This is a genomic window from Salinicoccus halodurans, from assembly GCF_900114445.1.
Lineage (GTDB): Bacteria > Bacillota > Bacilli > Staphylococcales > Salinicoccaceae > Salinicoccus > Salinicoccus halodurans.
This window is the reverse complement of the sequence record NZ_FOTB01000005.1, coordinates 288358-329102: the sequence shown is the minus strand read 5'-3', so window position 1 is coordinate 329102 and position 40745 is coordinate 288358. Positions and strand designations below refer to the sequence as shown.

The 40745-nt window shown below is 42.6% G+C and carries 47 protein-coding genes and 1 rRNA gene (1 of these 48 running past the window's edge); 12 read left to right on the top strand and 36 right to left on the bottom strand.

Annotated features, from left to right (window positions below; translation table 11 throughout):
• Positions 1-153: ribosomal RNA gene (locus tag BM271_RS12280) — 16S ribosomal RNA — on the bottom strand; the annotation flags it as partial.
• A 446-nt stretch (positions 154-599) separates the two neighbouring features.
• Between BM271_RS12280 and BM271_RS12275 the strand changes: the two genes are divergently transcribed.
• Positions 600-1004: a DUF2614 family zinc ribbon-containing protein gene (locus BM271_RS12275; protein ID WP_046790646.1), complete on the top strand. Its 405-nt coding sequence runs from the start codon at positions 600-602 to the stop codon at positions 1002-1004.
• 43 nt (positions 1005-1047) lie between these two features.
• On the opposite strand, the gene perR is transcribed toward BM271_RS12275, so the two are convergent.
• The 3 genes from perR to bcp all read right to left on the bottom strand — a co-directional run bounded on the left by perR (position 1048) and on the right by bcp (position 2967).
• On the bottom strand, positions 1048-1482 hold the full coding sequence (perR, locus tag BM271_RS12270; RefSeq protein WP_046791535.1) for a peroxide-responsive transcriptional repressor PerR: 435 nt from the start codon (positions 1480-1482) through the stop codon (positions 1048-1050).
• A gap of 89 nt (positions 1483-1571) precedes the next feature.
• The gene (locus BM271_RS12265) at positions 1572-2516 is read right to left on the bottom strand and encodes a D-2-hydroxyacid dehydrogenase (protein ID WP_046790647.1); all 945 of its coding nucleotides are present in this window, start codon (positions 2514-2516) and stop codon (positions 1572-1574) included.
• Between the two features lie 4 nt (positions 2517-2520).
• Positions 2521-2967, bottom strand: coding sequence for a thioredoxin-dependent thiol peroxidase (gene bcp / locus BM271_RS12260; RefSeq protein ID WP_046790648.1), 447 nt, complete (start codon positions 2965-2967; stop codon positions 2521-2523).
• A gap of 145 nt (positions 2968-3112) precedes the next feature.
• Between bcp and BM271_RS12255 the strand changes: the two genes are divergently transcribed.
• Both BM271_RS12255 and BM271_RS12250 read left to right on the top strand, forming a co-directional pair.
• Positions 3113-4405, top strand: coding sequence for a glutamate-1-semialdehyde 2,1-aminomutase (locus BM271_RS12255; protein WP_046790649.1), 1293 nt, complete (start codon positions 3113-3115; stop codon positions 4403-4405).
• An 11-nt stretch (positions 4406-4416) separates the two neighbouring features.
• Complete coding sequence (locus BM271_RS12250; RefSeq protein WP_046790650.1) at positions 4417-5529, top strand: FUSC family protein; 1113 nt, start codon at positions 4417-4419, stop codon at positions 5527-5529.
• Between the two features lie 32 nt (positions 5530-5561).
• Here BM271_RS12250 and BM271_RS12245 read toward each other — a convergent pair whose 3' ends face one another.
• The 4 genes from BM271_RS12245 to mutY all read right to left on the bottom strand — a co-directional run bounded on the left by BM271_RS12245 (position 5562) and on the right by mutY (position 9638).
• Positions 5562-6179: a DNA-3-methyladenine glycosylase gene (locus BM271_RS12245; protein ID WP_046790651.1), complete on the bottom strand. Its 618-nt coding sequence runs from the start codon at positions 6177-6179 to the stop codon at positions 5562-5564.
• A 26-nt stretch (positions 6180-6205) separates the two neighbouring features.
• A complete protein-coding gene (locus BM271_RS12240; RefSeq protein WP_046790652.1) occupies positions 6206-7942 on the bottom strand; it encodes an ABC transporter ATP-binding protein in 1737 nt (578 codons plus the stop codon).
• A 60-nt stretch (positions 7943-8002) separates the two neighbouring features.
• Positions 8003-8548: a nucleoside tri-diphosphate phosphatase gene (gene ntdP / locus BM271_RS12235; RefSeq protein WP_046790653.1), complete on the bottom strand. Its 546-nt coding sequence runs from the start codon at positions 8546-8548 to the stop codon at positions 8003-8005.
• Positions 8549-8618: 70 nt separating this feature from the next.
• On the bottom strand, positions 8619-9638 hold the full coding sequence (mutY, locus tag BM271_RS12230) for an A/G-specific adenine glycosylase (RefSeq protein ID WP_046790654.1): 1020 nt from the start codon (positions 9636-9638) through the stop codon (positions 8619-8621).
• 50 nt (positions 9639-9688) lie between these two features.
• Here mutY and BM271_RS12225 point away from each other — a divergent pair, with 50 nt between their 5' ends.
• Entirely contained in the window at positions 9689-10666 is a 978-nt protein-coding gene (locus tag BM271_RS12225) for a metal-dependent hydrolase (protein ID WP_046790655.1), read from the top strand.
• A 12-nt stretch (positions 10667-10678) separates the two neighbouring features.
• On the opposite strand, the gene BM271_RS12220 is transcribed toward BM271_RS12225, so the two are convergent.
• The 8 genes from BM271_RS12220 to BM271_RS12190 form a co-directional block, all read right to left on the bottom strand.
• Positions 10679-11437, bottom strand: coding sequence for a YhgE/Pip domain-containing protein (locus BM271_RS12220; RefSeq protein WP_046790656.1), 759 nt, complete (start codon positions 11435-11437; stop codon positions 10679-10681).
• Between the two features lie 10 nt (positions 11438-11447).
• Positions 11448-12947 (bottom strand): hypothetical protein, encoded by a 1500-nt coding sequence (locus BM271_RS12215; RefSeq protein ID WP_046790657.1) that lies wholly within the window; start codon positions 12945-12947, stop codon positions 11448-11450.
• A 4-nt stretch (positions 12948-12951) separates the two neighbouring features.
• Positions 12952-13272 carry a YfhH family protein gene (locus BM271_RS12210; protein ID WP_046790658.1) on the bottom strand — a complete coding sequence of 107 codons (321 nt, stop codon included), beginning with the start codon at positions 13270-13272 and terminating at the stop codon, positions 12952-12954.
• Positions 13259-14038 carry a RecX family transcriptional regulator gene (locus BM271_RS12205; protein ID WP_046790659.1) on the bottom strand — a complete coding sequence of 260 codons (780 nt, stop codon included), beginning with the start codon at positions 14036-14038 and terminating at the stop codon, positions 13259-13261. Before BM271_RS12205 ends, BM271_RS12210 begins: the two co-directional genes overlap by 14 nt.
• A gap of 10 nt (positions 14039-14048) precedes the next feature.
• Positions 14049-14558, bottom strand: coding sequence for an acyl-CoA thioesterase (locus tag BM271_RS12200; RefSeq protein WP_046790660.1), 510 nt, complete (start codon positions 14556-14558; stop codon positions 14049-14051).
• Positions 14559-14663: 105 nt separating this feature from the next.
• Positions 14664-14819, bottom strand: coding sequence for a hypothetical protein (locus BM271_RS14430; RefSeq protein WP_200795351.1), 156 nt, complete (start codon positions 14817-14819; stop codon positions 14664-14666).
• 70 nt (positions 14820-14889) lie between these two features.
• On the bottom strand, positions 14890-16122 hold the full coding sequence (locus BM271_RS12195; protein WP_046790661.1) for an aminopeptidase: 1233 nt from the start codon (positions 16120-16122) through the stop codon (positions 14890-14892).
• A 17-nt stretch (positions 16123-16139) separates the two neighbouring features.
• Positions 16140-16337 carry a DUF1128 family protein gene (locus BM271_RS12190; RefSeq protein WP_052749888.1) on the bottom strand — a complete coding sequence of 66 codons (198 nt, stop codon included), beginning with the start codon at positions 16335-16337 and terminating at the stop codon, positions 16140-16142.
• Positions 16338-16491: 154 nt separating this feature from the next.
• Here BM271_RS12190 and BM271_RS12185 point away from each other — a divergent pair, with 154 nt between their 5' ends.
• The 4 genes from BM271_RS12185 (at position 16492) to BM271_RS12170 (ending at position 18728) form a co-directional block, all read left to right on the top strand.
• Positions 16492-16812 (top strand): hypothetical protein, encoded by a 321-nt coding sequence (locus BM271_RS12185; RefSeq protein WP_046790663.1) that lies wholly within the window; start codon positions 16492-16494, stop codon positions 16810-16812.
• A 60-nt stretch (positions 16813-16872) separates the two neighbouring features.
• Positions 16873-17916, top strand: coding sequence for a YihY/virulence factor BrkB family protein (locus BM271_RS12180; RefSeq protein WP_046790664.1), 1044 nt, complete (start codon positions 16873-16875; stop codon positions 17914-17916).
• A complete protein-coding gene (locus BM271_RS12175) occupies positions 17900-18466 on the top strand; it encodes a beta-class carbonic anhydrase (RefSeq protein ID WP_046790665.1) in 567 nt (188 codons plus the stop codon). The genes BM271_RS12180 and BM271_RS12175 overlap by 17 nt, the downstream gene beginning before the upstream one ends.
• Before the next feature lie 67 nt (positions 18467-18533).
• On the top strand, positions 18534-18728 hold the full coding sequence (locus BM271_RS12170) for a hypothetical protein (RefSeq protein ID WP_046790666.1): 195 nt from the start codon (positions 18534-18536) through the stop codon (positions 18726-18728).
• 130 nt (positions 18729-18858) lie between these two features.
• On the opposite strand, the gene map is transcribed toward BM271_RS12170, so the two are convergent.
• Positions 18859-19614, bottom strand: coding sequence for a type I methionyl aminopeptidase (map, locus tag BM271_RS12165; RefSeq protein WP_046790667.1), 756 nt, complete (start codon positions 19612-19614; stop codon positions 18859-18861).
• Between the two features lie 104 nt (positions 19615-19718).
• On the opposite strand from map, the gene BM271_RS12160 reads away from it, so the two are divergent.
• The gene (locus BM271_RS12160; protein ID WP_046790668.1) at positions 19719-20735 is read left to right on the top strand and encodes an FUSC family protein; all 1017 of its coding nucleotides are present in this window, start codon (positions 19719-19721) and stop codon (positions 20733-20735) included.
• A gap of 6 nt (positions 20736-20741) precedes the next feature.
• On the opposite strand, the gene dinB is transcribed toward BM271_RS12160, so the two are convergent.
• The 6 genes from dinB to BM271_RS12130 all read right to left on the bottom strand — a co-directional run bounded on the left by dinB (position 20742) and on the right by BM271_RS12130 (position 25212).
• Positions 20742-21809 (bottom strand): DNA polymerase IV, encoded by a 1068-nt coding sequence (gene dinB / locus BM271_RS12155; RefSeq protein WP_046790669.1) that lies wholly within the window; start codon positions 21807-21809, stop codon positions 20742-20744.
• 69 nt (positions 21810-21878) lie between these two features.
• Positions 21879-22427, bottom strand: coding sequence for a DUF3267 domain-containing protein (locus BM271_RS12150; RefSeq protein ID WP_234960582.1), 549 nt, complete (start codon positions 22425-22427; stop codon positions 21879-21881).
• 7 nt (positions 22428-22434) lie between these two features.
• Positions 22435-22962, bottom strand: coding sequence for a DinB family protein (locus tag BM271_RS12145; RefSeq protein WP_046790670.1), 528 nt, complete (start codon positions 22960-22962; stop codon positions 22435-22437).
• Positions 22963-22990: 28 nt separating this feature from the next.
• Positions 22991-23671 carry a response regulator transcription factor gene (locus tag BM271_RS12140; protein WP_046790671.1) on the bottom strand — a complete coding sequence of 227 codons (681 nt, stop codon included), beginning with the start codon at positions 23669-23671 and terminating at the stop codon, positions 22991-22993.
• A complete protein-coding gene (locus BM271_RS12135; RefSeq protein ID WP_046790672.1) occupies positions 23643-24761 on the bottom strand; it encodes a sensor histidine kinase in 1119 nt (372 codons plus the stop codon). Before BM271_RS12135 ends, BM271_RS12140 begins: the two co-directional genes overlap by 29 nt.
• 25 nt (positions 24762-24786) lie before the next feature.
• A complete protein-coding gene (locus tag BM271_RS12130; RefSeq protein ID WP_082103677.1) occupies positions 24787-25212 on the bottom strand; it encodes a hypothetical protein in 426 nt (141 codons plus the stop codon).
• A gap of 141 nt (positions 25213-25353) precedes the next feature.
• Here BM271_RS12130 and BM271_RS12125 point away from each other — a divergent pair, with 141 nt between their 5' ends.
• Entirely contained in the window at positions 25354-26394 is a 1041-nt protein-coding gene (locus tag BM271_RS12125) for an NAD(P)/FAD-dependent oxidoreductase (protein WP_046790674.1), read from the top strand.
• Between the two features lie 39 nt (positions 26395-26433).
• Here the strand turns inward: BM271_RS12125 and BM271_RS12120 are convergent, their stop codons facing one another.
• Positions 26434-26661 (bottom strand): hypothetical protein, encoded by a 228-nt coding sequence (locus BM271_RS12120; protein WP_046790675.1) that lies wholly within the window; start codon positions 26659-26661, stop codon positions 26434-26436.
• 12 nt (positions 26662-26673) lie between these two features.
• Positions 26674-27084: a VOC family protein gene (locus tag BM271_RS12115; RefSeq protein ID WP_046790676.1), complete on the bottom strand. Its 411-nt coding sequence runs from the start codon at positions 27082-27084 to the stop codon at positions 26674-26676.
• A 200-nt stretch (positions 27085-27284) separates the two neighbouring features.
• On the opposite strand from BM271_RS12115, the gene BM271_RS12110 reads away from it, so the two are divergent.
• A complete protein-coding gene (locus BM271_RS12110) occupies positions 27285-28718 on the top strand; it encodes a hypothetical protein (RefSeq protein WP_234960580.1) in 1434 nt (477 codons plus the stop codon).
• Between the two features lie 89 nt (positions 28719-28807).
• On the opposite strand, the gene BM271_RS12105 is transcribed toward BM271_RS12110, so the two are convergent.
• The 9 genes from BM271_RS12105 to BM271_RS12065 form a co-directional block, all read right to left on the bottom strand.
• A complete protein-coding gene (locus tag BM271_RS12105) occupies positions 28808-29176 on the bottom strand; it encodes a hypothetical protein (protein ID WP_046790678.1) in 369 nt (122 codons plus the stop codon).
• A gap of 24 nt (positions 29177-29200) precedes the next feature.
• Entirely contained in the window at positions 29201-29698 is a 498-nt protein-coding gene (locus BM271_RS12100) for a DUF1648 domain-containing protein (RefSeq protein WP_046790679.1), read from the bottom strand.
• A 415-nt stretch (positions 29699-30113) separates the two neighbouring features.
• Positions 30114-30536: an Ohr family peroxiredoxin gene (locus BM271_RS12095; RefSeq protein WP_046790680.1), complete on the bottom strand. Its 423-nt coding sequence runs from the start codon at positions 30534-30536 to the stop codon at positions 30114-30116.
• A gap of 171 nt (positions 30537-30707) precedes the next feature.
• Positions 30708-32018, bottom strand: coding sequence for a DUF4407 domain-containing protein (locus BM271_RS12090; RefSeq protein ID WP_234960578.1), 1311 nt, complete (start codon positions 32016-32018; stop codon positions 30708-30710).
• 128 nt (positions 32019-32146) lie between these two features.
• A complete protein-coding gene (locus tag BM271_RS12085) occupies positions 32147-33085 on the bottom strand; it encodes a nucleoside hydrolase (RefSeq protein WP_338054652.1) in 939 nt (312 codons plus the stop codon).
• A 105-nt stretch (positions 33086-33190) separates the two neighbouring features.
• The gene (locus BM271_RS12080) at positions 33191-33883 is read right to left on the bottom strand and encodes an ABC transporter permease (protein ID WP_046791539.1); all 693 of its coding nucleotides are present in this window, start codon (positions 33881-33883) and stop codon (positions 33191-33193) included.
• A 2-nt stretch (positions 33884-33885) separates the two neighbouring features.
• Positions 33886-34821, bottom strand: coding sequence for an osmoprotectant ABC transporter substrate-binding protein (locus BM271_RS12075; protein ID WP_046790681.1), 936 nt, complete (start codon positions 34819-34821; stop codon positions 33886-33888).
• 9 nt (positions 34822-34830) lie between these two features.
• A complete protein-coding gene (locus BM271_RS12070; protein ID WP_046790682.1) occupies positions 34831-35466 on the bottom strand; it encodes an ABC transporter permease in 636 nt (211 codons plus the stop codon).
• Complete coding sequence (locus tag BM271_RS12065; RefSeq protein WP_046790683.1) at positions 35466-36632, bottom strand: betaine/proline/choline family ABC transporter ATP-binding protein; 1167 nt, start codon at positions 36630-36632, stop codon at positions 35466-35468. Before BM271_RS12065 ends, BM271_RS12070 begins: the two co-directional genes overlap by 1 nt.
• 200 nt (positions 36633-36832) lie before the next feature.
• Between BM271_RS12065 and BM271_RS12060 the strand changes: the two genes are divergently transcribed.
• Complete coding sequence (locus tag BM271_RS12060; RefSeq protein ID WP_046790684.1) at positions 36833-37591, top strand: alpha/beta hydrolase; 759 nt, start codon at positions 36833-36835, stop codon at positions 37589-37591.
• 59 nt (positions 37592-37650) lie between these two features.
• Here the strand turns inward: BM271_RS12060 and BM271_RS12055 are convergent, their stop codons facing one another.
• Together BM271_RS12055 and acsA are read right to left on the bottom strand one after the other, a co-directional pair.
• Entirely contained in the window at positions 37651-39327 is a 1677-nt protein-coding gene (locus tag BM271_RS12055; protein WP_052749889.1) for a choice-of-anchor I family protein, read from the bottom strand.
• Positions 39328-39532: 205 nt separating this feature from the next.
• Positions 39533-40745, bottom strand: partial view of an acetate--CoA ligase gene (gene acsA, locus BM271_RS12050; RefSeq protein WP_046791541.1) — the 3' portion only. Its footprint extends 458 nt past the window's final position; 1213 of the gene's 1671 nt are visible here — the last part of the coding sequence; its start codon lies off the right edge, out of view; the stop codon is at positions 39533-39535.

Genomic DNA, 40745 nt, shown 5'->3' with positions numbered 1-40745 from the left:
AGTTATCCCCGGCTGATGGGCAGGTTGCCTACGTGTTACTCACCCGTCCGCCACTCGATCCGGAGGAGCAAGCTCCTCCTTCTCGCGTTCGACTTGCATGTATTAGGCACGCCGCCAGCGTTCATCCTGAGCCAGGATCAAACTCTCCATAATTGGAAAGCTCCTCTCGAGCTCATGTGATACTGCTGACAGTATCTGTTTGCGTTTTTGATTGGTCGCCTCAATGTGGGAAGTTCAACTTAATGTGAACCTCATTATCTCGGAATTAACGTTGACATATTGTCATTCAGTTTTCAATGTTCTCGTTTTTTCTCACTCTTAGTATGTTACATCAGCTGCAAGTTTTAATCAAGCGTAATTTTTACACTTTCGAAAAACTTTTTTGCGGATGAAATACTGTTATGTTGCTGAGTTAAAAAATTTACGCTGCTGAAATCAGCGACTTTTATATCATAACAAGTGTGCGATTTAATGTCAACAATTTTGCTGAAGAATTTTGAAATTCTTTTAATGCATTGCCGTGTTCACTAAATGCTAAATATTAGATTATCATAATTGCTTATAATTGTATATAATGAATTTCAGAGGTGAAAGAAAGTATGAAAAAGAAAAGCAATAAAATACAGCGAATCCGCGGCTTTGCTCTGGCCCTTGTATTTATAGGCATGGGAATCATGTACCTGGGTGTCTTCTTCCGGGAGTATCAAATCATTTTCAGTTTATTCCTTATAGTAGGTTTATTACCGATACTTCTCAGTTTCGTCATCTACTTCTGGGTGGGAATGATCAGCACCCGCACAGTAACCGTCCAATGTCCCAATTGTGAAAAGTACACAAAAATCCTCGGGCATGTCGATTTCTGCCAGCACTGCAAAGAGCCCCTTACAATAGACAAAGAGTTGGAAGGTAAGGATTTCTCTTTGGATTATAATGTGGACCACAGACGTAATGAAGCCATTGAAGAGATTAAAAAAGAGTCCGCAGAGAACAATCAGACAAAATAGAAATAAGAAAAGCGGCCGATCGGCCGCTTTTCTTATTTCTGATCTACATTTGTTCTCTGCATTCCGGACAAAGACCATAGATTTCAAGTCTATGATGACTCACATCATATTCTGTGACAGATCCGGCAAGCTGCTCTACTTCTTCAAGTCCCGGATAATGGAAATCTGTTATCTTGCCGCAATTACTGCAGATGATATGGTAATGCGTATCTGTAATGAAGTCGAACCGGCTGGAAGAATCCCCGTAGGTGAGTTCTTTCACCAATCCTGTATCCTTGAATAGTTTCAGGTTATTATAAATTGTTGCAACACTCATATTGGGATATTCATCAGATAACGCTTTAAAAATATCATCAGCAGTCGGATGTTCTTCAGTTTCTATCATATACTTGAGCACTGCTTTTCTTTGTGGTGTAATTCTGACACCAGTCTTTTTGAGTGCATCAATTGAATCAGTGAACTGTTCATTGGCATCCATCATCTTCATATTGATACCTTCTTTCCTAATCAGACTACTGTAATATATTTATTGTACTTCGTTATTAAATTGTTTGTCAAATCAGATTTTCAGTAGCCACGCTCAGGGTTGATGATATTTTTCATGGAATCGAAATCATCAGCCCGCTTCAGGTTATATATGAAGATATCAAATGCACGAGTCAGATATTCCGGAGTTTTGGACGAAGCATGAGGTGTAATCGTCAAATTATCATAATTATAAAATTCATGATCTTCCGGCAGCGGCTCCTGATTGAATACATCCAGTATCATATACCTGATATGTCTTTCAGATAAAACGGTATTCACCGTCTCATCAGTCATTATATCACCACGGCCGATATTGACGAACACGCCTGTATCTTTCATTTTTTTGAAAGTATCTTCTGTAAGCAGACCCCGGGTATTTTCAGTGCTCGGCAGAATATTAATCACTATATCCGCTTCATTGATATGTGAACCAAGGTCGATGATGGAATACGTCTGGTCAAAATTTTCAACTTCCCTGCCTTTTGTGTTGTATCCGGTTGTTTTTGTACCAAATGCTTTCAGTACCCCTGCAAGGTGTGAGCCGATGCTGCCTGTTCCTAATATATGAACAGTTTTTCCATATATTTCCTCAGTTGTTGCCTTATTTCTCCAATAAGATCTGCTCTGTTCAAGCTTCAACTGATGAATCCCTTTATAGAAATTGAGCAGCAGCCCAATCGTATATTCAGTCATTTGTATCTTATGGATTCCCTTGGCGTTTGTGATATGAATGTCTTTCATCTGATCCAGTGGCATGTCGTCCATGCCGGCACTCATCACCATTACCCATTTCAGATTTTTAAAAGCTTCCATATGTTCAGCTTTCATGTCAGATCCGTAGGTCACGAATATTTCTGCCCATTCCCGGTCTTCATCAGATAATTCCCGCGATTTTACGAACCTGTACTCATATTCCCCGAAATCATTCTCCAGCTGGTCCATCATCTCTTCTCTGAGTCTTGTTGTTGACAGTATATTCTTCATCCGTTTATACCTCTTGCAGAAATGCTTTGAGATTATCCATATGCTCTTTTGCCTTTACATTATCATAACGCTTTAAAATGTTGCTGTTTTCATCCACTACAAAAGTGGTCCTGACAATCCCTTTGGATTCTTTTCCGAAAACTTTCTTCATTCTATATACATCCAGACTCTCAGCCAATTTAAAATCTTCATCCACTAAAAGGTCAAAGTTCAGATTTTGTTTTTCAATAAAGTTCTGGTGTTTCCTCTTTGAGTCCCCGCTCACACCGTAGACCGTTACATCGAGATCATTAAGGAATTCCATATTATCCCTCAGATCGCACGCCTGTGTGGTGCATCCCGGCGTATTATCTTTCGGATAGAAGTATATGACCGTTTTTCCTTTCAGGTCTTTATTGGAGACTGCTTCCCCATTTTGATTCTCAAGTTCAAATTCTGGAAATTTATCCATCTTTACTCCTCCTAGATAGTTATATATATATTGATGATAACGGACTTCAACATAACTCACAACACAATCAGCCTCGCTTAATAATGGAAGATATGTGTGGTAGAATACATAATATAAAAAATTGCAGTTAAAAGGATGAAAATGAATGTTCACTCACGAAAAATCAAAAGCACTCAAAGAAGAAGCAAATAAGACGATACTGGGCGGTGTCAACTCACCTTCCAGATCATATAAAGCAGTCGGTGACGGCGCTCCAATCGTGATGGACCGTGCAGAAGGTGCATACTTTTATGATGTAGACGGCAACAGGTATATAGACTATCTGGGAGCCTACGGTCCGATCATCACAGGTCACGGCCATCCACGCATCCATGAAGCGATTGCGGAGCAGAGCAGCAAAGGCATCCTGTACGGTACTCCTACGACTCTGGAAATTGATTTTGCCAAAAAAATCCAGGAAGCGATCCCTTCATTGGAACGTGTAAGATTCGTCAATTCGGGAACTGAAGCAGTAATGACCACCATCAGAGTTGCACGTGCCTATACCGGACGTAATAAGATCATTAAATTCGAAGGCTGCTATCATGGTCACTCCGACCTTGTACTTGTTGCTGCCGGCAGCGGTCCTTCCCAGCTTGGTACTCCGGATTCTGCGGGTGTCCCTCAAGGGGTAGCGGAAGATGTAATCACAGTGCCGTTTAATAATATAGAAGATTTTAAAACGGCCATCGACCATTTCGGCGATGAGATTGCAGCTGTACTTGTTGAACCGATTGTCGGGAATTTTGGTATTGTCGAACCATTTGAAGGTTTCCTCGAAGAAGTGAACCAGGTGGCACATGATAATGGTTCACTGGTCATATATGATGAAGTAATCACTGCTTTCCGGTTCATGTACGGCGGCGCACAAAACCTGCTTAATGTTGAACCGGATTTAACTGCAATGGGTAAAATCATCGGCGGTGGAACACCCATCGGCGCTTACGGCGGCCGCCTTGATATAATGGAGAATGTCGCACCGCTCGGCCCCGCCTATCAGGCAGGGACAATGGCCGGCAATCCGCTCAGCATGGCGGCGGGTCTGGCCTGTCTTGAAATATTGGAAAAACCGGGAGTCTACGACAAACTCGATCACCTCGGCAAAATGCTCGAGGACGGAATCACAGAGCTTATAAATAAATATGAGGTTAAAGCTTCCATCAACCGCCTGGCAGGTGCATTGACAATCTACTTCACGGATAAAAAAGTGACGGATTACAACATGGCTGAAGAAAGCGACGGGGAAATCTTCTCCAAATTTTTTAACGGCCTGATCCACAGAGGCATCAATATCGCACCATCAAAATATGAAGCCTGGTTCATCACAACAGAACATACTGAAGATGATATTAAAGAAACGCTTTCCATAGTCGAAGAAGTTTTCAAAAATGATTTATAGGAGATGGTGCCATGCGTTTTGGTGCTAGAGTTTTAAAAACCGGAGTTACAGTTGTATTCACTCTGCTGATTGCCAAATTATTAAACCTGGAACCAACACTGATTGCCGCCATCGCTGCGGTCTTCGCTCTGCAGCCAAACGTCCATCGCTCAGTCAAGAGATTATGGGAACAATTCCAGGGGAACACCCTCGGTGCAATTTCTGCAATTGTGATGGTGTTATTATTCGGCAACAATATTATAATCATCGGGCTCACCGTCATACTGGTGCTTGCCATCCTTCTCTTTTTCAATCTGCAGAGCGTTTCGACTCTGGCCGTAGTCACCATGATTGCTATCATGGATGCACCGCAGGTGATGGAGAATTCAACCACTATGGAATTTCTGGAAGCAGCAGGCATCAGATTTTCACTCGTCATGCTCGGTGTGCTCTGTTCACTGATAGTCAATTTCATTTTTATACCTCCCAAATATGAAACGAAGATGTATCATAACTGCTTTAACATCACGAGTGACATATTCAAGTGGATACGGTTGGAATTGAATGCTGTGAGTGAATATCAAGTAGTGAAAAAAGATATCGAATCACTCAGGACAAGAGTGGTGACCCTGGAAACCATGTATCTCTGGTACCGGGAAGAAAAGAACTATTTCAGCAGAAGATACTTTGCAGAAGCACGCCGTAAAATACTCTTCCAACAGCTGATTTCTTCAACAAGAAGAGCCTTTGAACTGCTTCGGAAGATCAACCGCTTTGAGAATGACTATAATCACCTTGATGAAGATTTCAGATACAGAATCAAATACGAATTGGAACAGCTGATGGGCTACCATGAACAGATATTCATGAAAATCACTGAAAAGATTAAACCTGAAGTGCCGTCTGACGTCTATGATGTCGATGACCAGTTTGAATATTCCATGATGGATAATTTCGTCACACTGTATAATGAAGCTGAATCCGAGGAGGAAAAAGTCCAGTATGAGAATATATTAGAAGTGATTTCCTCCATCCATGAGTATTCGAATTCTCTTGATAGATTGGATAGACTGGCCTCCAGTTTCTTCAGATTCCATGCGGACAATAATAAAATCAACATACAGGATGAAACACTCGATATATAAAAAACAGGTATCCGGATCGGATACCTGTTTTTTTAATATTTCCAGCCATTATTTTCGTCAATCTTACCTTTGAATCTGCTCACATGGGGATTTCCTTTTACGATGAAGCGGTAGGGAAAATCAACAGCTTCTTCTTTCGTATCAATTCCGATCCGTTTCGTCGCTTCGATAATCGCCGGAACTTTCCCCTCCATCAATTTCAGAATATCATTGTTCAATTCCATTCCATTATGCAGGTCCCGCCTGATGCCAAGTGCCTTGGTCAGTTTTCCCGGTCCATCGGTCAGATTTTTTTCGCGGCCCCGCCTCTGGATCATTATGTCTTTGCCGGCATTCGGTTCGATGCCGCGAATCAGAATACCTTCTGGATGCTCTTTGTCTTTAGTCAGGAAATTCATACAATTATGACCATGCATGGTGTAAACATAGATATGTCCAAAACTGTTGAACATCTTCTCATTTTTCTTTGTAACTTTGCCGCCAAACGTGTGGGCCGCCCGGTCTTCCAGACCAAGATAAGCCTCTACTTCAGTGATGAATCCACTGGTCAATCCGCCATCTGTTTCAGTAACGATTTCCTTGCCCAGCAAATTTTTTGCCGCTTCCAGTGTATCATGCTGTAAAAATGAAATATCCACTTCTCCACTCATGAAATCATCCTTTTAACTACTATAGATTATAAGTTTTGAATACTGTAGAGATCGTAGTAGGCACCCTGCTTGTTCATCAATTCCAGGTGTGTGCCGGATTCTTCGATCTCACCGTTGCTCATGACAAATATTCTGTCCGCATGGGTGATTGTAGAAAGTCTGTGCGCCACTATTATCGTCGTCCTGTTATGGGAAAGCTCAAGCAGAGTTTCCTGTATGATGCTCTCACTCTCAAGGTCGAGCGCACTCGTCGCTTCATCCAATATCAGAATCGGCGGATTTTTAAGGAAGACTCTCGCAATAGCAATACGCTGTTTCTGGCCACCTGACAATTTGACACCACGTTCACCCACTTCTGTATGGTATCCTTCCGGCAGACCCATGATGAATTCATGCGCATTGGCTCTTTTGGCCGCTTCTATAACTTCCTCTTCTGTTGAATCCGGATCAGCAAGCATGATATTTTCCAAAATCGAGTCTGAGAACAGAATATTATCCTGCATTACAAGCCCGATATTATTCCGGAGTGACTCAATCGTATAATCTCTTATATCTTTACCGTCAAGCAGCACTTTCCCTTCGGTCACATCATAGAATCTCGGAATGAGTGTAACCAGAGTGGATTTGCCGCCGCCGCTCATACCGACAAAAGCGACGGTCTCTCCGCTTCTCACGTTAAAATTAATATCTTTCAGGACATTCGTATCCTCACCGTTGTAGTCAAAACCTACGGTATTGAACTCAATGTTGCCGTCCGTGCGGTTTAGTACTTTTGCATCATCACGGTCTTTGACATCATATTTCACATCAAAGAGCTGGAACACCCTGTCCATCGAGGCGATACTCTGAGTGAGTGTCGTCGAGGAGGAAACAAGTCTGCGGAGCGGTCCGTATAACCTGTCGAGATATGCGATGAATGCCGCGAGTGTACCCACAGTCAGGTTGCCCTGGATCACCTGATAGGCACCGTAGCCCACTACCAGCAGCGGACCGACATCCGTAATGGTATTTACAACGGAAAAACTTCTGGCGGTCCACTTCGCATGATTCGTGGCTTTATCCAGGAAGTTGCTGTTCCTTTCATTAAAACGCCCTTCTTCATTCTTTTCCACGGCAAAACTTTTGATGACATTTATACCCTGGATCCGCTCATGTAAAAACCCCTGCACTTCTGCCAGTGCCTGGGATCTGTCACGCGTCAGCCTTCTCAGACGCCCGAAGAAATACCATACGCCGAATATATAGAACGGGAAAATGATCATGGATACGAGCGTAAGCTCCCCGTTCAGACTGAACATGATTATAAGAGCGATGATAATTGTAACCAGATCAAGCCAGACGTTCATCAATCCAGTCATGATGAAATCTTTCGTCTGCTCCACATCATTGATTACCCGGGAGATGATTTCCCCGACTTTACTGTTCGAATAAAACTTTGCGCTCAACATCTGCAAGTGGCCGTACATCTTCTTTCTTATGTCGTAGAGTATCTTATTACTCGTCCACTGTGCCAGATATTGTCTGAAATATTCCACCGGCGGACGGATGATTACGAAGATGAAGGAGAAGATCAGGAGGATCCGGATCAGCATGTTCACCCTGTCTTCAACTGTCAGCCCTTCTGCAAGTATGATACTGTCAATTACGTATTTGATCAGGAGCGGCAAGAGCAGCGGAATGCCGAACTTCAATATCCCAATAATGATCGTCAGCACAATCAGCCACGTATAAGGCTTTACAAATTGTAGATAACGTCTAATCAATTTAAAACTTCCTTTTTCAATTTCCAAAAAAACAATCAACTGAAGCCAGTTGATTGATCTTTAGTATGATTTAAAATCGTTGTTGAATCTCTGCTGCCAGACTTTGATGAAATCCGGAGCGAAAGGCCCCTTCTTCCTCTCGATCCATTGCTGGAGAATATCCACATGGCGCTTCAGTATTTTGTCTATGTCTTCCGGATAATCCATACGCTGCTTGTGGAGACGGTATTCGTCTTCATCCAGCAGATGATATTTGCCGTCGGGATACACTTTTATATCCAGATCGTAATCGATGTATTTCAAACCTTCTTCATCATAAACAAATGGCGAGGAAAGATTGCAATAGTAATAGACTCCGTCTTCTCTGAACATACAGATTACATTGAACCAGTAATCCACATGAAAATAAACAATTGCAGGTTCACGTGTCACCCACGTACGCCCGTCGCTTTCAGTAACCAGAGTGCGGTTGTTGCCTCCGATCACTACATGATCAGTTCCTTTAAGGATAGTCGTTTCGGACCATACTCGGTGGATGTTCCCATCATGCTTATAGCTCTGGATTTTAACCCTGCTGCCTTCCTTGGGTATGGATTCTAAACCCATATTCCACACCACCTTTATAATAATACTTTTATATTATATCATAGGTGCATTTATATTCACATTTTTTGGTTTATCCTTCAAACTGCCTGTAGATCTTCTGCATCGCCTTGCTCATCGGCAGCTTTTCCACTTCATTCAGCGAAATGAAATCCGGATGGGCGTCCTTTGTATACAGCACATATCCTTCCATATACCATACCTGATGGGTGAATACATGCTTTACACTGCCAACATGGAGATTCGGATGGTCGAGCGTCAGCCCGAGTTCCTCTTCAATCGATTCTACAGATGTATCAATATCGTATTTCGGCAGTTCGTACATCCCCTGGAGCAGCGTACCTTCCTGCTTCCTCAATATGATCTCTTCATTATCATTAAGGATGAAGTAAACATTGTAATATATCTCTTTTTTGGCTTTCGCCTTCTTCTTCACAGGCAGACTGGCGACCTCTCCGGCCTTATACGCCTCGCAGTGTCCCTGCACCGGACACATGATGCATTTTGGTGCTCTTGGCGTACAGATTGTCGCCCCCAATTCCATCAGCGCCTGATTAAAATCCCCCGCTTCGAGCGGCATGATCGCTTCAATGTTCTGTTTTACGGATTTCTGGACAGATGCTTTGGTCATATCTCTGTAGTCCAGGTTCAGCCTTGCCATCACCCGAAGTACATTTCCGTCAACTGCTGCCAGCAGGTTATTGAATGCGATGCTCTGTACTGCCCCGCCGATATATGGGCCAACACCTTTGAGACTGAAAAAAGCATCAGGATCATCAGGTACTTTGGAATCATATGTATTTTGCACTTCTTTTACTGCGGTCTGGAAATTGCGTATCCTGTTATAATAGCCCAGCCCTTCCCAGTCTTTCAATAAACGCCCTTCATCCGCATCAGCAAGGCTGTCGATATCGGGGTAATTTGTTATGAATTTTTCAAAATAGGGTATAACTGTAATAACCTGCGTCTGCTGCAGCATGACTTCACTCAGCCAGATGCGGTAGGGGTCGCTCGTCCTCCGCCAAGGCAGATCTCTTTTATTTGCCTGGTACCAGACCAATAGGTTATTATTAAAATCTGAAATGTTCAGCATGTGGCATCTTCCTCTACATAAATATTTCTCTTTTGAACGGGGGGTTTAATATGGATACTTTAACACATACACTGATGGGTGGAACAATAGTGGGTTTAGCCGCCATGGATCCGGCAATCGACCCGTTATCCGTCGGTTTCATTACCACTGTTGTGGGTGCTTCACTCGTGCCTGATGTGGATACTGCCATGAAAATGAAAAACAATGCAGTCTACATCACACATCACCGCGGAATCACACACTCCCTCCCGTTTACATTTTTCATATGGCCGGTGCTGCTGACAGTCCTGTCAGTAATGCTCTTTGATCTCCCTGCATTGAATATGTACTTATGGATACAGTTCGCAGTATTTTTACATGTGTTCGTAGATATATTCAATTCATACGGCACACAGGCACTGCGGCCGATCAACAATACCTGGATACAGCTCGGCGTCATCAATACAGTGGATATCCCCATCATCGTCATGCATGTGCTCTATTTCATACTGTGGTTCCTCGGCATATCACCTGTTATACTCTTTTTCATACTTTACGGTGTCATGTTCGTGTATTACCTTGCCCGTGCAAGTATGCAGCAATTTATAAATAAAAAAGTGGAACGTCAGCTTCCCGAGGAGTACATTACACGGGTATTCTGTATGCCGACCATCCATTTTTTCGAATGGCGGCTGGTCGCCGTAACCCAAAATGCTTATTATGTCGGCCGGAGTTTCCGTGGAAACATCATCTTCTACGACCGCTTCAACAAAAGCGCACTGATTGATGAAGATATGTTCAAAGCTGTAAAAAAAGATATCAACTTCAAAGCTTTCACTTTCTTTTCTTCAATATACCGCTACGAAGTGAAGGAGCTGTCCGAAAATCTGGCTGAGATCAGATATATCGACCTCAGATATTTGAAGGACGGCCATTACCCATTCGTCTGTATCATGCAGGTGGACAAGGATAATAACGAAGTCATCCACAGCTACACCGGCTGGGTGTTCTCAGAAAGTAAACTGCAGCGTAAGCTTATAAATAACTAAAACGACAGGATGTCATGCATCCTGTCGTTTTTTTCTGAACTGATAAAGATTGAACTTCATCTTGCTGTAGAATTCAAGCATCCACAAATATAAAAATATGATCTGTGCAAAAAACAATATGTCATGAGGCAGCCTGTCTATATCCCAGGCCAACTGTACAGCGTTTGCCTGAAGACTGTTTATCACATAATAGAATGGATTCAGGCTTAAAATGTTCTCCAGCACATCGGGTATTGATTCCGGCAGGTACAATACCGGAACGGATAGTATCAGTACGATGAAAACCAGTACATTGACCTTGCCAAGATTTGGTGTTTCAACTGTAAGGAACAGAAGGATGAACGGAATAATCAAGATGACGCCGAGAATCGTATAATACAACAGTGAAAAAATATTGATCAGCCAGTCATCTACGACAAGCGCGGCAAATGCACTGTACAGCACGGTAAACATCACGAATATAAAAGTCTGGAAAATGATTGTCGGCAGCATTCTGAAATATAATGGAACATAATTCACCTTGACTACCGAATCTTTATAAAAAGATGCATTCCTGTTTAAGACCACCATGCTGAAAAGCCATACTGCTGCCATGAGGCCCACAATCGTATACAGGTACTGGACGATTTCCTCCGGCCCTAAAAGTGCCGTTCCCAGCAGCAGAAACATAAGGCCGATGGCATACAGCAGGAGAGGCGTTAAATTGTGTTTTGAGAAGTATCCTGTCTGATCAAGGAATTGCCTCCACAAATATCTTACCTTGTAATTCATCCTGCCCCTCCTATTGATTAATGTAGAGCCATGTTTCATTTGATGCATCCAAGATCATAAAACCGCCGTCCCGGAGTCTGAAAATGACATCTTTGGATTCGAGTCCATGTTCTTCATATAAACCGTTTATATCGGAAGCGGGTATGGTCATTGAGAATACATAGCCGTTCCTGAAATGATAAGTCACTGGAAAACCTGAAACAGAGGCGTGCCTGTCGTCAGATGATGACAAGTTGAAACCGTCAATGACGGTACTCGCTTCCCTTCCCAGATACCTGGTATAGAACTGGTATGAATCCACGAATTTCTCACTGGTGTAAGGAAGCAGCGATTCAAAAGACACTTCAGGATACAGACTGGCAGGATTGAAGTAGATCAGGCTCTCTTCATCCGCTGCGTATTCTGAATCACCAATAATTACCGTATATCCATCTCCCCGGTTCGAATCCACCTCGACCAGACTCAGGTGGGACAGCACCTGCTCTCCAAACTGCATGCTGTCTTCTGCGGTCAGAGCATAATATATCCTCTCGTTTTCCGATTCTGCATCAGGTACAGTGACTGATTGATTCTGTTTGGTATTCGCAGATCCGGTGAAAGAAATATCCATGAAAATGACGATACTCGACATCAGCATCATGAACAGCAGAACGATGGAAATTATGATTTTCCTGATATTCAAACCATCGATGAGTCCGGTCTGCTTCCGGCTCAACCTTTGCAAAGAATGTTTATATCTCGCATATTCAGAAACATCCTGTTTCCACTCAAGATCAAATAAAACTTCTTCATCCACACTCTTGAGCTGGCTTTTCCTCCTCATATACTCATTGTAAGTATCCACGCCTTTTTTGACACTGCCATCATAGCGTATCTGTCCGTAGCTGAGCCATATGAAATAGTTCGCCAGCATGCTGACCGGTTCAATATCATTCTCCAGGAGAAGTATGCCCCGCTCTGATTTTTCCTGGTTGTTGACGGCACTCTTGAACATCTCTCTGTCCCGTTCGGTCAAATGACGGTACATGTTGCAGTATATGATGATTTCAGCATCGGCCACTTTGGACATTTCTATCAGTATCAATGCAATTTCCCGACGCGTAAGATCTTTGACGGGTGTTCCCCAGTTCTTTCTGAAGAGGGGCTGCTCTTTCAATTCTTCAATGACATTCTGAACATCATCCGGTCCCATATATTCGTCCAGAAGCTCTGTTACAAAAATATTTACAGGGTGCCTGTGATGGATATGGTCCATAACATCCAGACTGAGGATTGAACTTTTCGTTTTGATCTTTCCTTTGGAAACATCAAGTGTGCCGCTGACAACCTCTTTTAAATAGGAAAGAGATTCATAGTCCGACAGTATTCCGAGCACTTCTCCTTTATAAAGGTGGAAAGTGACATCTTTTAACATCAGACCTTCAGCACGGCCGAGCATCCGGTCCTTGAACTTTACCGGTTCTTTAGCATACGTCAGGTCTAACGCCCTGAGCAGAATGATGTCGTGCATCTAATCAACCTTTCTTGCTTAGCTGGAGCATGCTTACTGGAATACCCGTCTCTTTCTCATTTCCACCGACATAGAATCCCCAGGCGAAAACCCCTTTTATATATTCCACTTTAAAATAAAAGTCTTCATTACTGATGATTTTATAGATTTTTCCCGGCTCTATCAGAGACAGGTCGATCAGATAACTTTCGGCGATCAGGACCTGACGTTCGTGCACACGGTACTCATTTTCTATTCCCATCATTTCCGCTTTGCGCATTTTTTCCCGTTTATCAACGATGTACGCCTCTATTTCACGTCTCGTCATTGTATTAAATGAACTCATCTTCTATACCGCCTAACTTTTCCTGAATCATATCGTAGTTATAGCCTCTTCGCATCAATGCCTGAATCAGCTTTTGTCTTGAAGCATAAGAACAATCTTTCTTCATATACTTATTGTAATACTTTTCAAAGTCTTTCTCAAAATGGGATGTCTCATCAAATTCATCATCTTCGAATGAAATCAGACCTATGTGGTCTTTATTATATCCTTTTTGATAAAGTTTCTCCTGTAACTTCATCTTGAACTGGCGATATGCACCTTTATGTTTCTTCAGCTCTTTTGCTTTTATCCGGTTCATTCGCGCTTCATCGACCTCCGAGTCGAAGACACGCGTCATCCGAATGATGATGTCTTCATCAACCCGGTGCTTTTTCAGCTCTCTTGAGAGCGCTCCCGGTCCTTTGTCGCCCGTGTTCAGCATCGTATTTTTCAATGCTTCAGCATAATGGCTGTCATTGAGATAGCCTTCATCTTTGAGACGGTGAATGGTCTGTGAGATGATTTCCGGTCCATAATCTTCATCCAGGTAATCTTTCATTTCATTTATAGACCGAAGCTTATAGCTGATGTATTTCAGCGCATCGACATATGCCCTGTCGTATTGAATCGCATTCAATATCCGGTCATATTCCGCTTCATCCAATTCAGTGCCCTTGATGAGACGGTATCTCACGAGTGATTCTTCATGCGCATTAAACGAATCACCATTATCCATGACTATCTTGAACATGCCTGCTTTAAGTTCAACCACTTTTGCAATACGCATTTAACTCACCCTAATCCAGAAGATCGTTCGCAAAAAATTCCCTGAGTGCTTTGGACCTGTCACGTCTGTGACGGCGGTGTTCAGATCTTTCTTCACCTGTTTCATCAAGCCATTTCAGCCTGTCATTATCCGGTATTAATTTCGGCACTTTAATCGGCTTCTTGTCATCGCTCAGTGCCACAAAAGTCAGAAAGCTGAAAGCTGCAAGGCTGACTTCTCCGGACTCTTCCAATTCCTCTTTTGAAATCTTGACCAGGACTTCCATCGAAGAAGTACCTGTATGAGTGACCATGGCCTCCAGAATGACTACATCCCCCAGGTTGATCGGTTCGAGGAAATCCACTGAATCGATGGATGCTGTCACCACTTTCGACCTTGAATGCCGTCTGGCTGCGATGGATGCCACATCATCTATGTATTCCATCAGTCTGCCTCCGTACAGTGTCTGGTGATTGTTTGTATCCGGCGGCAGCACATTTGAAGTCTTGACTGTATATGATTCCGACATCTTTTTTTCCATACTATCCCCTCCATGCTTAGCACTACTATAATAGCACATTTTCAACAATAAAAAAGAAGGGATAAGCCATATCCCTTCCTGAAAACCGTCATCTTTTGCGATAACTTAAATTTTACGCTCCAGTGCTTCCTCCGGAGTATCGATTACCAGTGCATCCTTACCAGGGAGCGCCTTAGTCAGGAAGTATGACAACACCCCTGCAAAAGCGAAAATAGCAAAAACGAATGCAGCCAGAACTAGAAACATCATTCCAAAACTCATAGGTATCCTCCTATTGAACTTTTCTTATTAACTTAAGTTTATCATATTTTTCTCTTTTTGCATCAAGAATTTAAAAAGCCCAGTTCCCTTTTTCAAAGATTTTCGTCTCATTGCCGTTATCATCAATACCGTATATATCCAGCTTGTCGGAACCGATCATAAAATCAACGTGACTGATGGAATCATTGAGCCCTGCTTTTTCGAGTTCTTCCCTGGACATCGACTTTCCGCCTTCAAGACAGAAAGCGTAGGCGCTGCCCAAAGCAATATGACACGAAGCATTTTCATCAAATAATGTGTTATAGAATAATTTACCCGTATTTGAGATCGGTGAATCATGCGGAACAAGGGCAACTTCCCCGAGGTATCTTGATCCTTCGTCCGTATTGAGCAGATTTTCGAGCACTTCATACCCTCTTCCCGCCTCAAAATCCACCACTTTTCCATCTTTGAATGTAAGTTTGAAATCGTCAATGATATTACCGCCGTAACTGAGCGGCAATGTATTGGAAACGTAGCCGTTCATCCCCGTTTTTTCAGGGACACTGAAAACTTCCTCCGTCGGCATGTTGGCCATGAAACGCTCCCCATCTTCATTGACACTTGAAGCACCTGCCCACAGGTGTCCCTGCGGCAGTCCCATTACAAAATCCGTTCCGGGCGCTTCATATCTTAATGCTTTATATTTCTTATCATTCAGGTAGTCGACTTTTTCATGAAGTGTCCGATCCAGCGCTTCCCATGCTTCCACCGGATCTTCAACGTCTGCCCGCACTGTATAAAGAATGAGGTCGAGCAGTGCTTCGACCGCCTCATCATCACTTTTATCCGGGAAGACGAGCTTAGCCCATTCCACTGATGGATAACCCGCTACGCACCAGCTGTGATAGTCGGATTGTATACGGTTTGAGAAATCTTTGAATGCATTTCCCGCAGCGATCTGCATCGCCTGTAACTTTTCCGGGTCCACACCTTTCAGCAGTTCAGGAGATGAGGATGTAATGCTCAGGAATCCTGCCTTTTCATCCGAGTAGTGCATTCTTTCATCAATGGCCCACTGATGGATGGTACTGAGTTCTTCTTTCGTCTGATAATCAGCATGCAGCCGAGTCAAAGTATCATCAGAAAGACTCACTTTGACTTCTTTCGCCCCTTTTTCATATGCCTTCTCCGTTACGCGTCTGATCAAAGGCAGCGCATCGACACTTGATCTTACAAAAACACGTCCGTCTTTTTGTACATTCAGGCCGACTTCCACAAGCAAATCAGCATATTTATCCAGCTTTTCATCAAGATTTTTCAAAAATGCTTCCCCCTTTATTACTTCCTGAGTTTTGAGAGTTCTTCAATAATTGCAGATTGTTCTATAGCAGAAATATTCGATCTGCTTGTAACCATATTGTGAATCCCTTCGATTTCATCAATGTTTGCATCATCAAAATCTTCGGATCTGAACATCCCCTTGTTTACTACTTTCAGCTTATCCTCAATTTCATTCAGCATCTTGCTTTTATCCATTCGTAAGCCCTCCATATCGTTTCTATTGACATATTTATATTAACAAAGTTCTATCGATAATAAAATTTAAAATCAGGATAATGGATGAATATAGTTTAAATTTGTTTTAAAATGGTTATAAGCAACTATACAAGTGCTAAAAAGGAGAATGTACATGAAAAACAAACTTATTCCCGCAATCCTGATCGGTGCTGCTGTTGGTGCAGGCCTCAGTCTGATTGACAAGGGTACAAGAGATTCAGTAATCAGCAGTTCCAAGGACCTTAAATATTATGCACAGAATCCGGATGAGGCTAAACAGAAACTCTCTTCCAATTCAGGTCAGTCATCCAAATTTGACTCCCTTAAAGAAGAAGTGATGTTCTGGAAAGACACAATCGAAGAAATCAGACAAAACAATCCGGAACTTGAGCAATCAATCATGGATGCCAAAGATACATTTATGAAAAAACGTGATCAGAAGAATTTAAATTAGAATTGAATATTAGAGGGGCTGACGGCAGTTGGCCCTTTTTTGATAAAGAGGTGAAATTTTATGGCAGAGAAAAAAAGCAGTTCAAATTATTTAAATGAAGTGAAGATGACTGAACAACAGAACAAAACAGAAGGGTCATCGGGCGATAATGGCGAAACGTTTGTTGATGAAGTGAGGTTCAAATCAAAAACGCCAAAAAAAGAGGATGAAAAACTGTACGTTTCAAAAATCAACAAACCGGCGAAGGTTAAGAAAGACCCTAATTTCTTTCAAAGTCTAATGTTTCAGTTTTCAAAAGATAATACATCAGGGATGGCTGCACAGCTGGCCTACTATTTCCTGCTGGCAATCTTCCCGCTGCTGATATTCCTCTTGACGCTTGTGCCTTTATTCCAGATTGATCAGGCGACCATCACTCAAATGATTCAAGACTATGCTCCTTCCGATATTGCCGGTATGCTGGATAAAATCATATCCGACGTCATGGGCTCATCCAGCGGCGGCCTGCTCTCAGTAGGTCTGATCGTCACGTTGTGGTCCGCTTCAAACGGCATGACAGCGTTGATGAATGCATTCAATGTGGCCTATGACATTGAGGACAACAGGAACTTCATCGTGGCAAAGCTTCTCTCAATAGTGTTTACAGTCATACTGGCACTGTCAGTCATATTGACTTTTGTGCTGATCGTATTCGGAGAAGCGATCGGAAATCTGATGTTCGGAGTCATCGGCCTCGACAGCCAGTTCCAGACATTATGGAATCTCGTGAGAAGCATTCTGCCGGTACTGCTGGTATTCGTGGTATTCCTGGTCATGTATACGACGGCACCAAATATCAAACTTACAATCAAATCAGTGATTCCAGGCACTTTATTCACAACAATCGCTTTTCTTGTGGCTTCATGGGGATTCAGTTTCTATATTTCAAACTTCGGCAACTACTCTGCCACATACGGCAGTATCGCCGGTGTAATCATTTTGATTTTATGGTTATATATCACTGGTGTTATAATAATATTAGGCGCACAGATTAACGCAATCATGAAAAAGCGTACTTTACGAAAAGAGAAAGAGGCAGACACAAAAGATGAGTCTATTGCATGATTTACTTGAATTCAACCAGCAGTTCGTAGAAAACAAAGAGTACGAGAAGTACACGACGACGAAATCACCTGATAAGAAGATGGTCCTTGTTTCCTGCATGGATACAAGATTGACAGAATTATCAACGAAGGCGCTCGGCCTTAAAAATGGAGATATCAAACATATCCAGAATGCCGGTGCAATGATCTCCCATCCTTACGGCAGTACGATGAGGAGTATACTGGTCGCAGCATACATGCTCGGTGCCGATGAAGTAGTCATAATGGGACACCACGATTGCGGCTTTGGAGCACTTCAGCCGGAACCTGTCATGGAAGAGATGGAGAAACGCGGCATAGAACCGAATGTATTTGAAACTTTGAAACACTCCGGCATTGATATCAAAGAATGGCTCAAAGGGTTCGACAGTGTTGAAGAGAGCGTGAAAGGGAATGTTGAGAAAGTCCGGAGCCATCCGCTTATGGTGCCTGATATTCCCGTACATGGATTGGTTATTAACCCGGATAATGGCAAAGTCGATTTGATTACTGATGGATATGAAAATAAGTAAGCTAATAGCTTGAATGATGTTATTTTACACTATTTTGAGGTATACTAGAGGTAAGGAGGGGATGAAGATGCATATCAAAGAAAGAGGTACTCCCGAACGCGGTATCGATCGTATGCAAAACGAAGGCGGCGGAAGCAGTGCTCTTTATGACTTAACCGACCGACATCTTGAAGAAGAGACTCCCCAAGATACCGACATCCTTCCAGAAGATCAACTGCCTGAAGAGACAGAGGGACCGGTTGATAAGAGAAGCCCCGCTTAAGGCCGGTTGATTCAATATAGAAGGATGGCAAAAAGGACTGGAACCAACCTGATCACTCAGGCCTTCAGTCCTTTTTGTATGCCATTCTTTAAAATAATGAACCTGGGAACAGAGTTCCCGGGTTCTAATATCACTCTTCAACAAGCGTGAGCAGTTTTGGCCCCTCGCTCGTCACCAGAATTGTATGCTCTTTCTGTGCGACAAAACTGTTGTCTTTTGTTTCAAATGCCCAGTCATTTTTGCCATCCGTTACAAAGGAAGCTTTTGAAGATATGAATGGCTCAACTGCAATGACCATTCCTTCTTTTAGAAGTTCATGGTTTGTTGGATCGTAGTAATTCATGATATGCTGCGGTGCATCATGCAGACTTTTGCCCACGCCGTGGCCAGTAAGATTTTTAATGACATTCAGGCCATTTTTACGTGCGACCTTGTGCACTGCGCGGCCGATCTGACTGACTTTCGTGCCCGGTTTGATCTTTTTGATCGCTTCATCCAAAGCCATTTCACATACATCAACGACTTTCTGTTTCATTGGGTCTTCAGTTTCGCCTACGATGAAAGAGATGCCCGTATCGGCGAAGTATCCATTTTTCTTGGCAGATACATCAACATTTACCAGATCTCCATCTTCGAGCACCCGTTTCCCCGGAATGCCGTGCGCGACTTCTTCATTGACACTGATGCATGTATATCCCGGAAAGTCATACTCGCTGATTGGTGCACTTTCCGCACCCATTTCTTCAAGCAGCCTGCCGCCGATTTCATCCAACTCTTTAGTAGTCATCCCCACTTTTGCAGATTCAACAAGCGACTTGAGCACCCTTCCGCAAATTTGGCCGATTTCTTCAAGATGTTTCAGTTCTTCATCAGTTTTGATAATCATTTTATTCCCTACTTACTTTTAAAAATATGTTTTCATTTTCATTATAACAAATTCTTCATGCTATACTGTCAATACAGCTTAAATTTAGAGAAAGAAGTTATAATATGACTTTTGATATACGTAAAATTATTGGTCCGAGAATTATAAAAACAGGTATTTCCACATTCCTTACTGCGATAATCTGCATGATGCTGAATCTGCCTCCAATATTCGCGGTCATAACGGCAATAGTTACGATTGAACCCACTGCATATGCCTCTCTAAAAAAAGCGTATGTCAGGTTTCCCGCATCCATCATCGGCGCGTTTATCGCTGTTGTGTCACTTTACCTTTTCGGAGAAAGTGCCTTCACATATTCCCTCGCAGCTACACTGACAATTTTTGTCACTTATAAATTGAATCTGCAGGCAGGTGTACTTGTTGCGGGTATCACGGCCGTTGCAATGGTACCGTCTGTCGGAGATGCTTATTTTTACAATTTCTTCTCACGCCTGGCCACAACTACTATTGGACTGGCAATCAGCACTCTTATCAACTTTTTAATTCTACCGCCTAAATACACGGGTCAGATACAGGAAATGACCAGGTCCACAACGAAAAAGACCCATAAACTATTGATACAAAGGCTTGAAGAGCTCACTGAGAGCAGATTCATCTCGAAAAGATCCGAAAAAGAATATGGCAGCATTCAAAAACAGATCACCGAATCAGAGAAACTTCTGAAGTATCAGCAGGATGAATTAAAGTATCATAGATCGAACCGCGAAGAGATGCGGCTGATGAACCGGCTGGAGCGTGAAATTCAGTTCAAGAAGCTCTATTTCATCCATGTAGGCAATCTGATATATCTGCCTGAAAATATTGCAATGGATTTTTCTGATGTGGAAAAAGAAGCAATGAATGAAATCGCCCGATATTTGAACACCGACTTTTCTTCCTTAAAAATGACGAATCCCTCAATCAGATCGCTGCGGCGCCAGATTAAAGGGATGGATGAAGAAAAAGAAGCATTTAAAATTCATGTCCTGTATGAAATTATAATTATTTACCAGATGATCGTTCAGCATGAAAAAACAACCGGAGAAGTCAAGAAGGTGGATATAAAAGTAAGCACTGATTAATGGCATTTATAAGAAATCATATATCGTCAAATTCCGGTATGTGCGTTCTGATAAGTGAGATACTGTCACCCCGATGAGCCTTATCGGCTCTTCGGGGCTTTTCACATCATGGTATAAGGAATATGCATAACGAAATATCTCCTCTCCTCGAAAAATGGGATTATCCGTCATCATCTGCTTTGTATGTGTGGCATAATCGGCTGTCTTTGTCTTTACAGTCACGACCCTGCCTGCAAATTGATGCCTGTCCAGATTGTTACTCACTTTATCACTCAGCGTCTCCAATACTTTGAGGATTTCAACATCATCGTTGATGTCATAGTTGAATGTGGTTTCTTTACCTACAGACTTTCTGACCCTTTCCACTTTCAACTCTGCTGTACCTATGCCTCTTGCTTTTTGATAAAGCCCTGCTCCCCTTTTGCCAAAATGCCTGATCAATTCTTCCTCTGACCAATTATACAGATCCCGGCCTGTATATATGCCAAGATCTTTCATTTTTTCTTCCGTCACCTGCCCGACTCCGGGGAATTTTCCGATAGGCAGTCCATTCAGCACGTCCTGCACGTTATCGTAATGGAACACAGTCGTGCCTGCGGGTTTATTCATCCCCGAAGCAATTTTAGCCAAATACTTGTTATAGGAAATACCGCTCGATGATGTCAGTTTCGTAGCATCATAAATCTCTTTTTGGATGCTGAGTGCTATCGACCGCGCAGTACGCTCTCTTGAGACCAGATGGGTGATATCGAGATAGGCCTCGTCGAGAGACAGAGGTTCGACAACTTCGGTATACTTCAGGAAAATCTCCATGACTGTTTTAGAGATTTCTTTATACCGTTCAAATCTGGGTGTCAGGTATATCCCGTCGGGGCACAGCTTATGTGCCTGTTTCGTGGGCATCGCAGAGTGTACACCGTATTTCCTGGCTTCATAGCTTGCAGTGGACACAACACCCCTGCTCCATGATTTTCCGCCGACAATTATCGGTTTGCCGCGGTATTCCGGATTGTCCCGCTGCTCCACCTGGGCAAAAAATGCGTCCATATCAATATGAATTATCCTTCTTTCCATTTGTTTCACCTGACATTAATTCTTAGTTACTTCATTATAACATAAAAGCGAACCTACGTTCGCTGGCAGTCAGCTATTATTTGGCTGTGTTTCATAAAGGGTCATACCCACATCTGTATCCTCGGCATATTTTAAATTCCTGTATTTCAGCATCAGGTACACGTAATAAAAATCACCTGCGCATCCGCCCGTGTGTATTGCAAGCAGGTATTTATAGGACGCATGCGGAAATGTAAACATCAACAGCAGCAATATAGCCGTGATGAGGAGGAATGGCATCAATATGATGACTATATACTGCTTTCTGGAATATACTTCACCGGGGGCAGTGGCATAAAGCATTCCTGACATATACCCGAATTTCACTTTGGTTGCTGGTGAAAACAACTTGAAAAACAGCCCGTGTATTCCCTCATGGAATGTGAATACAGCAAAGAGCAATGCCAGCGTGATCAATATTGTACCGAATGTGACCCTGAATTCGACACCGCCGTCTGTCATCTGTGCCAAAAATGCCCCGCCGTCCATCCATATGGGAGGAATCAGCATAATTACCGTAATGATTACTGATATCGCAGTAATGATGTTTAATGACTTCTTATCATCAAAAATATTCAATTCATACTTATCGATACTCCCCCACCCTTTCCAGTACAATTCTGTAATGATGCGCTTCGTGGATCTTCGCCACTTTCACCGTCTGTATGATGTTCGGATAACCAGGAACAGGATCCGGATATCTGATCCAGTACAGCTCATCTTTGTTCAAACCTTCCAGACACTTTTTAAGTTTATCCGTTTCTTCTTCAAGCATCAGCCGGAGCTCGCCTTTAGTGTATTCCTTTCTCATATTTGGAATCAATACGGCAGGTGCCTGCATCGTTTTCCCGGCATATATATTTTCCATCCTCCCGTCGTAATACTTCGGTCTCTGATGTAACAGTTTCATGTAACTTCCTGCTAACGGGACATACACCTGAGAAAGCTGACGGGTCAGTTTCAAAAGCAGATAACAATGATAGATCACTTCACCTACACTCCATTTATCCGGCACTGTCCGTTTATATATATCCCTGTTAAATGTATCGGTACTGAAATAATCATTACGCAATGTTTCCAGTTCATCGAAAATATTTTCGAGTTCTTTATACATGGTCACCTTCCAGCCTTCCTTATGTGGATTAGTCCAAAAACTTATATCCTACTCCCCATACTGTTTCTATATACTTCTGATCATTCCACTCGATCTTCTCCCTGATTTTTCTGATATGGACAGTCACCGTACTGAGATCACCCAAAGCTTCCCCGCCCCATATTCTGTCAAATAGATGCTCTCTGGAAAACACCTGATTCGGATGTGTGGACAAGAAGTGAAGAATATCAAATTCTTTGGCCGTCAGAATGATCTGTTTCCCGTCCAAAGTGACAACTCTTGATTCGGGATCAATGGCCAGTCCCCTTATTTCTGTTTTTCCATCAGAAGAATTCTTCTCCATAATCCTTTGGTACCTGGTTACATGGGATTTCACCCTGGCAACGAGCTCGTTGGGACTGAACGGCTTGGTGATATAGTCATCGGCACCCAGATTCAACCCTCTTACGATATCGATGTCAGATACCTTGGCTGTCACCATTAAAATCGGAACATCCACCTCATCACGGATCTTTTTCAATATTTCAAAACCGTCTATATCCGGCAGCATGATATCCAGTACTATAAGATCATAGCCGCCTGTGTAAACCATACGGAGACCGTCTCTGCCATTCAAAACAATATCCGAACCGATGTCATTGACTTCGAGATAATCTCTTTCGATTTCAGCTATGCTTGCGTTATCTTCTATAATCAGTACTCTGGTCATTCTGCACCTCGCTCAGGGGGAGTTTTACTGTAGCCATCGTCCACTCGCCCTGTTCACTTTTAATATCTATTTGCCCGCCGTGACTCCTTACAATATTTTCCACAATGGAAAGGCCCAGCCCGCTGCCTCCGGTTTTTTTATTACGCGACGATTCCTCTCTGTAAAACGGTTCGAAAATTTTGGGCAGAACCTCTCTGTCTATCCCTCTTCCATTATCTTTAATGTCCACGACAGCATCATTTCCTGTCCGCGAGAGTCTGATATCTATTACGTGGTTTTCTCTGCACCTGTACTTCACGCTGTTGTTCAGCAAGTTCGTGAACACTCTTGAAAGTTTCATCCTGTCCGCGGGGATAACAATGTCAATCTCTGTCGGATGTTCATAGGACCACTCAATTTTTTCATCTTCCAGTTCAAGTTTTGCTTCGTCGATGATGTGGCTCAAAAATTGATCCAGCTCGATACATTCCTTTTCCAGCGGGGACTCTTCCATATTCAAATTTGAGAATAAAGACAGCTCGTCGATCAGCTTGTCAAGTTCCCTCGTTTTAGCTGCAATCGTTCTTAAATATTTTTTCCTCTTCTCCGGTGTCGCTGCCACTCCATCAATCAGACCATCAACATATCCCTGTATGGACGTGACAGGAGTCTTCAGGTCATGACCAATGCTTTCAATCATTGTTCTTTTCTCTTCGATATAGGCTTCATTCAATTCTTTCGAAGCTTTTAACTTCAAACGCATGTCATCAAACTCGCGGGCCAAATCGGAAAGTTCATCATTCCCTGAAGTATCCACTGAAAATTCCAGATTGCCACGGCCTATTTCTCTGGCAGCCGCTCTCAGTTTATTCAATGGTTTTATAATTGTCCTTGAAAGCAATAAGATCAGCAGACTGTTTATGACGATGATTGCCAGAGCAAAAAGAATCAGCCGTGCAGCTGTAAATGTACCTATATTATTTTCATTGAGGGACTGTCCCAAAAAAACAAAGAATACATATCCCAGCAGGATTTCAATGACAAAAAATGCGGCGACCGGTAAGACAACCAACAATATATTGGATAGCAGCAATCGTTGTTTTATCGTCATCCTATCCCTCCGTACCCTGTTTACATCATCTTATCAATTTACGGATGATAAATGCTACTCCCCCAAGCAGTACACCCATGATTGTACCTGTCATTATACCGCTGAATACTACTGCAATCCTTGGCACAAATATCCTGATGTATGCCGGGGTGTCCGTCAGATTTCCTCCCAGTTGCGGCGGCGCTTCAAAAGAGGACGTCCATAATACCTGGTGTGTGAGAGCCAGCATCACTCCAAAGGCAACACCAAGCATCAACATAAGTCTAAAAGGATATATCTGCTTTTTCATTACTGCCACTGCCAGCCATATCAGAATCGGGATGAACACAAATAATGAATTTATAAATGTGCCCTCATCCAGCCATCCCAGATCGTGGCCGATTACCCGGGGGACACCCAGAAGTGCCAATAGTAAAATACTCAAAAGTGATAAACCTGTAAATTTCTTCATAATCATTCTCCTTAATTTTGATATATACAGAGAATAATCATTGATCATTATTAAAATATGAAGCAATTCTTAAATATTTCTTAAGTTTTTACCTATGTCTCTTCAGAGTTTACGTTATAATATTTTACGGGAGTGATTTACATGTCAACATACACAATCGCAGGAGGCGGCATTGCAGGCGCTTCCATAGGCTACCACCTTGCCAAAGCCGGCCATACTGTCACATTATACGACCGTGCCGATACCGGCCAGGCCACTGCCGCTTCAGCCGGCATCATCTGCCCCTGGGTCAGTCAGAAACGCAACAAGAACTGGTATCGTCTTGTGACAGCCGGAGCGAGATACTATCCTGAATTCGTTGAAACGATAGAAGCGGAAACCGGAGTATCAACCGGCTATAAACGGGAAGGTGCGCTTTGTCTTTTCAAAGATGATGTTGTACTGGAAAAAGGGTTCAACCGAATCCATTCAAAAAAAGAAAATGCTCCTGAAATGGGAGAAGTATATAAAGTACAGAGGGAAGATGTGAAAAAGATGCATCCGCATCTGACAGATCTGTATCCCGGTGTTTATGTAGAAGGCGGCGGCCAGATTGAAGGCGCCAATCTGCTGAAAGCTTTAAAAGCAGGATTCCTGCACCATGGAGGACAATGGATCAATCAAGATTTCGAACACAAAAAAGCGGAGGGTCTTTTGATCTATGCTTCAGGTGCCTGGGCGATAGAGCAGGGTTACCAGCCTGAAATCAGGCATCAGCGTTCTGAAGTTTTCCATTTTGAAGTAGAAGAAGCGGTAAAAACAGCAGATACACCTGTCGTCATGGCACTCGGCCCGATCTACCTGGTGGAACTGGGTACCAACAAATACGCAATCGGTACAACACATGTAGAAACAGAAAGTTTCTCTGCAGAACCTTCACAGGAAAACTATGAATACCTCAAAGGACTCGCACAGCGGTATTTCCCTGATTCTCAAATCAGGGATATCAATATGATGGTCGGACTCAAACCATTCGCCCGTGATTATATGCCGTATATCGGATATGTGGAAAAAAATGTTTTCGTTGCTAACGGCCTGGGCTCGACAGGACTCACGGCAAGCCCTGTACTCGGCAGGGAAGTTGCAAAATTCCTGAATGGTGAAGAGACAGAGCTGAACTTTGACGATTATTCCTATCTGTAAAATAAAACCCGTAAGAATTTTTCTTACGGGTTTTATTCACTATATAATTGCCATAAAGACGGAAAAAGCATAATAAACCAGCACTGCAATATTCAATAACAACAGTACTATCGACAGTCCGTTCTTTCTGAATTTGAAATTTATACTGCTGAACACCGTCCCCAAAATCGCCAGTAATAAATTCAGGGCCCAGATATATGACGGGTCAAAAATAGTGGCAAGAACAATGATGAGTACCGGTATCACTGCACAAAACATTCTTAACATAAGATTTCCCCCTTATGTGTTCGGACAGCTAAGTTGCCATTTGATGCCAAATTCATCAGTAAGCATTGCGTGTCCTTTAGCGAAAAATGTTTCCTGCAGTTCCATTTCAACCTGCCCTCTGTCTCTGAGGACATCATACGCATGTGTAATATAACCCAGGCGTTTATCTGTTACAGCCACAGTGATATTATTGCCTTTGACAATATCCGATTGACCGCCTCCATCAGAAAACATAATTTCAGTGCCGCCCACGTTGATTTTCCCGTGAATGATCAGTTCCTTATCCGGTGAATCTTCATATTCACCACCGGGAACCTCACCGTAGGTCATCAACTCTGCCGGCTGGGTCTGAAAAGCAGTTTCATACAGTTCCGCTGCTTCCCCCGCCTCTTTTTCAAACATAAAATATGGATTGACCGCCATAAAACCTTCCCCCTTCAATATAAAACAATATTCCCTGAAAATGCCCCCTTTAAATATGTTTCATCATTCAGAATATTACAGTATTTTATGAATAAAATCAATCTGTGCTGAGGTTCCGAAGGTTCTAATATGGCAGGCTCAGCCTATGTTTTTAAGCAATAAATAAATAGTTTTGTATTCCATGAGCCATTTGGACTATAATGGATGAATATAGTTTAATTCAGAACGTTTTTGGTCTTGGAAAGAAGGTGAAATATTTGAGTTTCCTCTACAACCAGAACATTATTAAAAACTTCTTCTATTTATATGCCACACTCTTCATGCTGTTTTTAATTTATTTCTTCAGCAATATTGATGCTCTGGGAACAGTCGTGAGTATCATGTCATTTGCGGTATTGCTCATCTCATGGCTTTTTGCTTCACGATTATTCAAGATGATTGGTGCTGCATTCATCTCCACAGGTGTCATTTTAAGTTTTACTGCGGGAGATTCATTTCAGACAATAATCAGTAATACGACAAGCAACCTCCCTCTCCTGTTCTTCTTCAGTATACTTCCCTGGATCGGGACAGTGGTAAAAGTCGGCGGTCTTGACGAGAGTATTACCGAAATGGTTCAGGATGAGCAGAACAGGGTTGAGAAGATCTATGGCAGAAGTCTTTTTACCACATATTTTCTTGGTGTTTTTTTGAATTTGTCAGCGATTTACATAATTCAGCAGGTATTGAGTGAACTGTTTAAAAAAGCAACCGTCACACTCAGACAGGAATTCATAATAAAATCCACACTCCGTGCGTTTTCTCTCGCAGTCATCTGGAGCCCGCTCGAGGTGATTGTCGGTCTGACAGTCGATTCAACCGGCCTTTCCTATTTTACTTTATTGCCCTGGCTTATACTTTGCTCGGTGGTAACGTGCCTTTCAGAGATTTACATCTCGCGAAAGGAATTCAAAAATGTAGAATTCGATGCACCATTCAAAAATGTAAATAAAAAGGAGTTAAAGCATTCCATCATAAAGATGCTTGTGCTGCTGGTCAGTTTCATGACACTCGTTATGACACTGAACAGCTTTTCCAATCTCGGGTTCATAATGACAGTTGCCCTTATCATTATTCCTTTCTCCTTTGTTACAGCAATCATAATGCAGAAATTTGAACTGTTCGTAAAAGGCGGCTGGACAGCATGGCGAAACCACAACAACACACTGCAGAACTTCGCCGTCCTGTTCCTCTCACTAGGAATATTTTCAGAAGGATTCAATGTCAGTCCGCTCCCTGGATTGATGCAACAGGTATTCGGCTATATCGACTCCTATGTTGTCCTTATCCTTATTCTGATAATGCTCGTCATTTATGCACTGGCAATGTTCGGCGTACACCCGATCGCCACACTTGCAATACTCTTTGAGGTACTGGGTCCAGTCATGAATTCTGAAAATATGCTCAGCATTGCAATCGTCATGATAGTGTGCGGGCTTTCTATTGCCCCTGCGGCGCCATATGGTCTGAACGCGACAATGACTTCACAGTATTTGCGGATCAACCCTTATAAAATCACTAAAATCAATATAGGATTTGCCTTCAGAATGGGCTTCATCGCAATCGCCATTGCAATGATTCCAACCCTCTTCTGATTGAAGGGCCGGCCGGGACAAATTGTCCCGGTTTTTTTCGTTGAAAAGCATACAAAAAAGCTGAAACATATAGCTTCAGCTTCAAAAATTTATGCATTCATCAGTCCCTGATAGATCAGTATGAAGATGAACAATAATAACAATCCAATGATGGCCAGATTTAAAATCCCTGCCAGCATGAGCACAACCATTTGCCAGCCTTCATAGTTGCGGATGTATTTAACCAGTTTATAACCGATGAAAAACACAAAAGGTGCGACAAATAAATAAGAGAAAATCAATGGTGCATTGCTGTCAGGTCCTAAATTAAAAATGAATACAGATAACAGGAATGCGGTTGTCAGGGCGATGAAATATCCTAAAGAGATGATGCGGATATTTTTATGTTCATTTCTTCCAAGGAAATATACTGTCCCGAGTATGCCAAATATGTAAAATAAAGCGATAATATAAATCATTCATGAATCTCACTTTCATATAAATTATTTAATCTTCATGCGCTTCGCGATTCCATATACCACTGGACCAAATATTAAAACTAGATTGATGGGAAACAGCCACCCGCCAAGGAAACTAGTATTAACAATTGCTACATGCATCATCTCAAGTATTGAGATTGAAAAAACAACGAAGAATGCATTTTTAGTCAAATTAAGCATAATACGGCTGTTTAGATAAAACGCTGCTCGATTGGTATCATTCAACCTTATCGGATAATTATGTACTTCAGGACGTCTTTCGAGAGCCTCCAGCGCTACGCCAACCAGAATACCGATTACCGGCAGTATCAGTAGTTCTATTGCGGTACCGTACCTGTCCACTTCACCCACTGCATTAAAATGTGCCGGGATTTTCTCAGGGAGGCTGTCCCACCCGAAAACCATCAATGCGATTGTAATTACAAACACACTATAGCCAATCACATTAGCTAAAATTTCAGTTGTTGTTTTAGGCAGATCAAGATGTTTTCTTTTAGTCATGGAAGTCTCCCCCCAAAAAATTCATCTATATAAGTATACTATAGAATACTGGATATTGAAAAAGCTGCAGACCTATTTAGGTCTGCAGCTTTTCTTCTTTTAATATTCTACGTCTTCATCCAGGTCTTCACCATTGGTCTCAATTACTTTCTTAGGAAACGTTCTCCGTAACTGCCATCCGAAATTCTTTTAATGTCCTCTGAATTACTTCTATTGCATTATCTTTCTCTCACTATGTCATGGTTATAGATTTTTTGTATGTCCTTAGGATAAGACTCCTCAAATTCAATTCTTTCACACAATGTTATTACTCATTTTTATTTAATATATATGTATATGACAAAAATAAAGACCATAACATGAAAAAGAGGAAGACAATAATTTGTCTTCCTCCATAACATAGCTATTTTAATTTTTATTTCACTGTCGCTTTGACATCAACATCGATGCCATTCTGTGTCATTTTGGAATATGGGCATGCTTTATGTGCATCCTGCACATACTGGTCAGCGTCTGACTGCTCTACTCCTTCAAATTCAACTTCGATTTCTGCACCAAGTCTGAAACCGCCGTCTGACTCATCTTTGAGCAGTTTTGCTGTAGCGATAACCACATGCTTTACATCCTGGGCGTTCGCTTTCTTCAAGACACCGTCAAGTGCACTATGGTAACATGCACTGTACGCTGCTGCGAACAGCTGCTCAGGGTTCGTTTCGTTAGTATCCTCGCCTGACATCTCTTTAGGCTGCTTCACGTTCATCTTAAAGGAATTGTCTTCGCTGTGCACTTCGCCGCCTCTGCCGCCGGTATTAAACACTTTTGCTTCATAGATACTCATTAATAATTCAACTCCTTATGTGTTATACATTCAATCTATTCCTTAAAATTGGCAGTCTCAAACATTCTGTTTGCTTCTTCCTGGAGGATTTATCCTTAAAAGCCATTTATTAAGTATTTTTCAATTAAAATAAAAACGTGTTCTGAAATTAATCAAAACACGCCCCCTTATCTATTCGCATGCATAATCATCTTTGTCCCTGTCCATTTTCGGCTGGTATGCTGCGTGGCCTGAAGGCACACCGTCAGGATATACTTTTTTGAGTTCTGTACAGTTTTGGAAATACTCAGTTCCATCTGATGAAGACGTTGATGATTTAGAAGAAGAATTGTTTTCTTCCGAATCAGAAGTCGGTTCTTCCTGATATATTTCAGAATCAAATGGATGCGGCAGCGACCATATACCGATATTTTCCTGCTGAGCCAGGGCCTGAGCCGTCTCCAGGCGTTCCAGATACCGTGTATTTGGCGGCTCCACATAGTTCACCTGAGCAAGACCTTCTCTGACTAGAATCTCGTTGAGCATTTTTCCATCCACATAGACGTAAGCGAGATTCCTTTGATAATGATCCTGTTTTGCACCGATATCAAATTCAACTTCTATAACATCAGCATTGCTCAGAAGTTCTTTCGTCCTGGCAGACGCTTCCTTTCCAAAAGGCTGCTCACCCAGACGGGGGTGCTTCGTTTCCGGAGTGTCGATCAGCAGATATCTGAATGGTTCATCGTTCCCATTATAAATGAACCGTGTCGTATCTCCGTCAGTAAATGAAGCGACAGTCACCGGAATCCGGTCTTCAGAAACCGGGTCAAAAGTCTTCTCTTCTTTCGGTTCTTCCTTGAATTCTTTCTCGGCTGTTGCTTCATCATCTTTTTTCTTTATTTCTATACTTTTTTCTTCTGCTGATTGTTCTTCTTTTTCCTTCTTCTCTTGCTCTATGGACTTCTCTTTCTCAAGTTTCCTGCGTTCTGCTGCGATTTCTTCTTTCTCAGCATCAAGCGCTTTTCTTTCTTCTTCCAGCTCTTCTTCAGAAATTGACGAATCTACTGTTTCCTCTTCCGTCACTTCTTCGACTGTTGCAGCAGCTTCATTCATTTCCCTTTCGACGTTTTCCGGACCATTTACAGTAGCTGCAACTATGAAGAAAAGTATGAAACCAGTGATGAAAGTAATACCTATACGCTTCTTGTATCCTTTAATTTCATCTCTTCTAATCCGTTTTATGATATACACCAGAATGAAAGCAAACATCAACAGGCTTACGTAGATCCATAGAATTCCAAATGCGACGGATAACCCTGATTCAGAATCAAACACCGCCGCCAATAATGTCAGTACTGACGTTACAGCAAAAAGTATGAGTGAACCCTGCCACCATTTCTTATAGTCTGAATCCGAAAAGTAACTGATCAAACCTGTCACGAAACTGATCAGCACGCCCAACCCTGACACAAATGATAAAAGCATTAAAAATATCGACATTTCATCCCTCTTAACTAAATTGATTACTGTAATTTTACTACATGATTACTTTTTATCAATATGAAATATATATATATCGCAAATTATATAAAAAACTCCTCTCTTTTTAAGAAAGAAGTTTTATGAAATCAGCTTTTCACCTTTAGCGTTTCGATAAAGTGACTGACGAATTTTCCACCTTCGACATCCAGACAAATTTCCACGTTAGGTTCTTTCTTCCACAGTTTTCTGAAGTCACAAATCGTCTGCCCATAACTGAGTTCACTTTTTGTCTCGACATCCACAAAGTACTTCTCAGTTTTCACAAATGTCGGATCCAGTACCACACCGACAGTCAGCGGATCATGAAGCGCACAGCCATCCATTCCAAACCGCTTTGAACTGTAATCTCTGTATACTTCTGTACTCTGCAGGACAAACTCATAATATTTGGTACCCTTTAATTTTTCTATGGTCTTTCTATTCATGAAAGTTTCTAATGTGACATCTAGACTCACGAGCTGTAAATTGAAACCTGCATGAAAAACAATCTTTGCCGCTTCTGCATCAGCATAAATATTGAACTCGGATGTAGGCAGGGAATTCCCGTGACCGGCTTTAGACACAAGCCCGCCCATAACGACGACCTGATCCACCCATTCGGCAATCCTCGGTTCTTTTCTTACAGCGAGCGCAAGATTAGTAAGCGGCCCGACCATAATCAGAGTGAGTTCACCAGCATGTGTTTTCGCCTGCTCTATTATAAAATCCGGGGCAAACATTTCTCCCTCCGGCTTTGTCGCTTCCATTTCGCTCAATGCTCCGCCAATGCCGTCATTACCATGCACTTTATATTCAGAATGCACTTCCTTCAATAAAGACCGGTCGGCACCACGGTACACTTTAAGGTTTTCGTCATCGATTAGCTGAATCACTTTTTTAGTATTTCTCACAACATCGTCCAAAGGCACGTTTCCGTTGACAGTAGTAATGCCGAGTAAATCGAGTTGCCTGCTTTCATATGCATAGATAATGGATAATGCATCGTCTATGCCAGTATCCACGTCCAGAATTGTTTTTTTCATCATTGAGATCCCCCATCTTCTTGGCCTTGTTCCTCTGAATATATTATATCCGATTTAAATAAAACAGAAAAAACCGCACATCCATGAAAAGTGATGTGCGGCTGTTCATTACATATTATCTGTGACCGATTGTGCTTTTGGCCCTTTCTTCTGGGCCCTCAGTGGATCGAGTCTGTTTTCAAGCAGTCTCAGTCCGACGTCGATGATGATTGCAATGATTGCGATTGGTACTGCCCCTGCCAGTATCATTGCGGTGCCATCTGTGGCGTTCGTACCGCGGATGATAATATCTGTGAGCGTGGAGGCTCCGATGAATGATCCGACCGCAACAACACCAATAGCTACAACAAGTGCAATCCTGAGCCCGCCGATGATGACTGACAACGCAAGGGGCAGCTCAATCATCCGCAACACCTGATTTCTTGTCATGCCCATACTCTTACCTGCATCTTTAATACTTGCATCCACTTCTATAAGTCCTGTGTAAGTATTTTTGATGATGGGCAGTAATGCATACAGGAAGACCGCAAGCACTACAGTATTATTCCCTAGCCCCATCACCAGCATCAGGATTGCCAGCATGGCAATGACCGGAACTGTCTGTATGATGTTGGCTACTGTAATGACGCCCTGTGAAATCCTGGCATACCTGGCAATCAGGATTCCAAGCGGTATACCAACAAGCGAAGCGAACAATACGCCGTATACCGACATCAGTAAATGATTGATGAACAATTCAAAGATATAGCTGCCGTTCGTCGTAAAATATCTGAAAAACTCCTGAATCAATGATTCCTCCACCATTATCTGCCCCCTTCCTCATCTTCAAAGTAGTTGTGCTCTTCCAAATACTCTTCTGCAACCAGCGCCGGTTCTCTGCCTTCACCGTCTGCTTTATAGTTCAATTGCTGCATTTGTTCCGTTGAAATCTTACCTGTAAGTTTCCCGACAATATCAACAAGTTCAGGATATTCTTCGAGAAGCTCATCTGTCGCCAGTGCGCTCGTATCATATGCCGGGAAGAATTCTTTATCATCTTCCAGCACGACAAGATCATAAGAAGCAATCCGGCCATCCGTGGTATACCCGAGTGAAACATCGAGACTTCCATTATCCAGGGCATCGTATACAAGGCCGATCTGCATCGGCCTCACCGTATCAAAGGAAAAACCGTAATGATCGACGAATCCCGGATAACCGTCCCCTTCACGGTTTAACCATGAGCTGTCCACTCCAAGTTCCAGCTCGTCCTTATGTTCCTCAAGATCTGATACAGTCTCAAGATCATATTCCTCAGCTGTTTCTTTGGTCACCATGAATGCATATGAGTTATCGAATCCATATGAATTAAAATATTTCTGATCAAATTGTTCCTGGAACTCTTCCTGGACAACCTGCATCGCCTCCTCAGAGTTGGCAATCGGGTCCTGACCCAGCGGGCCTGTGAGTTCCGTACCTGAATACCTTGTGCTGGACATATTCGCATCTCCATTGACGATGGCGTTGTGCTGTACAGTACTTGCACCCAGGTTATTGATGATTGTAGGTTTTATCTCACCGTCTGTGTCATGTTCAATAAGCAGACGCAGCATATGTGCCATGATTTGTGATTCACTCGTATTCAAAGCTGTGATTCTCACCGGATCGTTCGCACCACCGCCTAATCCAGGGAGGCTGCATCCAGATAATACAGTGAGACTCATCAAAGCCACTATAAATATTCTTTTAAAGTACTTCATAATAACCTCCTACCTGGATATTTTCAAACCTTTTGGAATTGTCATTTTTTCAACGAGGGACAACAGATAATCGGCAATCAGCGCGAGTGCCGTAACAAGTACAGCAGCTGAAACGATCATCAGAGGATCGTAGAGATTCAGGCCATTGAATACAAAGTCGCCTAAGCCCCCTGCACCGATATAACTCGCAAGTGTCGCCCAGCTGATGACATAGACGCTTGCCAGGCGGATGCCTGACATTATAAGTGGAAGTGCGAGTGGCAGATCGATGCTTTTCATCATTTGAAAATTCGTCATGCCCATGCTCTTTCCTGCTTCTTTCACGTTCGAATCAATATTCTGCACGCCGATTACGGTATTGTTCAAGATCGGAAGAAGAATGTAAACCGACAATGCGATGATTGCCGGTGTCTTCCCGACCCCGAACAATGGGATCATCAATGCCAGAAGTGCAATCGTCGGCACCGTCTGGAGAACACCAGCGGTTGTAAGAACCATGTTGCTCAGCCTTTTATTCTTCGCCAGGAATAAACCGATCGGCACGGCGATCAATATGCCGATACCCAGTGAAATCATGGAAATGAAAAAATGTTCTATCGACTTTTCAAACAGACCTGCAGCATTTTCATTCAGAAATTGGATCATTAAATATCAACTCCGATATCTTTTGACGGGTCGGAAGTTTGAACTTCCTCATCATCCCCCCAGATGGAATCGTAGACGATATCCACCAGGCTGGCGCGTGTAATCAAACCGACAAGTTTATTATCATCTTCAACTACAGGGACATTCCTTACGTTCCTTTTTAAAATCGTCCGTACAGAATCCTGCAGTTTGCTGTTTATGTTTACGCGGTAAATATCACGCTGCATGATATCAATCAGCTCAGCTTTTTTGCGCACACCTTCTTTAATATCCTCAATGTCCAGATAGCCCAGCAATTTTTGTGATTTGTTTGTGATCAATATTGTATCGATGCGATACTCCCGCATGATAGATACGGCATGATCCAATGAATCATCTATGTTTACCGTCTTGGGTATAATCATTGCCTTTTCCACCGTCTTCATGTTCGGGCGGTCCTGGATCAATCTGTTCTCTCCTATGAAATCACGCACGAAATCATTTGCCGGATTTTTAAGAATGTTGTCAGGCGTATCATACTGGACGACTTTACCGTGTGACATGATACATATTTTATCCGCCAGTTTAATCGCTTCATCCATATCATGTGTAACAAAGACGAACGTCTTACCCAGTTTTTTCTGAAGCTCTTTAACAAGGTCCTGCAGCGTGTCCCGGGTAATCGGGTCGAGTGCGCCGAACGGTTCATCCATCAAAATTATATCCTGTTCTGCAGCAAGCGCTCTGACAACACCGATACGCTGCTGTTGTCCGCCGGACAATTCCGACGGGTAACGATCCAGAAATGATTCAGGCAGGTCAACAAGTTTTATGAGTTCTTTCGCTTTCTCGTCTTTACGCTCCTGCGGCCATTTAAGTAATTTTGGCACGAGGACGATATTTTCCTTTATCGTCATATGTGGAAGCAGTCCGACCTGCTGCAGTACATAGCCGATTTTCCTTCTCAATTCCACAGGATCCATTTTTTTAGTCTCCATGCCATTGATGGTGACGACCCCGTCTGTCGGCTCAATCATCCTATTAAGCATTCTCAGTGCTGTCGTTTTACCACTGCCGCTCGTACCGATGAATGCCACGAATTCTCCGTCCTCAATTTCTATTGATAGATTATCGACCGCTTTGGTCTTTCTACCATATACTTTAGTCAGCCCTTTGATACTTAACATAGTTTGCTCCTTTATCGAATTCTTTATTTGCACCGTCCAATAGACATAGTTATTATAGCATAGAGGGTAAAAAAGACAAATGACTCCCAATTATATCAGGTTACTAAAGCGCTAACAAGAAATAAAATGCGAAATCGCATATAATTTTATTCAGATTAAATTTTCAATTATCATGTACTATGTTTTAGGAGGAATTACACATGGCACTCTTATCCATAAATTTTAATTCAACTGTTCTGGGAAAACATCATTCATTCAAAGTGATCCTCCCGGAGAATGACACTCAATTCGAACCGTCAAAAAAGACACAGACGTTAAAGACGATGCTGCTTCTGCACGGATTATCGAACGACGATTCGCTTTACACCCGTTATACGAATGTTGAACGGTTTGCCAACAGAGCAAACCTCGCTGTAATCATGCCCAGTGCCGACCACAGTTTCTATACAAACATGGTTCACGGACACAGCTATTACGATCATATACTGGAAGTCTGGGATTATGCACATCAGATCCTCCCCCTCTCAAAAGATAGGAAAGATAACTTCATTGCCGGGCATTCCATGGGTGGTTTCGGCACAATCCAGTTTGCATTTAAAGAAAGCGGAAGATTTTCAAAAGCCTGCTTCATGTCCAGTGCCACAAATCCGGAGAAGCTTGTGGACTATGACTGGTATGACTTTTCATTCAAAGGCATTGTCGGGCAAAATGATACCAGTGACGGCACTGTCCTGGATATCCGCCGGGACATAGAAGATGCATTGGAAAAAGGGGTGGATATACCAGAACTGTATATGATGTGCGGTACCGAAGATTATGTTTACGAGGATAATTTGAAATTCAAAAAGTTTTTGGAGGGAAAAGGGATAGATTTCAAATATGAAGAAGGTCCGGGAAATCACGACTGGGATTATTGGAATGCAGGTATTGAAAAAGCGATAGACTGGTTTATGAATTAATGACATCCCAAAGTTGAATTCCTGTCATCAACTTTGGGATGTCTTTTAAGTCTGAATATCTACTGCAGTGAGTATGTGGAAATTGTCCCTGATAGTTCATTAGCTACCATAAGCCTCGCTTTGCCGTCCGGGCTGTCCTGAGGGTTGATGAACTCGATGCCTTCAGGTGAAATATCTGTGTTGGTTTCATCATAGATATACTCTGCATATTCGGGAGCAGTCGGTTCGGTGACATCATAGATCATGATGCCTCCCGTCCTTTCCAATCCAATAAATGCATACGTCTTGCCACCGACTTTGCCTGTTTCAACTGATTCCGGCTCAGGTCCTTTATTATCGCTGCGGTCATCCTGTATATACTCATCCGGACCTGCGAAGTCTATGTTGAATCTTTCCGGCACTTCATCCTGGATGATATTTTCGAATTCATTGCCACTGTCGTACAGCTGGCTCAGATCAGATCCTTTCAATATGGAAAAAGAACGTCCGCCGAAAGATACGAGTGCGTTATGAATATCTCCATCTTTGAAAGAATGTTGTTCAGTGATATTCAGCCTTCCTGCATTTCCATCATTGAACAATCCATCTTCAGCCATGTCATCCAGTTCTTTTTGTGAATAACCTGCAAAATTAGCTGCATTCAAATCTACCCGGCCTTCAATTTCCCCTGCCCGCGCTTCTTCACTGTAACCTTCATAATCCTGGGCATCACCCTCATTGGCAGTAAGGATATAAGTTTCTCCATTTTTTTCAAAAGCTGCGATACCATCCGGCTGGTACAAACCGAGAACCGGTGCAGTCATCATTTCATTCTTTCCGTCTTGATCTGAAATATCCATTGAATTCCTTTCAACGGAATGATCTTTGTACCCCAAAGAACTGATTTCTACAATCTTCTTGTTCTGTATATCGATTTTCGCGACTGCATTCGACTCCTGCAGAGTTGCGTATGCATACTTGCTGTCGGAATCAATACTGATGAATTCAGGTTCCATGTTAAGATAATCTTTTTCTGCATCCGGTCCGACCGTCCTTAGATCTTCAGGCGCCATATTTTTAGTAAAAGGCAGTGCTGATACACTTTCGGCTGTGAGAGTTTTAGGGTTACCAGTAATATCCACAATGGAAATACTGCCTTCCGGATTAATCTGATAGTCGTCCGAAGGTTCACCTTCATTTGCAACAAGCAGTTTTTCCCCGTCAGGTGTAAAGGTGAGCATATCCGGCAGGCTGCCTACCGATAAACTGTTCAGCAAGTTACCCTCGGCATCTAAAAATACAACTTTCCCCTTTTCAGTTTTATCTTCTGCCGGGGCAGAAACGGCCACATATTTTCCTTTTGGATGAACAGTGACACTGGTAAGATCCCCCGCTTCAATCCCATGATCTTCCAGATAGATGCGTTTTACCAGATTGATTTCACCATTATTCTGTCCGGCCACATCTATGATATCGAGCGATGACTCTGCGCCATTCACTGAATATCCATAACCATTTTTGTAATTATATTTGACGATCTCTGTGCCGCTTTCATCAAACTCCGCCCCGCTTGTATACCGTGCAATATGATTGATCTCGAGAAGCGCATCGGAATTTTGGTATGCATTTTCCGCGGTATTGCTGTGACCGGAAGGATTTCCTCCGCCTGCTCCGTATGCCGTATCACACACTGCTGAAAATAATAATGCAGCAAGTGATAGCATTCCCGTCATTTTGTATACTGATTTCAACTTCAAGATAACCTCTCCCTTTATATGTAATACATATAAAGATTATCAATCCGGTATTAAATATATATAAAGATTATGTAAACATTTATTAACGAAAAACAGCCATCATCATTTGATGATGGCTGCCGGAAATCATTCCGTCAGTTCTGTAAAATTTCCCCTGGGGAGTTCCTCAACTACGTATAATTCAGAAAAATCATCAGGCACTGGGTCAACCCGCTTTCTCTATTTCCCATTTTTTCAGTTCCCTTCTCAAAATCTTGCCGCTGATTGTTGTTTTGGGCAACTCTTCCATGACTTCGATTTCTTTAGGAGCGACGTGGGCCGCGAGATTATTTCTGACAAATACCCGGATTTCTTGCAACAGTTCCGGAGACTGTTCAAATCCTTCTCTCAGGACAATGAACGCTTTGACAATCTCTCCGCGAACTTTATCCGGTTTGCCGATGACACCCGCTTCCTGTATCGCTTCGTGTTCGATCAGTTTACTTTCGACTTCGAATGGCCCGATCCTCTCTCCCGATGAGTTGATCATATCATCATCACGGCTCTGGAAAAACACATAATCTTCCTCGTCCTGATAAGCCAGATCTCCTGACAGATACCATCCTTCATATTTAAAATACGAATCAAATTTATCCTTATTGCCCCAGATTTCCTTCATCAGCCCCGGCCATGGAGTACGCACTGCAAGCTGTCCGGTCGTGCCCCTTTTTACAATCTCCCCCGCTTCATCAAGTATGCCGACTTCCACACCCGGGAACGGCCTGCCCATTGAACCCGGCTTGATTTTTTCGCCAGGCAGATTGACGACCAGATGTGCCCCCGTTTCCGTCATCCACCATGTATCGTGAATTCTGACGCCCAGTTCCTCCCATGCCCAATAGATCACTTCGGGATTAAGCGGTTCGCCTACGCTTAAAATATGTCTCAATGAAGATAGATCATAATCCTTCAGGACATCACCCTGGGACAGGAGCATCCTGAACGCTGTCGGAGCACTGTACCAGATCGACACTTTCAATTCTGCAATTAGCTTGTACCAGTGTTCAGCTTTGAACCGGCCGCCCTGGATGACAATCGTCGCCCGGTTCAGCCAGGGTGCGAACAGGCCATACACACTTCCTGTCACCCAGCCGGGATGGGAAGTGCACCAGTAGACGTCATCATCTTTGATATCAAGCACCCATTTACCTGACTGGTATTGGTGGGAGACGACTCTGTGTGCGTGAAGGACTCCTTTCGGTTTTCCCGTCGAACCACTAGTATAATGGATTAGCATGCCATCTTCAGGATCCATCCATTCCACATATTCCTCTACAGTATCCCCGTCAGTCTCCGCTTCAATATCTTCCGCAAAAAGGATGGTTTCAAGCGAAGGGATGTCCTCTTTTGGTACACGTTCCACCATGTCTTTATCCGTA

Excerpts from the sequence above, each read along its gene's own strand:
- BM271_RS12275 (WP_046790646.1), top strand. The coding sequence starts at position 600 with ATGAAAAAGAAAAGCAATAAAATACAGCGAATCCGCGGCTTTGCTCTG.
- perR (WP_046791535.1), bottom strand. The coding sequence starts at position 1,482 with ATGGATGCCAATGAACAGTTCACTGATTCAATTGATGCACTCAAAAAG.
- BM271_RS12265 (WP_046790647.1), bottom strand. The coding sequence starts at position 2,516 with ATGAAGAATATACTGTCAACAACAAGACTCAGAGAAGAGATGATGGAC.
- bcp (WP_046790648.1), bottom strand. The coding sequence starts at position 2,967 with ATGGATAAATTTCCAGAATTTGAACTTGAGAATCAAAATGGGGAAGCA.
- BM271_RS12255 (WP_046790649.1), top strand. The coding sequence starts at position 3,113 with ATGTTCACTCACGAAAAATCAAAAGCACTCAAAGAAGAAGCAAATAAG.
- BM271_RS12250 (WP_046790650.1), top strand. The coding sequence starts at position 4,417 with ATGCGTTTTGGTGCTAGAGTTTTAAAAACCGGAGTTACAGTTGTATTC.
- BM271_RS12245 (WP_046790651.1), bottom strand. The coding sequence starts at position 6,179 with ATGAGTGGAGAAGTGGATATTTCATTTTTACAGCATGATACACTGGAA.
- ntdP (WP_046790653.1), bottom strand. The coding sequence starts at position 8,548 with ATGGGTTTAGAATCCATACCCAAGGAAGGCAGCAGGGTTAAAATCCAG.
- mutY (WP_046790654.1), bottom strand. The coding sequence starts at position 9,638 with ATGCTGAACATTTCAGATTTTAATAATAACCTATTGGTCTGGTACCAG.
- BM271_RS12225 (WP_046790655.1), top strand. The coding sequence starts at position 9,689 with ATGGATACTTTAACACATACACTGATGGGTGGAACAATAGTGGGTTTA.
- BM271_RS12220 (WP_046790656.1), bottom strand. The coding sequence starts at position 11,437 with ATGAATTACAAGGTAAGATATTTGTGGAGGCAATTCCTTGATCAGACA.
- BM271_RS12215 (WP_046790657.1), bottom strand. The coding sequence starts at position 12,947 with ATGCACGACATCATTCTGCTCAGGGCGTTAGACCTGACGTATGCTAAA.
- BM271_RS12210 (WP_046790658.1), bottom strand. The coding sequence starts at position 13,272 with ATGAGTTCATTTAATACAATGACGAGACGTGAAATAGAGGCGTACATC.
- BM271_RS12205 (WP_046790659.1), bottom strand. The coding sequence starts at position 14,038 with ATGCGTATTGCAAAAGTGGTTGAACTTAAAGCAGGCATGTTCAAGATA.
- BM271_RS12200 (WP_046790660.1), bottom strand. The coding sequence starts at position 14,558 with ATGGAAAAAAAGATGTCGGAATCATATACAGTCAAGACTTCAAATGTG.
- BM271_RS14430 (WP_200795351.1), bottom strand. The coding sequence starts at position 14,819 with ATGAGTTTTGGAATGATGTTTCTAGTTCTGGCTGCATTCGTTTTTGCT.
- BM271_RS12190 (WP_052749888.1), bottom strand. The coding sequence starts at position 16,337 with ATGGATAAAAGCAAGATGCTGAATGAAATTGAGGATAAGCTGAAAGTA.
- BM271_RS12185 (WP_046790663.1), top strand. The coding sequence starts at position 16,492 with ATGAAAAACAAACTTATTCCCGCAATCCTGATCGGTGCTGCTGTTGGT.
- BM271_RS12180 (WP_046790664.1), top strand. The coding sequence starts at position 16,873 with ATGGCAGAGAAAAAAAGCAGTTCAAATTATTTAAATGAAGTGAAGATG.
- BM271_RS12175 (WP_046790665.1), top strand. The coding sequence starts at position 17,900 with ATGAGTCTATTGCATGATTTACTTGAATTCAACCAGCAGTTCGTAGAA.
- BM271_RS12170 (WP_046790666.1), top strand. The coding sequence starts at position 18,534 with ATGCATATCAAAGAAAGAGGTACTCCCGAACGCGGTATCGATCGTATG.
- map (WP_046790667.1), bottom strand. The coding sequence starts at position 19,614 with ATGATTATCAAAACTGATGAAGAACTGAAACATCTTGAAGAAATCGGC.
- BM271_RS12160 (WP_046790668.1), top strand. The coding sequence starts at position 19,719 with ATGACTTTTGATATACGTAAAATTATTGGTCCGAGAATTATAAAAACA.
- dinB (WP_046790669.1), bottom strand. The coding sequence starts at position 21,809 with ATGGAAAGAAGGATAATTCATATTGATATGGACGCATTTTTTGCCCAG.
- BM271_RS12145 (WP_046790670.1), bottom strand. The coding sequence starts at position 22,962 with ATGTATAAAGAACTCGAAAATATTTTCGATGAACTGGAAACATTGCGT.
- BM271_RS12140 (WP_046790671.1), bottom strand. The coding sequence starts at position 23,671 with ATGACCAGAGTACTGATTATAGAAGATAACGCAAGCATAGCTGAAATC.
- BM271_RS12135 (WP_046790672.1), bottom strand. The coding sequence starts at position 24,761 with ATGACGATAAAACAACGATTGCTGCTATCCAATATATTGTTGGTTGTC.
- BM271_RS12130 (WP_082103677.1), bottom strand. The coding sequence starts at position 25,212 with ATGAAGAAATTTACAGGTTTATCACTTTTGAGTATTTTACTATTGGCA.
- BM271_RS12125 (WP_046790674.1), top strand. The coding sequence starts at position 25,354 with ATGTCAACATACACAATCGCAGGAGGCGGCATTGCAGGCGCTTCCATA.
- BM271_RS12120 (WP_046790675.1), bottom strand. The coding sequence starts at position 26,661 with ATGTTAAGAATGTTTTGTGCAGTGATACCGGTACTCATCATTGTTCTT.
- BM271_RS12115 (WP_046790676.1), bottom strand. The coding sequence starts at position 27,084 with ATGGCGGTCAATCCATATTTTATGTTTGAAAAAGAGGCGGGGGAAGCA.
- BM271_RS12110 (WP_234960580.1), top strand. The coding sequence starts at position 27,285 with ATGGATGAATATAGTTTAATTCAGAACGTTTTTGGTCTTGGAAAGAAG.
- BM271_RS12105 (WP_046790678.1), bottom strand. The coding sequence starts at position 29,176 with ATGATTTATATTATCGCTTTATTTTACATATTTGGCATACTCGGGACA.
- BM271_RS12100 (WP_046790679.1), bottom strand. The coding sequence starts at position 29,698 with ATGACTAAAAGAAAACATCTTGATCTGCCTAAAACAACAACTGAAATT.
- BM271_RS12095 (WP_046790680.1), bottom strand. The coding sequence starts at position 30,536 with ATGAGTATCTATGAAGCAAAAGTGTTTAATACCGGCGGCAGAGGCGGC.
- BM271_RS12090 (WP_234960578.1), bottom strand. The coding sequence starts at position 32,018 with ATGTCGATATTTTTAATGCTTTTATCATTTGTGTCAGGGTTGGGCGTG.
- BM271_RS12085 (WP_338054652.1), bottom strand. The coding sequence starts at position 33,085 with ATGATGAAAAAAACAATTCTGGACGTGGATACTGGCATAGACGATGCA.
- BM271_RS12075 (WP_046790681.1), bottom strand. The coding sequence starts at position 34,821 with ATGAAGTACTTTAAAAGAATATTTATAGTGGCTTTGATGAGTCTCACT.
- BM271_RS12070 (WP_046790682.1), bottom strand. The coding sequence starts at position 35,466 with ATGATCCAATTTCTGAATGAAAATGCTGCAGGTCTGTTTGAAAAGTCG.
- BM271_RS12065 (WP_046790683.1), bottom strand. The coding sequence starts at position 36,632 with ATGTTAAGTATCAAAGGGCTGACTAAAGTATATGGTAGAAAGACCAAA.
- BM271_RS12060 (WP_046790684.1), top strand. The coding sequence starts at position 36,833 with ATGGCACTCTTATCCATAAATTTTAATTCAACTGTTCTGGGAAAACAT.